We start from the raw sequence: 41,501 nt of genomic DNA, 5'->3' as shown, positions 1-41,501 counted from the left end.
GAAGCGAGCCCTGAGATGAGTCATCCCTGACCCCTTGAGGGTCCTAAAGGGCCGTTGGAGACCACAACGTTGATAGGCGGGGTGTGTAAGTGCAGCGATGCATTGAGCTAACCCGTACTAATTACCCGTGAGGCTTAACCATACAACACCCAAGAAGTGTTCTGAGGCTTGTAGCAAATACCAAGCGGACTACTTACAAATTCAGTGATAATGACAAGCAACTAGCCAAGTCGTTATTCACGTCAGCTTTCCAAGATTGAAGAATTTGCCTGGCGGCCATAGCGCCGTGGAACCACCTGATCCCATGCCGAACTCAGAAGTGAAACGCGGTAGCGCCGATGGTAGTGTGGCATTCGCCATGCGAGAGTAGGACACTGCCAGGCACCTAATTAAACAGCGATGTGAAGACACGACGCTGGCTGCGAGGATGACACCTCAGAAGAAGCGGCACATGATTTAGCGCAAGCTAACCGAATGCGGAGCGGTAGTTCAGTCGGTTAGAATACCGGCCTGTCACGCCGGGGGTCGCGGGTTCGAGTCCCGTCCGCTCCGCCACTAATTTGAAGGCCTTCCCGATTGGGAAGGCCTTTTTGCTATGGGCGGTTTGCTCATAAGAGCCACAGATTTGCACACCAGAGCCAACACAAGCCCAGTCTGACGACCGGGCTTTGGTGTTTTTAGCCTGCTGGTGAGCTGCCGACATCCCACTGCGATGACACTACCTTCCCCTGTTGACGTTCTTGTTACTGTTTCCACTTCTTTATCGCGGCACATCCATCTTGGCCATAGAGCTTGAGGATTAAATCAGGCCATCTTGCAACGGTACGTCATCGCTTCCACTTGTTTGTCTAATCCCTTTGTTTGTTTATGGATTTACTCCATTAAAACAGTTTCTTATCAAGAGTGAGCTGTTCTGCGGCAGGAATATTACATGATTCAAATGATAATGATTATTGTTTGAATGATCATGACAGGGTCGTTACAATGCGGGCTGATTAATAAAGTGCTTTTCAAATGAGCCTTTTCTAATGCGCGCCTGGCCGGATGCCGAGCGTTGTAATGAGTGAAGTAAGGGAATACGTCACCTTCCTACAAAAAATGTTCAGGCTAAAACATGATAACAGTGAAACCAAACAAGCTTGCCTTGCTGATCTGCTCCCTTCTTGCGACTCAAGCCTATGCTGCCGAGCAGGAGGTGATGGTCGTCACCGCCTCTGGCTTTCAGCAGAAGATCGAAGATTCTGCAGCCTCCATCTCTGTGATTACCCGCGAGCAGCTGGAGAAGCGGGCATATCGGGATGTAACCGATGCCTTGAAGGATGTGCCAGGTGTGGTAGTGACTGGCGGTGGCAGCAGCAGCGATATCAGTATTCGCGGTATGGGCTCGAAATACACCCTTATGCTGGTTGATGGTAAAAAGGTGGATAGCCGTGGTACCCGGCCCAATAGCGATGGACCCGGTATCGAGCAAGGCTGGTTGCCACCGCTACAGGCGATCGAGCGGATTGAGGTCGTCCGTGGGCCCATGTCATCCCGTTATGGCTCAGATGCCATGGGTGGGGTGATCAACGTGATTACCCGCAAGACCACCGGTCTGGCCTGGCAGGGCTCGGTTCATGCTGATTCGACCTTCCAGGAAAACAAGGATGCCGGCAACAGCTTCCAGACTGATGCCTATACCGCAGGCTCACTGATCGATGGTGTGTTGGGGCTGCGCTTCAATGGACAGCTCGCTCATCGTGGTGAAGACAAATTTACCCAGGGCTTTGCCGAGCAGGAGACTCGCAGTGGCACGGCCGTGCTCAGTTTCAAGCCTGATGACCATAACCGCTTCGATCTGGAAGTCAGTCGCAGTCTGCAGGATCGGGATCGCACGGCCGGCAATTCGCTGGCTGCCAAGGCGAAAGATAGCCTTAACCGCTACGAGCGCACCAACTATGCGCTGACCCATGATGGCCAGTATGATTTCGGCTCTTCCAGCAGCTATCTGCAGCAGGAGATCAATACCAACCCCGGCCGCCAGATGGAGCTCACCAACACCATCGCAGATACCCATACCCAGTTTATTCTGGGTGATCACTACCTGAGCGTCGGTGGTCAGTATCGCTATGAGGATCTGCACGATCAGGGCAATACCCTGAAAGTGGCCAACCCTGCCGAGCAGCTGACCCGCTGGAGCTGGGCGATGTTTGTCGAGGATGAGTGGTCACTCACTGACAGCTTTGCCCTGACCGGTGGCGCCCGCATGGATCGGGACCAGAACTACGGTTCTCACTGGAGCCCGCGCCTCTACGGCGTCTGGCATCTGGATGATAGCTGGACCCTGAAAGGAGGCGTATCGACCGGTTACCGCTCTCCTGACTTGCGGATGTCGGCGGCCAACTGGGGTCAGGTCACCGGTGGTGGCAGCCTGGATGGTATGCTTGTCGGTAACCCGGACCTCAAACCCGAGACTAGCGTGAGTGAAGAGATCGGTCTGCTGTGGAACGGTCATCAGGGTTTCAACGCCGGGGTTACCCTGTTCAACACCGACTTCAAGAACAAGATCTCCGAAGTGCGTCGCTGCACCAGCAAGAGTGATCCCGCCTGTACCCTCAATGGGTACAGTTATGACTTCATCAGTGATCGGGTCAACGTCGACAAGGCGAACATGCGCGGGGTCGAGGGGATGATGGATTGGGCTATCAACGAGGATTGGTCGGTCAGCTCCAGCTACACCTTTACCCAGTCCGAGCAGAAGAGTGGTCCACTGGCGGGTCATGCCCTCAACCAGATGCCCCGTCACATGTTCAACGGCAGTGTTGACTGGCAAACCACCGAGGATCTCAGCCTCTGGTCACGGGTCAACTTCCGTGGCGAGACCTCCGAGTACCTGAGCCGTGTCAAGATGGCGGAGGGGACTCCTTCCTACACCTTCTTTGACATGGGCCTGGTCTACAAGGCCAACAAGCATCTGGCTCTGACCGCAGGGGTCTACAACCTGTTCGACAAGACGGTGGATTACAGCAGCTATGGCACTGTGTTGGATGGTCGCCGCTACAACCTGGGCGTGACCTACAACTTCTGATAGGAAACGTCTCATGCGGCCGCCATCTTCTGATGGCGGCCGTTTTTATTGCGCGTCCGTCAGAGGGCTATGCCTGATAGGGGGCGGCTTGCCAGGTATTGCGCCCCAGTCCCTTGGCCTGATACATGAGGGCGTCAGCCTGCCGTAGTAGCTGCTCGGCATCAGCCTCTCTCTCTGCGGCGACCCAGACTGCCCCGGTGCTGATGGATAGTGTCACTGCACTATTGTCGGTGTACAGAGTTTGTTGATTGCACTCCTGACAGAGGCGTTTGGCCCACTGCTCTGTCTCTGCCAGCGTGGCCAACGGCAGCAGCAGGCAAAACTCCTCGCCGCCGATGCGAGCCAGCAGAGCCTCTTCGGGTAACAGGTTCGTCACAGTCGTGGCCAGCTTTTCCAGCAACAGATCCCCGATGCCATGACCAAAGCGGTCATTGGTCTCCTTGAAGTGATCCACATCGAACAGCAGTAGAGCACAGGGCTCCCCGCTTGCCAGTCGTTGCTCCATGGCAGGCATGAATGCCCGTCGGTTGAGCAGGCCGGTCAGGGGGTCGGTACTGGCCTGCTTCTCCAGTCTGGCGTTGGCGCGGCTCAACTCGGTGGTACGGCTGGCAACAGCGCGGCGCAGTTGCACTATGTAGGCCACCATGATTAACACTCCGGCCAACAGCAGCCAGGGGCCGAGATGGATGGGGTAGACGGTTTCGACATGCATCCATTTGCGGATGATCCGCTCCCGATCGCTCTCTTTGAGCTTGGCGAACCCCTCTTCCAACCGGTTTAACAGGGCAAGGTCGCCCTTTTTCACTGCAAAGCGGATCTGGTCGGTATAGAGGTGGCGAACCGGAATAAAGCGGGTGGGATCGTCCGAGGTATAGATGTAGAAGTTGGCGACCTGCAGATCGGCGATAAAGGCCTTCACTTCACCCTTGAAGGCCGCAGCCAGCAGGGTGTCATTGTCATTGAAGGTTTGCAGTCTGGTGCCGGGGAAGTAGCGTCTGGCGTAATACTCCTCGTAGCCACCGGCTACCACACCGACCGTTTCATGGAGCAGGTAGTAGTGGACATCGGTGCCGCGCAATTCGCTCGAGAAGAAGAGTTGGGAGTCGAGCTGGGCGAGAGGCCGGCCATAGTCGAACAGTTTGTCCCGCTCCGGTGACCAGAGCAGTCCGGCGTGAACATCCGCTTTCCCCTCATGGAGCAGGTCGAGGGAGCCCTGCCAGTCGACCAGCCTGAACTCGATCTTCTGGCCGGTCACCCGGGCATATTCACGCCACAAATCGATCAGCAGGCCATCCGGCTGGCCCGACTCATTGATATAGGAGAAGGGCTGCCAGGCTTTGGAGTTGGTAATGATGATCGGCTCTTCCGGGGCTTTGGCCCAGGCAGGCAGGGCAAGGGCGAGCAGCAGGAGCCCCCATCCGATACTGACTATGACTCCTGTCCTGGAAGAGGCCATCCTTGCTCCAATCCGTTGCCGTATACCGTCCCGTGGTCACCGATTATCACCACCTTTCTGATCGAAGAACAAGCGCTCAAATGATGAAGTTTGCATGATGTAAACGGCGCCATGACAAGGTCGGCGGATAGAGTGACTACTTACAGCGGCAGGCTGATCCGCGCCTCCAGCCCACCTTGTGGCCGATTGAGCAGGGTCAGTTCGCCGCCGTGCTGATGGACCAGGGTGCGGGCAATGGAGAGCCCGAGCCCCACGCTGCCGGACTCGGTGTTGCGCGCTTCGTCTAGCCGTACGAAGGGTTTGAACACATCTTCCAGCCGCGCAGGATCGATCCCTGGCCCGTTGTCGCAGACCCGGATCAACAGCTCCTCCTTGCGTCGCTCCAGCGACACTTCGGCGCTGCCGGCATATTTGATGGCGTTGCCGATCAGGTTCTGCAGCACCCGGCGCAGGGTGTTGGCCCGGCAGGCGTAGACCTCTTTGCCCTCCGCCAGACAGGTGACCGGCTGGCCGGTATCGGCATAGTCATCGCACAGGCTGACCAGCAGGCTGACCAGATCCAGCTCGCGGGTGGCCTCCTGCTGCCCCTCCTCGCGAGCAAAGCTGAGGGTCGCGGCCAGCATCTGCTCCATCTGTTGCAGGGTCTGCTGGATGCGCTCCTTGTCCTCGCTATCGGCCAGAAATTCGGTACGCAGCCGCAGGCTGGTGATGGGGGTGCGCAGATCGTGGGAGATGGCCGCCAGCATTCGGGTTCTGTCCTGCACGAAGCGGTCGAGCCGGGTGTGCATCCGGTTGAAGGCCTGAATCGATTCGCGGATCTCGGTCGGCCCCTCCTCTTTCAAGGGCTCGATATCCTCGCCCCGTCCGAGCCGATCTGCGTTGCCTGCCAGCTGCTTGAGCGGGCGAGTGGCACGGCGAAACAGCAGCACCATCAGCCCGATCACCAGACTGGCGACCAGCATAAGATTGAGGGTGGTTTGCCACGACCAGCTGCCCGCCTCCTTGTCGACCAGTGAGCTGAACTGCAGCCAACCTCCCTGCGGCAGTTCGATGGAGCCATAGAGCCGCATGTCGCGTGATGGGGGCGGTGGTCCCTTGCGATCCCGCATCATGCGGGCGTGATGCTCCCAGGCTTTGCTGCGCTGGGCATCCTCTTTCAGCTCGGCGCTGATCTCTATGGTGAGACCCTGCGGGTAGCCGAGCCGAGAGCGCACCAGCTGCTCGAAGCGGGGGCTGCGATTATCCGGTTGCAGTGGCTCGTCTGAGAGGCGCAGCAGCAGGGTTTCGCTGCGGCTCGCCTTGAGGATCTCGTCATAGAGAGATGGGGGTGATAGAGAGAGCAGCCTGACCACCGAGATGATCCGCTGCATGGCGTTGCGGCTGTTGACGAAGCCGAGCGCCTCCTCCCGATCCGAGCGGTAGATCTGGATACTGAGCAGCTGGATCAGGATCAGCCCTGCCAGCGCCACCAGAATGATCTGGCCTGTCAGCCCCTTGGGCCATATTTTTGCCCACAGTCGTTTCAAAAAGGTCACCGCTTATGCCTGCGTCACGTCGGCGGAGAACATATAGCCGCCACCCCAGATGGTCTTGATCAGCTCCGGATTCTTGGGATCCCGCTCCAGCTTGCGGCGCAGTCGACTCACCAGAGTATCGATGGCGCGATCGAAGGCCACCGCCTCGCGGCCACGGGCCAGGTCCAGCAGTTGATCCCGGCTCAGCACTCGCTGCGGTCGCTCGAGAAACACCTTGAGCAGATCGAATTCGGCGGTGGAGAGGCTCAGGCCCACCCCATCCTCATCGACCAGCTCCCGACGATTGACGTCGAGCAGCCAGCGATCGAAGCGCAGATCCCGGGTCAGGGTGTCAGCGGCAGGTTGTGTCTCGGCCTGGGTGCGGCGCATCACCGCCTTGATCCGCGCCAGCAGCTCGCGCGGGTTGAAGGGCTTGGCCAGATAGTCATCGGCCCCCATCTCCAATCCGATGATGCGGTCGGTCTCTTCCCCCATGGCGGTGAGCATGATGATGGGCAGGTTCGATTTGACCCGCAGCTCGCGGCAGAGGGTCAGACCATCTTCACCCGGCATCATCAGATCCAGCACCAGCAGGTCGAACTCCCGCTCCTCCAGCAGTCGCTTCATCTCCTTGCCATCCCGGGCGCAGCTGACCCGCAGGCCGTGCTGTTCCAGAAAGCGTTTCAAGAGATCGCGGATCTCGCTGTGGTCGTCGACCACCAGAATGTGGGTGTTGCCCTGGTTCATGAATACCTCCCCTGCTTGGCGTTGGCCCGAGTATACGAAAATCCGGACGGCGGTTTGTGTCAAAGTGTGCCAGATCCGCACGATGCCACACTCTGCTACAAAAAAGGGCGATGCTGGCAAAGTTCAGACACCGATAGGGTGTTTACTTGAGGGCAAGGCAAGAGCGCCGAACCAGAATCATCCCTACAGGAGATAGACCATGAAAAAGCTGACCAAAACCCTGCTGACCGCCACCCTGATCCTTGGCCTGCCGCTGGGTGCCTATGCTGCCAGTGAAGCGGCCCCCACCGGCCAGCCCGGCGCCATGGTGGATTGCCCGATGGACGGTGGTGGCATGATGGGTGGTAAACACCACGGTGGTCGCCACGACAAGATGGCTCGTATGCAGAACATGACCCCGGAGCAGATCCAGGCCAACTTGCAGCAACGTTATGATCGCATCGAGGATCCTGCCAAGAAGGCGGAGTTCATCAAGAAGCTCAACGAGCGTGCCGCCGGTATGACCAAGCACGCCGAAGCGATGAAGCAGTTCGCCGAAGCGAACCAGTAACAGCGCCAGCTGTTATCAACCCAAGGGTGGCCGAGGCCACCCTTTTTGCGCTTACTGCGTTGAGCAGCAGATTGGTTGAACGCTGGTGATTGCCAATAAAAGAGGGGAGCCTGATGCTCCCCCCTCTTGCTATCTGCGTCGGTGCGAGTGTGCAGCCCACTCCACCGGACGAGCGAACTTAGCCCTGAGCCTTGTCGCTCAGGTCTACTTTCTTGACGGTTTCGCCTTCGAACTTGATGACCACGTTTTTCTTGGCGGCGTCGGTATCTTTCAGCAGGGTCTTGGTGGTTTCTGCCAGCAGCGGAGAGGCCTTCTTCAGGGCATCCAGATCATAGGTCCACACTTCCAGACTGGCCTCGGTCTTGGTAGAGGCAGGAGCGCCCAGCTTATCTTTGACTGCCTGCTTGTTGGAGCCGCCTTCCTTGATATCCAGTGCCTTTTTGATGGCTTCGTTGGATGCGCTGTCCATGGCACCGGATACGGCAGTGCTGGCCGCATCCTTGACGCTGCTGGTGACGCTGTCGGTCAGCGAGTCCATCAGGCCGGCATTGGCAAACAGGGGCAGGGTGGTGAGGGCAACCAGCAAACTCTTTTTCATTTTCTACAGCTTCCATGGGTTCAATGAGGCGGCTATGAAATCAGCAAAGATATTGGGCGTCAAGTGAGGCATGCAATTAACATTTCTGTTAACTGGATCTCATTTCTCACCAGTTGCAAATAGTTTTGGTATCTCCCGCACCAGCCAGCTTTTGGCCTTGCCCATGGTGTCTCGCCGCCAGGCCAGCACCACCTGCAATTGATGGCGATATTCGGGGCTGATCACCTTGAGTCGTCCGGCCCGGATGTCCTCCTCAATCCAGCTCTGTGGCATGGTACCGACGCCGATCCCTGCCAGCAGGGCATCCCGTTTCTCCGTCATGGTGCTGACAGTGAGACGCGGCTGCTTGTCGAGCAGGCGGTAGGTGAGCACCGGCTTGCGCAGGGCGGTATCGGCGACGGCGATGGCGCGGTAGCGGCGCAGGGTCTCGTCGGCCAAGGGTTCGGGCTCCTGATGTAGCGGGTGAGCGGGATGTGCGACGTAGAGCATCACCTCGTCCTTGATCACCTGATGCTTGATGCCGGTCATCATGATGTCGGGGTTGATGGAGGAGATAAGCAGGTCGGCGCGACCATCTTCCAGACACTCCCAGCTACCCGCCAGCACCTCGGCCCGCAGCCGCAGTCGGGTATCGGTCTGCTCGGCCAGCTTCTCCACCAAGGGGTAGAGGGCCTGCACCGGGACCAGTGCATCGACGGCGACTGTGATGTCGGTCTCCCAGCCACGGGCCAGCGCCCGGGTCTCTCCCACCAGATGCTCGGCTGCCTCCAGCAGCACCCGGCCGCGCTCCAGCAGCATGCGCCCCGCCGGGGTGAACTTGGTGCGGTGGCCGCTGCGGTCAAACAGCATGGCATCCAGTTCGTCTTCCAGCTTCTGCACCGTATAGCTCAATGCCGAGGGCACCTTGCCCAGCTCGTCGGCCGCCGCCGCAAAGCTGCCGCGGCGGTCGATGGCATCCAGCACCCGGATTGCCTCCAGGGTCAGCGCCCGCTCCTTGTTCGATTCCTTGGCCATTCCTCACCTTCAATTTTTTTGAATATGTTTGCCAGTTTATCTCGCTAACAAGTTAGGTCATGTCACTTTAATATTCAATCAACGCTTAGGCAGGAACGTCGAGCGGCCAAATATGCGGGTAGTTCCGCACTGTGACACACCAAATCGGTCTGTCTGATGTCGGTGAAAGAACAACACACTATTTGAATAACCTCTTGCATGGATGCATTGATTCTGGCCGAAAAGGCCTTGGCAATGACATATAAAACAAGAGAGTGAATGAACATGAAAAACGTAATCAAGATGCTGGCCGTTGCAGGCCTGATGACCACAGGTTTCGCCCAAGCTTCCGTACCGGCTGACTTCAATGCCATGCCCGGCGTGCTGTTTGTGAACTGGAACGCCACTGCCGCAATGGATGGCAAAGCCAATCCGATGCTGGAAGTGCGTGACGAGTCTGGCGATCTGCTGGCATCAGTCCACGCCAACCTGACTGGCACCCAGCAGGTACGGATCCCAAGCCGTACCCAGGGCAACCTGACCGTCAGCCTGGCTGACCAGAGCAGCGAATACCGTATTCCGTTCGGTATCGGTAGCGGCAAACAGCGTTAATCAACCGTCCCGGTAGATGAGGAGCAGACCATGATGCAATTGAGAGCCGCAGAAGCGCGGGGCAAGGCCAACTTTGGCTGGCTGGACGCGCGCCACAGTTTCTCCTTCGGTCACTACTATGACCCGGAGTGGATGGGACACTCGGTACTGCGGGTGATCAATCAGGATCTGGTTGCGCCGGGTGGCGGATTCGCCACCCACCCTCACGCCAATATGGAGATCCTCACCTGCGTGCTGCAAGGCACCATAGAGCACAAGGACAGCCTCGGCCATGCCGAGCAGATCCCGGCAGGGGATTTCCAGCTGATGAGTGCAGGTAGCGGGATCCGCCACAGCGAGTACAACCCCTCGCAGACGGAACCCCTCTCCCTGTTGCAGATCTGGATCGAGCCGAACGAGTTCGGCACGCCACCCGGGTATCAGCAGAAGAAGATCGAGTCCAGACCGGGCATGACGCTGGTAGCGTCACCGGATGGCGAGGCGGGATCGCTGCGGATCCGCCAACAGGCCCGCGTATGGCGGCTGGAACTGGCCCCGGGCGAGACGCTCGAATGGGCACTGGCTGGCCGACACGGTTACCTGCAGATGATTTCAGGTACGCTTGCCGCCAACGGTCTGGCTGCCCGACCCGGCGACGGGGTACTCAGTCGTGATGAATACCGGTGGGAGCTGGTTGCGACCAGTGCCAGCCAAGCCCTGTTATTTGACCTACCCTGAAGCAGTCAGCGGTGATGTGACACAAACGAGGAATATGAAATGGACAAGATGAAAGATGTAGCGCTGCTGGCGGGTCGTGTACTGCTGGCGCTGATGTTCGTAATGGCGGGCTGGAGCAAGATCGGCGGCTATGCCGGTACTCAGGGCTATATGGAAGCGATGGGTGTGCCGGGCTTTATGTTGCCGCTGGTGATCCTGCTTGAGCTGGGTGGTGGCCTTGCCGTCGTGCTGGGTCTCTTTACCCGCAGCCTCTCCGTGCTGCTGGCCGGTTTCACCCTGATGGCTGCCTTTATTTTCCATTATCAGCCTGCAGAACAGATGCAGATGCTGATGTTTATGAAGAACGTCTCCGTTGCCGGTGGTTTCCTGGCGCTGGCGGCGGCCGGAGCAGGGGCTTTCAGTCTGGATGCCCGTCTCGGCAAAAACTGGTAATGCCCTGAAGAGTCAAGTTTTCCAATGCTTTTTGGCCGGTGCAACTGCACCGGCTTTTTTCTGTCTGCGTTTTCCGGATAGGTGAGGCGGCGCGTCAAATCTGCGGCGCCCCTCATGGTTCGGCGGTTTACCCGCCTGCTGGCCACAAGAGCCTTTTGCATCTTCCCCCTCGATCCCCGACAATTCTCACTCTTGTGAAGTGACGGAAATGGCTCGCCTTTTCCCTCGCCCCCTCTCATCCACAGGCGGGAATTGCTCATGTTTACCCTCTACCACTCCAATCAGCTGGATCTGCTCAAAGAACTGCTGGTGAGCCGCATCCGGCAGGCCCCTCTCTCTCACCCCTTCGATCGGGAGCAGATCCTGGTGCAGAGCCCGGGCATGGCCCAGTGGCTCAAGCTGGAGCTGGCCAAAGCGTTCGGCATCGCTGCCAATATCGACTTTCCGCTGCCCGCCAGCTTTATCTGGGAGATGTTCACCCGGGTGCTGGCGGATGTGCCGCGTCAGAGTCCCTACAACAAGGGTTCCATGAGCTGGCAGCTGATGACCATTCTGCCCGCCTTGCTGGAGCGCCCCGCCTTTGCCCCGCTCGCCGCCTATCTGGGCGGGGGAGATGAGGTGGATCCTGCCCAGGATCCCGAGCAGGTGCGGTTGTGGCAGCTCTGCCAGAAGGTGGCGGATCTCTTTGACCAGTATCTGGTCTACCGGCCGGACTGGATCGCCCGCTGGGAAGAGGGGGAAGGATTGAGTCAGGAGCTGGCCGGGGTGAGCGGTCAGGACTGGCAGCCGGAGCTGTGGCGCGAGCTGGTGGCTCGCACCCTGGCGCTCTCTCCGAGCGGTTACCACCGTGCCAACCTCTACGAGGAGTTTATCCACGAGCTGGCGCGTACCGCCGATCTGCCGGGCAAGCTGCCGCAGCGGGTCTTCGTGTTTGGCATCTCGGCGCTGCCGCCGCGCTATGTGGAGGCGCTGCTGGCCCTCGGTAGCCGACCGGAGGTGGAGGTACATCTGTTCGTCACCAACCCCTGCCGCTACTACTGGGGGGATCTGCTGGATCGCAAGACCTTGGCGCGCCTCGAAAACAAGCTCAAACCCGGCACCGATATCGAGACATTGCAGGGCCCCGCCAACCCGCTGCTCGCCTCCATGGGCAAGCTGGGGCGCGACTACCTGCACCAGCTGATGGAGCTGGAGGTGCCGCAAATCGAGGCCTTCGTCGATATCGACGAGGTGGATGGCAAAGGCAATGTCAGCCTGCTGCGCGCCATCCAGAAGGATGTGCTGGAGCTGGCCGAACGGGGCGCCGGTCAGTTCGATCTCGACAGCAGCCACCACAAGAGCCCCATCAGCCCGGCGGATGGATCCTTGCAGATCCACGCCTGCCACGGCCCGATGCGGGAGCTGGAGGTGCTGCACGACCGGCTGCTGGCGCTGTTCGAGCAGGACCCGTCCCTCACCCCGAAAGACGTGGTGGTGATGATGCCGGATGTGAACAGCTACGGCCCCTATATTCAGGCGGTGTTTGGCGCGCGCGGTCAGATCCCGTTTGCGGTCTCGGATCGGGCTGCGAGTCAGGAGAGCCCGCTGCTGCAAAGCTTCCTCGCCCTGCTCAGGCTGCCCAACGCCCGCTTCGGGGCGGGGGAGCTGCTCGCCATTCTCGAGGTGCCCGCCGTGCTGCGCCGCTTCGAGCTGGATGACGACGAGTTCAACCAGCTGCGGGTCTGGGTGCAGGAGACCGGCATCCGCTGGGGGCTGGATGACAGCTACCCCGTCCGTTTCGATCTGCCGCCCATGTCCGGCAACAGCTGGCTGTTCGGCCTGCGCCGCATGCTGCTCGGCTTCGCCATGGGGGATGGCGAGCCGGTGGCGGGCATCTTGCCCTACGCCGACATCGAGGGTCAGCAGGGGCTGGCACTCGGCAAGCTCGCCTGGTTTGTCGATTCGCTGGCAGAATTCCTGCCCCGCCTGCAACAGGCGCAGCCGCTGGCCGATTGGAACGCCTGCCTGCTGGCGCTGCTGGAGCGCTTCTATCTGGCCGACGAGGATGAAGAGCGTCAGCTCCAGCTCATTCGCAGCCAACTGGCCGAGTGGCAGACCCGGCTTGGCGAGGCCCGCTTCGAGCAGCCCATCACCGCCGATCTGTTGCAGGACTACCTCGGCAGCGTGCTGGGAGAGTCCCGCTCCAGCCAGCGCTTCCTCGCCGGTCAGGTCAACTTCTGCACCCTGATGCCGATGCGCTCCATCCCCTTCAAGCAGGTCTGTCTGCTCGGCATGAATGACGGCGTCTACCCGCGCACCCTGGCCCCCATGGGGTTCGACCTGATGGCGGTGGCGGGCCGGCGTGGGGATCGCTCCCGTCGCGATGATGACCGCTACCTCTTCCTTGAGGCGCTGCTCAGCGCCCAGCAGGGGCTCTATATCAGCTATCAGGGCTTCAGCGCGCAGGACAACAGCGACAAGGTGCCGTCGGTGCTGCTGGCGGAGCTGATCGACTATGTGCGGCAGGGCTTTGTGCTGGCGGGGGATGAGGATCTGGACGACGAAACTTCCGGCAAGCGGTTGCTTAACCACCTGATGGTGGCGCACCCGCTCACCCCCTACAGTCGCGACTACTTCTACCCGGCGGCGGGTTCACGCCTCTTTACCTATGCCGCCGACTGGCTGCCCGCTCTCAATCCGGTGCGCGGCGCGGCCAACTTCCAGAGCGGCGAGCTGCCTCTCCCGCCCGAATGGGGCAAGGAGCAGGGGCTGGAGCTGGCGGAGCTGCTGCGCTTCTATCGCCAGCCCACCAAATATTTCCTCAACCGTCGCCTCAAGGTGTGGTTTGAGCTGAACGAAGCCAACATCGAGGACAGCGAGCCGTTCGAGCTGGATGGCCTGCAACATTATCAGCTGAAAGATCTGCTGCTCGATGCCCATCTGGCGGAAGGTGAAAGTACCGAGCGTCGCGAGCGGTTGCAGCTCACCGGCCTGCTGCCGCAAGGGTGGTTCGGCAGCCTGCTGCTGGACGATCTGGATGCCGAGATGGGCAAGCTGGCGGATCGGCTGCGGCCATGGGTTGCGGCCAATGAGTCAGAAAAACAGGCGGTGGAGATCGATATCTCCCTCACTCAGGGCCAGCTGCAAGGGTGGATCGACACTCAGAAGGGGCGCTTGCTGGTGGTCAAACCCGGCAGCTTCAACGGCAAGGATCTGCTGCTGGGCTGGATCCAGCACCTCTGCCTCTCATTGAGTGGCGCCCCCGGCGACACCCTGTTGTTCGATGCCAAACAGAGTCTGCGACTGCCTGCTCTTGCTGCCGACGAGGCGCGCCCCAAGCTGGCGGCGCTGGTGGCGTGCTGGGCGCAGGGGATGAAGCGGCCGCTGCCGTTCTTCCCCAACACCGCATGGGATTGGCTCAAGGCGATCGAGAAGGATCCCGACAAGCCGGAGGCGGCCGACAAGGCGGCTCTCACCCGTTTCAACGGCGGCTGGATGATCAATGGGGAGGGGCAAGACGTTTACGTCGCCCGCTGCTTCCCCGAACTCGATGACGAGGTGCTGGGGCAGTTGCAGGCGCTGGCCCGCGAACACCTGACCCCGCTGCTTAAGACCCTGGAGGAGCTGAAATAATGGCTAACCCGCTCAATACATTGCGTTTTCCCCTCCATGGTGAACGACTGATCGAAGCCTCCGCCGGTACCGGCAAGACCTACACCATCGCTGGTCTCTACCTGCGCCTGCTGCTGGGCCACGGCCCGCTCATCGAAGAGGGGGCCGATTCTGGTCAGCCGAGCGCCCACGAGCGGCCGCTCTCGGTGACCGAAATTCTGGTGGTGACCTTTACCGAAGCGGCCACCGCCGAGCTGCGCGGACGGATCCGTGGCCGCATCCACGAGGCGCGCCTCGCCTTTATGCGCGGCCATAGCCGTGACGCTCTGTTGAACATGCTGCTGGCCGAGGTGGAGGATCACGAGCTGGCGGCCCGTCGCCTGCTGGCCGCCGAGCGGCAGATGGACGAGGCGGCGGTCTTTACCATCCACGGCTTCTGCCAGCGGATGCTCAAGCAGAACGCCTTCGAGTCGGGCGCCCTCTTTGAAACCGAATTTCTTACCGACGATAGCCAGCTCAGGTTGCAGGCGGTGAGCGACTACTGGCGAGCCGAGTTCTATCCGGTGGATAAAGCCCTCGCCAGCGCCGTGCGCGCGCTCTGGCCAAGCCCCGCCGCCCTGCTGCGGGAGATGGGCAGCTGGCTCGACAACAGCGAGCTGGAGATCCACCCCGCGCTGGGGGACGAGACCCTCGCCACCCGCCATCAGGCGGCCATGAGCCGCATCGCGGCGGTGAAGAGTGAATGGCTGGCGCAGGTGGACGAGATCCGCCGCCAGACAGACGGCCAGATCAGCCGCTACACCGGCAAGAACTACGAAGGGTGGCTTGCCAAGATAGCCGACTGGGCGCAGGACGAGAGCAGTGGCTACGCCATCCCCAAGGAGCTGGAGCGCTTCGGCCAGACGGTGCTGGAGGAGAACCTCAAGAAGGGGGGCGCCGTGCCGACCCTGCCGCTGTTCAGCCAGATCGACCAGCTGCTGGCGAGCCGCCCCGGCATTCGGGATCTGATCCTGCAACGGGCGGCCAAAGTGGTGCGCAGCCGGATGCAGGCCAGCAAGCGCCAAGCCCATCAGCTCTCGTTCGATGACCTGCTGAAAGACCTCGATGGGGCGCTTGGCTCCAGCCTTGGCGAGAGGCTCTGCGAGCGCATTCGCGCCACCTATCGGGTGGCGATGATCGACGAATTTCAGGATACCGATCCCCAGCAGTACCGCATCTTCCATCGCCTCTACGGCGGCCATAGCGACACGGCGCTGTTGATGATCGGTGACCCCAAGCAGGCCATCTACGGCTTTCGCGGCGCCGACATCTTTACCTACATTCAGGCGCGGCGAAATGTGAGCGCCCACTACACCCTCGGGCGCAACTGGCGCTCCAGCAGTGCGCTGGTGGGGGCGGTCAATGGCCTGTTCGAACGGGCCAAGGATCCCTTTATCTACGAAGCGGATATCCCCTTCCTGCCGGTAGAGGCGCAGGGCAAGAGCAAGGCGCTGCTGCTCGATGGTGCCACCGCGCCGGTGCTCCACTGCTGGCAGCTGACCGGCCAGCCCACCTTCAATCGGGGGGATTACCAGAGCAAGATGGCCCGCGCCACCGCCGCCGAGATCCATCGTCTGCTGACGCTGGCCCGCGAGGGCAAGGCGCTGATCGGCGACAAGGCGGTCAAGGCCGGGGATATCGCCGTGCTGGTGCGCACCGGCGCAGAGGGCAAGCTGGTGCAGCAGGAGCTGGCGCGCCTCGCCATCGCCTCAGTCTATCTGTCGAACCGCGAGAGCGTGCTGGAGCAGACGGAGGCGCGGGAGATCCTGCTGATTTTGCACGCCTGCCAGAACCCGAGCGAAGAGCGCAGCCTGCGGGCGGCGCTCGCCACCGGCCTGTTTGATCTGGACGCCAAGGCGCTCGATGGACTGGCCAGCGACGAGCGGGCGTGGGAGAGCGCGGTGCAGGAGTTTATGGAGTACCGCAAGATCTGGCACCGCCGTGGCGTGCTGGCGATGCTGCGGGCCCTGCTGCACCGGCGCAATCTCGCCTCTTCTCTTTTGGCGAGCCCTTATGGCGAGCGGCGGCTGACCAACTTCCTCCATCTTGGCGAGCTGCTGCAACAGGTGAGCAGCGAGCTGGATGGCGAATATGCCCTGCTGCGCTGGCTGGGGGAGGCGGTGAGCCGCCCCAACGGGCAGGATGCTGAGCAGGTACTGCGGCTCGAATCCGAGCGCAAGCTGGTGCAGATCGTCACCATCCACAAATCCAAGGGGCTGGAATATCCATTGGTGTTCCTGCCCTTTATCTGCAGCCACAGAACCGCCGAGACCCCGCTCTATCACGAGGCGGACGAGGCGGGCAATCGCACCATTCTCGATCTGACCGGCGCCGACTCGTCGCTCGCCGAAGCGGACAGGGAGCGCCTTGCCGAAGATCTGCGGCTGCTCTATGTGGCGCTGACCCGGGGCGTTTACGCCACCTGGCTGGGGCTGGCACCGGTGCGGGCGGGAGCAGGCAAGTCGGAGAAGACCGACCTGCACCACACCGCCATCGGCTACCTGCTGCAAAAGGGCGAGGAGGGGGATGCGCAGACGCTGGCGACCGCTCTGACCGAGCTGTCACAGGCGCTGCCCGGGGTGGCCGTCGGTGAGCCCTCGCTCACCCGTCCGGCCCCGCTGCCGCCAGAGGAAGAGCAGCTGGGCGAGCCGCAGGTGCGCCACTTTAGCGGTTCCCTTGAGCGGGACTGGTGGATCAGCTCCTACTCGGGGCTGGCGGCGCAGGGTCATGGTCACAGCAAGGGGGTCTTGGCCAATCCCGGCTTCGATGACGAGGTCGTCACCGAGGCGGCTGCGCTGGCTTCCGAGCAACCGGAGGAGGCGCCCCAGCCCTCCATCTTCACCTTCCCGAAAGGGGCGCGCCCCGGCACCTTGCTGCACAGCCTGTTCGAGACCATCGACTTTCAAAGCGCCGCGGGAGAACCGTTGGCAGAGCATATCGCCACCTTGCTGGCGCAGGACGGCTTCGACGAAAGCTGGGCCCAAGTGCTGCAACAGCAGGTGGAGGCTGTGCTGGATACTCCGCTCGATACCGGCTTTGGCGAGCCGGTGCGGCTACGGGAGCTGGCGCCCGAGCGCAAACAGGTGGAGCTGGAGTTCTTCCTGCCCATGGGGCGGGTGACGGCCCCGGCGCTGACCGCCCTCTGCCAGCAGCATGACCCGCTGTCGCGGGGCAACAAACCGCTCAGCTTTGCCACCGTGCAGGGGATGCTCAAGGGCTTTATCGACTTGGTGTTCGAGTGGCAGGGGCGCTGGTATCTGCTCGACTACAAATCAAACCACCTCGGCATGAGCCCGGCCGATTACAACCGTCCGGCGCTGGAGCGGGCGATGGCCGAGCACCGCTACGACCTGCAATACCAGCTCTACTCGCTGGCGCTGCACCGGCTGCTCACCCTGCGCTTGCCGGGCTACGACTTCGAGCAGCACTTTGGCGGGGTCTTCTATCTGTTCCTGCGCGGCATGCCGCAGGGGGGCATTTTCCATACCCGCCCGAGCCGTGAACTGGTGCTGGGGCTGGATAAGTTGTTTCGCGAAGGCAGTGAGCTGCCAGCAGCGGGATCTCAAGCATTGAACGAGGTAGAGGCATGAGCGGCACCATGATCAGCACCGCAGCCAGCGCAATGATGGTTGAACGGCTCAAAACACTGGCGCTGGCTGGCCGCATCCGCCAGCTGGATCTGCAATTTGCCCGGCTGGTGGCCGATCTTGGCGGCAGCCCCGAGCTGGTGCTGGGGGCGGCGCTCGCCTGCTTCGAGCTGGGGCGCGGCCATGTCTGTTTGCCGCTTGAAATGTTGACTGCCGGATCCCTGCGCCCGTTCGGGCTGGATCCCCAGCAGAGCCGGGATCTGTTGGCTGATCTGGCGGATCCTGCCCGCTGGCCCGCCCTGTTTGCGGCAAGCCCGCTGGTTGGCTGTGAGCAGGATGACGGGCTCGCCCCGCGCTGGCCGCTGCGGTTGTGGCACGGGCGGCTCTATCTCACCCGCTACCACGATTTTGAACTGGGGGTGGCCCGCCATCTGCGCGCCCTGAGTGAGCGCGCCGAATGGCCGGAGATAGCCCCGGCCCTGTCGCGGCTGTTTGCCCGCGACTACGGGCTGGTGTTCGCGGCGCTGCTCAAGGCCCGCCTCGCCCCCGACTTCTCTACCCGCCACTTTATCGAAAAGTATCTGGATCTGGTGTTCCCGAGCGAGGTGGATTGGCCCGCCATCGAGGCACTGCTGGCCAGCGCCCAGGCGGCGAGCGACTTGAGCAAACTGGATGCGCTGGTGCCCGAGGCGCTCTGCTGCAACGGCCAGAAGCTGGCGGCGGCCACCGCGGCGGCGCGCCCCTTTGCGGTGATCTCCGGCGGCCCCGGCACCGGCAAGACCACGACTGTGGCGAAACTGCTCGCCATTCTGGTGGAGACCGGCCTGCAAGCGGGCAAGGCCCCGGCGATCCGGCTGGTGGCCCCCACCGGCAAGGCGGCGGCGCGCCTGACCGAGAGTATCGGTTCTGCCCTGCAGGCCCTCGATCTGCCCCCCGAGTGGGTGGAGGCGATCCCCACCGAGGCGGGCACCTTGCACCGGCTGCTCGGGGTCATTCCGGGGCGCAGCCAGTTCCGCCACCACGCGGGCAACCCGCTGCACCTCGACTTGCTGGTGGTGGATGAGGCCTCCATGGTTGACCTGCCGATGATGGCGCGCCTGCTCGATGCACTGCCGAGCCACGCCCGCCTGATCCTGCTTGGTGACAAGGATCAGCTCGCCTCGGTGGAGGCGGGGGCCGTGCTCGGCGATATCTGCAGCTTTATTGAGCAGGGCATCAGTCCGGCGCAGGCTGATTGGCTCTCCCGCCAGACCGGCTACCGCTTGCAGGGCGCGCCCGCGGGGGCGCCGGTGCGTGACAGCCTCTGTCTGCTGGCCAAGAGCTGGCGCTTTGATCAGCATTCGGGCATTGGCCAGCTGGCGCGCGCCTGCAACAGCGGCGATGCCACGGCGGTGGAATCAGTCTGGGGCATGGGCTTTGCCGATATCAGCCTGCACCCCTGGGCCGGGGAGGCCTACGACGCCCTGATTGCCCAGGGGGTGGCCGGTTACGGAGCCTATCTTAAGGCGGCCCGCGCGGGGGAGGCGCCCGCCGCCGTGTTCAAGGCATTCAACAGCTTCCAGATCCTCTGCGCCCTGCGCGATGGCCCGTTCGGCGTGCTGGGACTTAACGAGCGGCTCGAACTGGCCCTGTCACGGGCAGGCCTGATTGCCCGCGATGGCGACTGGTATGCCGGTCGTCCGGTGATGGTGGTGCGCAACGATCACGGCGTCGGCCTCTACAACGGTGATATGGGGCTCTGCCTGCCCGATGAAACTGGCCGGTTGAAGGTCTGGTTTGAGCAGCCGGACGGTACCCTGCGCGCCCTGTTGCCCAGCCGCTTGCCGCCCCACGAGACCGTCTACGCCATGACCATCCACAAATCCCAGGGTTCGGAGTTTGCCCATACCGTGCTGGTGTTGCCCGACAGCCCCAGCCCGCTGCTGACCCGCGAGCTGGTCTATACCGGCATCACCCGCGCCAAGGCGAAACTCGATCTCTACGGCGATCGCGCCCTGCTGGCACAAGCGGTGCGGAAAAAGACCGAGCGTTATTCCGGATTGGCACAGAGGTTGGGGGAGTGATTGATTGGATGGCGGTAAAGGGATTTGCCGCCGTTTTAATGTCATTCACTAATTGAAAATTCAGAGGGAGGATTTATTTGCTCAAAAACCCACTCCGAAAAAACTTTTTCAACATCCCATCTATTATAATTTTCGTCAGGGTAACGTTTTCTCATCAAATCTGACTTACAGGAATTAAACTCATGATATTTTTCCATGAATTTCTTGGACAGTTCATTTAGTTCACTGTCACTGTTAATTATAAAAAACGGCAATTTTATTATGGGTGGTTTCAGTTGAGTTGTGATTGGTGTAGACAGTGTTTGATATGTATCACAATGCACTTCACTTTTTCTTATGTGTTGAAATAAACTATATTCAATAGTTCCTTTTTTATAATAGTAAATCTCACAGTAAAATTCTGCGTTTGACCCATCTTGAGCTTCTGGATAGGTAATAAACTCAATGTTTGGGAATGGTATAGTCAAACCCTCGTTGTAGTAATTAACAACAGGCAAGGTCTTAATAATTCTGTTCTTATATTTTAAGTGGTAGTCAAACTGTCTTGTATTCTCAAAATATAAGTTTTGCCACCAGTAATTACCCCCCTCATGTTCTACATTTCCAATCTCAATAGTGAAATCAGGATCATTAGAATAGAAGGCTTGGCTAATACCGTCATAGTCCCAACATTTGGCATCTTCTAAAAGAATGGAGAATCTATCAGGGGCTTTTAGATTGAGGCCGAATCTTTCACGCCACATCGTTCTGACATCAATTGGATTGGCACATGAATCTAATGGTGTATTAGCATCATTTGTCCGTGAATAAACAACACCAGCTCGTATGGATTTACCTTGATAACTGTATTCTTTTGTCAGGTAATATGGTTTTAAAGGCTCATTAAATATTGTTAGGATTGCTAACTTGGCTTCATTAAATTGTAAAAATTCAAGCTGAATGTTTGGGATGTTATCTTCACTAAAACTTAGTCTTCTAAGCGCAGTGATAATATCTGCTTGAGTATATTTTTTATCACTGTCATTTAATCCAACTACTTCTAATGAATCAGATATTCCGAAAGCTATGTATCTATTCCCATTGTGAATTACATTAGCCATACATAGAATATCATGGACCATTGCAGCCATATTGTTGTGGAATTTTTGTTTGAAGTCCCACCAGAGACCTTCTTTACCTTTTGAGAGTAAGTCATTAATGATGCTGTTCATTAAATAAAACCATGAAGTAATGTAAATTGTATTTTGTAATTGTCGTCAGTTTACCTTCAAATATGGTCGCAATGGAACTATTTACATGCTTATAAGCTGAACTCGCATGTTGGGCTTCGCAGGCTCAGCACCAAACTACCGATCGTGTAGGTTGTGGCGAGCGTAGCGAAGCCCAACGTTTACCGCGAAATCTCTTTTTCCTTTCCCTTATCCCCAGCCCTTCTCCTCCTTTTTTAATAAATGGGAGAAGGGAGCCATGCCGTTACCGCTGTCCGATTACGCTTCGCTAATCGAACTTACGAGAGGGCCAGGGTGAGGGGAGCATTCAGGTATTAGATGGTCAGCTCCAGCCGGTTGCCTTCCGGGTCGAGGAAGGTGCTCTCGTAATAGCCGTCGCCGGTCCAGCGGGGGCCGTCCAGGTGTTTCACCTCGGCGCCCTTGAGCAGCTTGAGGCGGGCGGTCATCTTGTCCACTTCCTCCACGCTGCCAAGGGAGAAGGCGAGGTGGGCCAGCCCCTGCAGCGGGTGCGGCAGGTGCAGATCCGCCGGAAACAGGATGGGGATGTGCATCAGCTCCAGGCTGGCGCCCCCTTCGAAACGCACGAAGTAAGAGCTGAACTGTTTGCTCGGGTTGTGATAGCGCTCATTGGCCTGCCCGCCAAACAGGGTGCAGTAGAATGCCTTGAGTGCCTCCAGATCCTGCGCCCAGATGGCGACGTGATGGATATGCATGGCTGATCTCCTGTGACTCGATGCCCTTGATGCTATGCTGGGGCCTGTCCCTTCGACATGGCTGAGCCCGTCCTGATGATGTCTGAAACTGCCAACGCCGAGATTATCGATGTCTCCCCCGACTGCCGCGAGCAGATCTGCTGCGACAGCTTGCTGCCGGCCCTTGCGCAGGAGCAGGTGTGGCTGGCGGGTTATTCCCGTCTCAAGACCCGCTACCGCATCGCGCGCCGCTTTGCCGATATGCACTGTTTTCTGCTGACCCTGGGCGGTGAGGGGGAGGTGCAGGTGGGGGAGCGCCGCGAGCGGTTGCAGGTCGGGGAGTGGGCGCTGATCCCGGCCGGGGAGCCAATCTGCTATCAGTTGAGTGAGCCGTTGAACCAGCAGGTGAATAAGGGGAGTGAGTGGGAGCTGGTGTGGCTGCTGCTGCACAAGGATTCCCCCTGGGATGCCTTCGCCAGCCACCCCCGGCTCGGTTGTACCTCCCAGCAGGCCACCGTACTGCGCACGATCGAGAACCTCTATGCGGAGCAGGAGCGCCATCAGGACCCGCTGCTCAGCGCCCTGCTGGTTGAGCAGCTCGGCTTTTACCTGCGCCGTCTGTTGCAAAAGGGGGAGGGGCAGCGGCGTGGCGAGCGGCTGGCGCTGCGCCTCGAATTGCTGCTCAAAGAGGCGCTGACCGAGCCGTGGGACATAGCGCGCATGGCCGGCGCCCTGCATCTCTCCGAGCGCCAGCTCTACCGGCTCTGCCAGCAGCACTTCGCGCTGGCGCCCATGGCGCTGCTGCAACGGCTGCGGCTGCAGCGGGCGGCGCTCTTGCTGGCCAGCCGGGCCGACCCGGTGAAGCTGCTGGCCGAGCAGTGCGGCTTCAAGAACGAGTACCATTTCTCCACCGCCTTCAAACGCCAGCATGGCCTGGCGCCCAGCCACTATCGCAACCTGCATCATCCTGCCTTTAAAACCGGACAAGGGTGAAATATTGAGCCACACTGGTTGCTAATGTTATTCAGACGAACCCGATGGCGGCCGATAACCGGAACAAGTAGTGGCGGTTTTCATCGATCAACGGATAGCGGACTGTGCAGCCGTCTGCCGCTATCATTTCTCAACATCAGGCTGGAATGCCCCGCGCCCCAGCGGGGCGGCAATACAAGGATGGTCTCCCATGCTGCAGGACAGCGACACGATCAGGATCTCGGATGTCAGCGAAGCCGTGGTACATGGCATTCTCGAGGTGATCAGCGATGGCATCTGGGACTGGAATGCCAACACCGGTTTCGTCTATCGCAACCCGGGCTGGTACCGGATGCTGGGCTACGAGCCCCATACTCTAGGCAACAATGTCTTCACCTGGGAGAGTGTGATCCACCCCGACGACATGGATCGGGTGATGGCGAGCTTCGATGCCTATCTGAGCGGCGCCGCCCCCGACTACCGGGTCGAGTATCGCTGCCGCAGTCGCGGCGGAGACTATATCTGGATCGAGGATTGCGGCCGCATCATAGAGCGCAATCCCGATGGGTCTGTGGCGCGGATGATCGGCGCCCATCGCAATATCCACGCCAGCAAGTTGCTGCTGGAGCAGCTGGAGCTGCGCAATCAGTCGCTGGAGCAACTGGTGGCGGAGCGCACCGCCGAGCTGGTGCGAGTCAACGAGGCACTGCAACAGAGGGTGGAGGAGAATCGTCAGCTGGCGGAGACTGATGCCCTGACCGGTGCCGCCAGCCGCTATCGGCTGGAGCGGGCGTTGCAGCTGGAGTGCGAACGGGCGCGCCGCTTTCACTTGCCTTTTACCGTGATTGCCATGGATGTGGACAACTTCAAGCAGATCAATGACAGCTATGGCCACAATATCGGGGATCAGACCCTGATCAACATAGTGGCGCTGGTGCGCGACCATATCCGCGAGATTGATCTGCTGGCTCGTTGGGGTGGCGACGAGTTTATGGTGCTGCTGCCCAATACCGGCCGTGAAGATGCGTTGGTGGTGGCGAACAAGTTTCAGGCGTTGATGGTGACGAACCCCATCTGTCCCCGCGGTGTCACCACCATGAGCTTCGGAGTGGCGGAGTATCAGCAGGGTGAGCAGAAGGAGAGTCTGATGGTGCGTGCCGATCGGGCGCTCTATCAGGCCAAGCAGCAGGGCAAGAATCAGATCTGCTGATGGCACATCAGCCAATAGAAGGGCCGCAGGCGTGAAACCTGTGGCCCTTTTGCATTGTTACTGACGCGGCGCGACTTAGAAGTGGTAGCGCAGACCCAGCTTGAGGGTATCCAGAGAGTAGTGCTCATCACCCAGGCTCAGGGCGTTGAACTGGCGCTCGTAACCGATACCGGCAGAGAAGCTGTCGTTGAAGGCGTAGTCCAGACCCACTTCCAGATTGGGGTGTACCTTGCTCTTGGTTTCGCTGCCACTTACCTGACCGCTCATACCGAGGATGGTGGCATTGCCGACAACTTCCACTTCGGTGCGAGTGTAAGCGATACCCGGTTTGGCATAGGCGCTGAAGCCCCAGGCCAGCGGATGGCTCAGCTTGGCGGCCAGGCTGATGCTGCGGGTGTCGATGGTGGTGTCGGCAAAACCGGTTGCCCCCTGAGAGGTCACCCAGATCAGCTGCTCCATCTGTTGGGCGTGCAGGCCACCTTCAATGGCCAGCCAGGGTTTGAAGCTGTAACCGACGATCAGGCTGCCGCCGTCGAGCTGGTCGTCGATCACTTTGGCGTCATAGGCGCGCTGGAGGTCACCGTCGAGATCCATCTTGGAGGTGGTCAGATCCAGACCTGCATACCAGCCTTCGGCATGGGCGCCGCCATTCATGGCCAGAGCAAGCAGGGAGAAAGCGGCAATTTTATTAAACTTGTTCATGGATAAATAACCTTGTGTTGCGTGAACTGCGTGTAATTTATATTGCTCAATCCATGAAGCTTTTTATATTTCCGTCATCGCTCTGCTTTCACAGAGGGGCCGCAGTATAGTCAGCACATTTCTGAATAACAAGAGAGTGGTTTCCCCATCATTATAAATATGACTGGCTGCAAGCAGGGCCATTTTGTTTAATAAATGGTGTTATTAGAGTTTTAGCTTTATTGAGGTTTAAATAATTAACTGGTGAGGCAAATGACCGGCTGCGAGTTCTATTTTGATTCTATGTGATTGATTTTTATCAGCATTGAATTTTCATTCGAGCGTGGCCATGATGAGCCGTCTAAAAATTGGCATCTCAGATGTCACTGATTGGCATCAGGTTCTTTTCGATGATTTTTTGAACGCATCACAAGGTGAAACCGTGAGAAAAAAATTTCTCTCTTTGCCTGTTTTTTGCTCTTTTTGAGGTTTGGGATTGTTCCCATTGTAACTTTTGGTGGTCTTTTGAGGCTGTTTTTGCGTGGGCTATGCTACCCACCAGATACGCGAATGGGCGCTTGTGGGTGGCTTTTCTCTTCACCCGGTAGCAGTTGTTGGGGTGGGCATGGGGTGTGATAAGCAGATATGGGGCGTGCGGCCCGATTAATTTTGTTTGCTTATATATGCAAGCCATTTAAAAGATAAGTTTTTGATGTTTTAAATTACTTGATTATATTTGTTTTTATATTGAGTGAAGCTTTCCAAGTAAGCCATTTAAATATATTTAATGGCAATGAGACGGTATTAAGGATCGTTTAGGATACCTTGCCAGAGAGGTCGTAGTGGCTGGCGCATCAGTGGGCGGCGGGTGGCCTGTGACACTTCCCCTTGCCGGGGCCCTTGACCTGACCTGCGAATTCAGGGAAAAGAAAAGGGCGGTGCTATCAGCGCCGCCCAATGCCAGGAAAGAGAAAAAACCTTGCGGTTTAAAAGATAAAAATTTGGAAGCAAACAATCGATTTCTCAACCAGGAAGGGTCTTGAATTCGATACGTTTCGATTATGCGCGATGTTCTATGCAGCACTAGCAAAATGTTTGCGGGTTGAAAGATATGCACTGTCTGGTGTCAGATTTTGCGACCTCATCGTTCAACTGGTCTGTCCTGATGGGCGTTGTAGGCGATTTTTTCTCTAGGCTGTTTTTTCGGTGTCAATATCTGAGCCTTGAAGGTAAAAACAGGTCAGAAGCTGACTCGGCATAACCATGCAATGAAAGTGCGATAACAAGGAAGAGTGGCATGACCTACAGCCAGACCCTGGCCAACAATATTCTCGACACCCTGAAGAAGACCCTGACCGACAAGGGGATCCGCTATCAGACCCTGGCAGAAGCCATGGGTGTCTCCATCGCGACCGTGAAACGGATGATGAACAAGCCCTCGCTGCCGTTTGATACTCTGCTGGAGATCTGCCATCTGGTGGGTCTCTCGTTCGAGGAGTTGCTGGATCGCACTCAGGACGCCCAGAGCCGCCGCGCCGTCTTTACCCAGGAGCAGGACGAGGCGTTTCACAATGAGCCGGGGCTCTACGCTTTTCTCGCCAATATCTTCTGGCGCGACAAGACGCTGATCGATCTCAAGCGGGAGTACGGCCTGACCGATGCCTCCTGCTACCTCTATCTGCGCAAGCTGGAGAAGCTCGGCATTTTGCAGCTTGGTATCGACAACAGTTACCACTTCCTGATCAGCGAGCGGATCAGCTTCGAGCAGCACAGCCGTTTCGCCCGCCAGCAGGCACGGCAGGCGATGTCGGTGCTGGGGGAGTATCTGGTGGAGAACATGCACAAGTCGAACAACTATATGGCGCTCTGCCAGTTGCACCTCAACGAGGGGGAGGCGATGGCGCTGATCGACCGGATGAAGGAGTACTGGCATCAGGAGATCAAGCTCAACCGCCCCGCCATCGGCCAGCAGGAGCACGCCAAGACCTACACCATGTCGCTGCAACTGGCCGACTGCGGCTACCAGAGCTTCGACGACATGATCCCCAATATCGACAACTGATCCCGGCGGATCCTGCGGGATCCGCCATGTTGGAGTCTGGTTATTCCTTGAGTTGAACGGTATGCGATCTGCTTGCGACCGGTTGCAGCACCCGGTTATCGAGGCCGATGCGGATCGCCACTGTGCTCGACAGTGCTCTGGATATTTTCCCTAATCGGCGACCCGGGTTTGTTGCAGCTTGCCTGCGAGCGGCTGCAACGCTCGCGTATCCAGACAGATACGGATCGCATCCGGCCGCCAGTGCTCGATATCGCAATCTACCAGACCGCCCCGCTCGTCGTAATTGACCCGCACCAGCCGCAGCACCGCGCTCCCCTCTGCCAGATTGAGGGCGCGGGCGATGGCGCCGCGCGCCGCCGAGGGGGTGATCTCGAGACTCGCCCCACCCTGGCCTATGCCATAGCGCTGCTGATAGAGCTCGGTGAGGGAGCTGGCCAGCGGCGCGCTGGCGATATCGGGAAAGCGGCTCGCCAGCAGGTGGTGGCTGACATGCAGCACCGGGCGGCCGTCGATCAGCCGCTGGCGGCGGATCTCATAAAGTGGAGTGAAGGGTTCCAACCCCATCCAGCGGCACAGCTCGCTGCTGGCAAGCTCGCTGCCATGGGCCAGCACCCGGGTTTCGGCGGTGCGTTGCTGCTCGCCGATCCACTGGTGAAAGTGGGTGTGGATGGCGGGATCGTAGGTGAGGCGGGGTGGCGCCACAAACCAGCCGCGCCGCTCGGCCCGGTAGATAAGGCCGTCTGCTTCGAGGCTGGAGAGCGCCTCCTTGATGGTGATGCGGGTGGTGGCAAAGCGCTCGCTCAGGGCCCGCTCGGCGGGTAGCTGCTGCCCGGCCCCCAACTGGCCGCTGCCGATATAGCGGCGCAGAGTCTGGCAAATCTGTTCGCACTTGGAGGAGACGCGGCCATCGGCCATGCTCTGTTCGTTCACTCTCTGCTCGCTCAATCTCGGCTCGGTCACACTCTTGTCCCTGTTGCTTATTCAGAAGGCGGGTGGCTGGCCAATCCCTTACTGGAATAGTCCAGCCTCACTCGGGTTCAGAGTTGTAACTGCTGTGGATGACAGCGCCATGACAGGGTGATTGTCATCAAACTGCCATTAAAGCGCCCCGCCACCGTCACAATTCCCCTCTAGCATCCCTCTCGAACCTTAACTGACCTAGTCCAGAGGGATGGGATGATGAAAAGCGTGATCGCAAGTGCACTGGCCATGGTGGCCATCAGCCAACCGTTGTTTGCCACAAATAGCTATGCAGCCGAAAATATCGCGGATCTCGAAAAGGCCGCCCGTGGCGAAGGCCAGCTCCACAGCATCGGCATGCCCGACAGCTGGGCCAACTGGAAGGATACCTGGCAGCAGCTGGGCAGCATCTACGGCATCAAGCATCAGGATACCGACATGAGCTCGGCGCAGGAGATCGCCAAGTTCGCCGCCGAGAAGGCCAATGCCACCGCCGATATCGGTGACGTGGGCGGCGCCTTCGGTCCGGTTGCGGTCAAGCAGGGTGTTACCCAACCCTACAAACCCTCCACCTGGGCCGATATTCCCAACTGGGCCAAGGACGCCGACGGTCACTGGATGCTGGCCTATACCGGCACCATCGCCTTCCTGATCAACAAGGATCTGGTCAAGGCCGCCCCCACCAGCTGGCAATCCCTGCTGGGTGGCGACTACAAGGTGACCCTGGGTGATGTGGGCGTAGCCTCCCAGGCCAACAACGGCGTGCTGGCGGCGGCCTATGCCACCGGCGGCAGCGAGAAGAATCTGAAACCTGCACTGGAGCTGTTCGGCCAGCTGGCCAAGCAGGGTCGTCTCTCCCTGAACGATCCGACCATCGCCAACATCGAGAAGGGCGAGGTGGAAGTGGGTGTGCTGTGGGACTTCAACGCCCTCAACTACCGCGACCAGATCGACCCCAAGAAGTTTGATGTGGTGATCCCGAGTGACGGTTCAGTCATCGCCGGTTACACCACCATCATCAACAAGTGGGCCAAGAACCCCAACGCCGCCAAACTGGCGCGGGAATACATCCTCTCCGATGCCGGTCAAATCAACCTGGCCCGCGGCTACGCTCGCCCGATCCGCAGCAACGTGACTTTGCCGGATGATGTGAAGGCCAAGCTGCTGCCAGCCGAGCAGTATGCCAATGCCAAGCCGGTTCAGGATCACGCCGCCTGGGAGCAGAGCTCCAAAGCCCTGCCGCGCCAGTGGCAAGAAACCGTCATGATCAACATGCAGTAAGGGAATCCAGTGCAACACAAGGTGATAGTGGTACTTGTGGATGGTCTGGCAGCCGAGGTAGCCCACACCATGGGCTACCTCGGTGGCATGGTGGAGGCGGGGCGGGGCCTGCATACGACCCTGAATGCTGCCCTGCCGTCTCTCTCCCGACCCCTCTACGAGTGCATCCTGACCGGCGTGCCGCCGGTGGTGAGCGGCATCACCCACAACGGGGTGAGTCGCCTCAGTCTGCATGACTCCATCTTCCATCTGGCCCGCGCTGCGGGTAAACGCACCGCAGCGGCGGCCTATTACTGGGTGAGCGAACTCTACAACCGCAGCCCCTGGCTGGCAGCCCGCGATCGCTTCACCCATGACGAGCGACTGCCCATCCAGCACGGCTGTTTCTACTGGGATGACGGCTACCCCGACAGCCACCTGTTGATGGATGGCGAGTGGCTGCGCAGCCAGTACGACCCCGATTTTCTCCTGATCCATCCCATGGGGGTGGACAACGCTGGCCACCAGTTCGGCCTCGACTCCCGTCAGTACCGCAATCAGGCGCGCCGGATGGACAGCCTGCTGGCCGACCTGCTGCCCCAGTGGCTGGCACAGGGATATCAGGTGGTGATCACCTCGGATCACGGCATGAACAACGACTTGAGCCACGGCGGCACCCTGACCGAAGAGCGCACCGTGCCGCTCTGGCTGTTTGGCGATGCATTTATCGAGCGCTGGCCGGATGGGGTAGTGATCGCCCAGACCCAGCTCTGCGCCTTGATGGCCGATCTGCTGGGAGTTTCCCACGACAAGCCGGGCTGCCCGCCACTGCTCAAGGCCGCCTTCCTGCGGGAGGTACACTGATGATGCCCGCCACCACCGAGATCCTGGCGGATCAACCGGCCGTCACCCGGCGCCGGGCTCGCCGTCACTGGCTGCCCGCCCTGGTGCTGCTGCCGTTCGTTCTCCTGATGATCCTGTTCCAGCTCGCCCCCATGGTGTGGGTGCTGGTGGGCAGTTTCCAGACCCCGGATGGCTGGGGCATCGACTACTACCGGGAGATTTTGAGCTCCCCCTTCTACCTGCAATCGTTCGGCAACTCGCTGCGCATCGCCGGTATCGCCAGTCTGGCGGGGCTTGCCATCGGCACCCTCGGGGCAGCGGCGCTGCGCCACAGTGGCGAGCGGGTAAAACGGCTGCTGCTGGCCTTTGTCACCATGACCGGCAACTTCAGCGGGGTGCCGCTGGCATTCGCCTTTATCATCATTCTCGGCATCAATGGTGCGGTGACCCTGCTGCTGAAATCCTGGGGATTGATCGACGGCTTCAACCTCTACTCGGGGTCGGGCCTTATTCTCATCTACACCTATTTCCAGATCCCGCTCGCCCTGCTGCTGCTCTACCCGGCCTTCGATGCGCTGCAGGATGAGTGGCCGCAAGCGGCCGCGCTGCTCGGCGCGAGTAAGGGGCAATATGTGTGGCACGTGGCGCTGCCGGTGCTGACGCCTGCGCTGCTTGGCACCCTGATCATCCTGTTTGCCAACGCGGTGGGGGCCTATGCCTCTGCCTACGCCCTCACTACTGGAAACTTCAATCTGGTGACCATCCGGGTGGCGAGTCTGGTCTCCGGCGACATCTTTCTCGAGCCCAATATGGCGGCGGCGCTGGCGGTGATCCTGATGGTGCTGCTGGGGGTAGTGACGGCCGCCAACCAGTGGTTGCTGAAAAAGAGCTATGTGAACAAGGGGCAATCCCATGCATGATTTGACGCCGCGCTGGCCAAAGTGGGTGCTGGGTGGGCTGGTCGCCACCCTGCTGCTGCCGCTGCTGGCCACGTTTCTCTACTCCATCTCTACCCGCTGGGGGGCGACCCTGCTGCCGGATGGCTTCACCCTCGACTGGTATCTCAAGCTGTGGGGCGATCCGCGCTTTCTGGCGGCTTTTGGCCGAAGTCTCCTGGTCTGTGTCGCCACCCTGATGCTGGGGACCCTGGTGCTGGTACCGACCGTGCTGGTGGTGGCCTACTACTTCCCAAAGCTGGATCCCTGGATGAACCTGCTGATCCTGCTCCCCTTCGCGGTGCCACCTGTGGTCTCGTCGGTGGGGCTGCTGCAGATCTACGCCGATGGTGTTCTGCCCATTATCGGCACGCCGTGGATCCTGATCGGCACCTGGTTCACCGTGGTGCTCCCCTTCATGTACCGGGCACTGGCCAACAGCCTGCAAGGGGTGCCGCTCAGGGATTTGATGGATGCCGCCCATCTGCTGGGGGCCAGTAGTCGGCGCGCCTTTCTGTTGGTGGTGATCCCCTGCCTGCGCAAGGGATTGCTGGCGGCGCTGTTTCTCTCGCTCTCCTTCCTGCTCGGCGAGTTCGTGTTTGCCAACATGCTGGTGGGCACCCGTTACGAGACCCTGCAGGTCTACCTCTACAACATGCGCGCCACTTCTGGCCACTTCACCAGTGCGCTGGTGATGAGCTACTTCCTGCTGACTCTGCTGCTCACCTGGGCAGCCAACAGATTTCATCGGTGAATCAACATGTTCCATCTAGAAGTGAATCAACTGCACAAATCTTACGGCGATACGCCGGTGTTCGAGGGGATCGAATTCGGCATCCGCAAGGGGGAGCTGGTGACCCTGCTCGGCCCCTCCGGCTGTGGCAAATCCACCCTGCTGCGGGCGCTGGCGGGGCTCACTCCGGTGGATGGCGGTCAGGTGCGGGTGGCCGGTGAAGATATCACCTGGCAGGCGCCCCAGAAGCGGGGCATCGGCATGGTGTTCCAGAGTTATGCGCTGTTCCCCAACATGACGGTGTGGGACAACGTTGCCTTCGGCCTCAAGATGAAACCCCAGCCGGGACGGGATCTCGCCGCCAGCGTGCAGGAGGCGCTGGCGCTGGTGGAGCTGACCGGCTTCGAGCGCCGCTATCCGGCCGAGCTCTCCGGCGGCCAGCGCCAGCGGGTGGCGCTGGCCCGGGCACTGGTGGTGCAGCCGCGGATCCTGCTGCTGGACGAGCCGCTCTCGGCGCTGGATGCTCGCATCCGCCGCAGCCTGCGCCAGCAGATCCGCGAGATCCAGCAGCGGCTCGAACTCACCACCATCTTCGTGACCCACGATCAGGAGGAGGCGCTTACCATGTCGGATCGGATCTTCCTGATGAACAAGGGCTCCATCGTCCAGAGCGGCACGCCGGAGGAGATCTACACCCGCCCCGCCAGCGAGTTTGTGGCGGGCTTTATCGGCAACTACAACCTGCTCGGCGCCGAGCAGGGCAAGTCGCTGTTCGGCCCCCGTTTTCAGGGCAAGCTGGCGCTGCGGCCGGAGTCCATCACCCTGCTGCCCGCCGGGGCGACCAGCAGCGAACCCAGCCTGCCCGGCATCGTTCGCCAGCAACAGCTGCTCGGCAACGTGATCCGCTATCAGGTGGAGTGCGAGGCGGGGCTGTTGACGGTGGATTGCCTCAACCGCTCGGCTGGCGATCTGCTGGCCACCGGCAGTGCCGTGACCCTGGTGGTGGCCCGGGATCAACTCTGTGAGGTAGCATGAGGCCGCATTTCATTTCCATTTTCACTGCGAGGAGCGCCCATGGCACTGGCACTGTTTGATCTGGACGAGACCCTGATAGCGGGGGATTCTGCCAGCCTCTGGCTGGAGTACATGGTGGCCGAGGAGCTGGCCCCTGCCAGCATGATCGCCGAGGAGCAGGCCATGATGTCCCTCTACCATCAGGGCAAGATGGACATGCACCAGTACATGGCTTTCACCCTGCAACCGCTGGCGGGCAAGACGCGCCAGTGGCTCGACTCGCTCTCTACCCGCTTTGCCGAGCAGGTGCTGCGCGAGCGCCTCTACCCCGAGGGGTTGGCGCGCATCGAATGGCATCGGGAGCGGGGCGACGATCTGGTGCTCATCTCCGCCTCCGGCGAGCATCTGGTGGCCCCCATGGCGAAGATGCTGGGGATGGATCACTGCGTCGCCATCCTGCTCGATGAGGAGGAGGGGATGTTGACCGGCCAGACCCGCGGCACCCTCAGCTTTCGTGAAGGCAAGGTGGCCCGCATCAACCAGCTCTTTGCCGGCAGGGACCATCTCTGGCAGGGGAGCTTTGGTTATAGCGACTCTCACAACGATCTGCCCATGCTGCGGGCGGTGAGCCATCCCCATGCGGTCAATCCGGCCCCCGCGCTGCGTCAGCAGGCCGAGGAGCTGGGCTGGCCGGTGTGGGTGTGGCAGCGCTGAGTTGTGCGCTCAAACAGGCTCAATACACGGCAAAAATAGCGATATAAACAACAGAGAGAGGCCGTTGCCTCTCTCCTGTCTTCCTTTCCTGGTTGCGTTCATTCTGTCTCCCGCCACGATGACCGCCGAGTTGGCTCAAGGTGAGGAGGCCTCTTCCATCTGACCGTTGCCACGACGCTGGGGGAAGCAGATGCGATTTTTCCCCTCCCGCTTGGCCTGATAAACCCCGCTGTCGGCCAGTTCTATCAGCTCCTTGGTCGAGAGCCCGGAGTGGCTCAAGGCCACCCCGCCGCTGAGGGTAATGGTCAGTTCCGGCTCTCGCCACTCCAGTTGAGTGACCGCAAGTCTGAAGCTCTCCAGCAGCGAGGTGGCCTCACTCATTTGCATCTCCAGGCGCAAGATCAGCACCAGCTCCTCGCCACCGTAACGACAGAGCCAGCCCCACTGGTCAAACATTTTCATGCCCAGCTTGCTCACCCGTTTGAGCACTATATCCCCTGTTTGGTGGCCAAAGGTGTCGTTGACCTGTTTGAAGTTATCGAGATCGAACATCACCACGAGGAAGGGGGCACCGCTGCTGAGCTGTCTCTGCAGGCACTCGTCGAAGAAGCGGCGGTTGTAGAGACCGGTGAGTTTGTCCTGATTGGCTTGCTGGCGGATCTGGGCAAAGTCCTGACTGGCGGCATCCATCTCTTCATAGACCTTGGCCAGCTCCAGCATGCGGCTGCCATGATAGGCAATCCCGCCAGAGCGGCTGGTGCGGATCAGCAGGGTAATCTCCCCCAGCATGCGGCGGAAGTAGCGGGCCCAAAGCAGGGCTAGCAGCAGATAGAAAAAGCAGGCAACGGCAATCATCAGCTGCACGTTGATGGAGACGCTGTCGATCACCTGCTGCATGCTGGCGGTGGGCTCGACACTGAGCAGGAACCAGCGCTGCTCGGGGACACGGTAGTAGGAGACCATCATGCCGCTGGCATCGTCGAGGAAGAAACCTTGCGGCTGTTGCATGTGTGTCAGCCATTCAGGGTGGGTGAGCGGTTTGAATACCTGTTCGCGATCCGGGTGAGCCAGCACCAGCCCGTCATGGTTGATCAGGATCTGATAGCCCTTGCCCAGATGATGGCTCTGTTCATGCCGGTTGTTGAGCCAGTTGGCGAGCGGGGTGAGCTGGGTATCGAGGGAGAGCACCCCCACTCGCTTGCCGTCAGGGTCTTGAATTACCCGAGCCAGCGCCATGGTGAGGGTACCCAAGGTGTAGTCGTAATAGGGATCGGTCCAGACGATCCGGTTCGGGTGGCTGGCTGCCAGCAGATACCAGGGGCGAGTTCTGGGATCGAACTTCTCGTCCGCCTGCCAGGTGGGGTGGATCAGCATCTGGCGATGCTCGGTTCCTACATAGACGTAGTCGAGCTCCATCACCTCGTGATAGGCCTGCCACTGTTGCAGGTAGCGCTCGCCGTTACTGATCGCTGGGCTGCTGAAATCCTGATAATTTACCTGCTGATAAATAAGCGTAAACTGGCGTTTGAGGGTCTCCAGATAGGGTTCGAGCAGGGTATGGAGATATTGGGTGTTGCGGGCAATCAGGTTTTGTTGCTGCTCGAGGCGCAGGGTACGTTCCATATGCAGGTAGTAGATGCTGCCGAGCAACACTACGGGAATAAAGAGCAGGAGGAGGCCCAGCCGCATGCGGGTGATTAAAGACCAAGTGTGCTTGGGCTTGGCGGGGGACATGCACAGATCCTTTTCAGCTCGGGTGTCACCAGCATATATGATGCCGTCCCGCCCGTCTAAAGGCAGAAAATGAGATCCGTTCAATGCTGAACCCCACGTTGCTCCTGATGGCTCACTACGGCGGCATCATGCTGTTGATCCTGGCGCTCTGTGTCGAGTATCTGATCTTTCGTCGCGGCCTGAATATGTTGCGGGTGCACCGTCTGCTGCTGGCAGATGGGGTGGCGGCGCTGGCGCTCTTCTCCATCTTTGCCAGCGGTTGCCTGCTGGCCCTCGAACACGCCAGCTCGGTGGCGCAGCTCTTTGCTCATCCTGCCCACGGTCTCAAAGTGGGGTTGTTTCTGCTGATTGTCGGCTCCCTCGACTATCCCAGTCGCCTCTTCTATCGCTGGCGTCGTGCCCTGCGTCTGGGCAAGGCGCCGATGATCTCGATCCAGCAGTACTTCCGGGTGGTCTGGATCCTGCGGGGCAATCTGGTAATGGTCGCCCTGCTGGCCGTGCTGACAAAACAGCTATCGCTCTAAAGACAAGAGGGTAGGGAGGCAGGTATCTTGGATTGGATAACCCGTCACGCGCCGATTTAAGGAAGAATCGCCATGCGCTCCAATCTGATGTTGCTGATGGCTGCCACCATCTGGGGTATGGGCTTTGTCGCCCAGCGCCTCGGGATGGATCATATGGGGCCCTATACCTTCAATGGCCTGCGCTTTCTGCTCGGTGCCTTCTCCCTGCTGCCGCTGCTCTGGTGGCTCAAATCCCGTCAACCAGTGGTCGCCACTGGCGACCATCGCCAATTGCTGACCGGTGGTGTGCTGGCCGGACTGGTGCTGTTCTGTGCCGCATCCCTGCAGCAGGTGGGGCTGCTCTATACCACTGCCGCCAAGGCCGGTTTCATCACCGGGCTCTACATCATTCTGGTGCCGGTACTGGGGCTGCTGCTGCGGCACAAGACGGGTACCAATACCTGGATTGGAGCCCTCATTGCCCTGAGCGGGCTCTATGTGTTGAGCGTGACCGACGAGTTCACCATCGGTTTTGGCGATCTGCTGCAGGTGATTGGCGCCCTGTTCTGGGCGATCCATCTGCTGCTGGTGGATCACTACTCCAACCGGGTGGCCCCCATCAAGCTGGCTTGTGTGCAGTTTGTGGTGTGCGGCCTGCTCAGTCTCGCCACCGCCTTTGTCATCGAAACTCCGACCGTGGCTGGCGCAGTAGCTGGCTGGCAGGCGCTGCTCTATGCCGGGCTGGTGTCGGTCGGGGTGGGTTATACCCTGCAGGTGCTGGGGCAGCGGGGCGCCCATCCGGCCCACGCCGCCATCATCCTCAGTCTGGAGACCGTCTTTGCCGCCGTGGGGGGCGTATTGCTGCTGGATGAAACGCTGGACGAGCGTGCCATTGCCGGTTGCGCCCTGATGCTGGCGGGGATGCTGATCTCCCAGATCCGGCTGCGCTGGTGGTGGAAGTCGCGCCGGGACAAGGTGCCTGCGACCAAGTAAACCGCGCTCGCTGCATAACAAAAACGCCCCGACTATCGGGGCGTTTTGCATGGCGGCTGTTGGGTCAGGGGCGCTGATCCAGCTCGTGCTCCAGCTCTACCGCCTTCTGACGGGCCGGATGGGTATTGAGGCGTTCCCAATAGGCTTGCAGATGCGGGAAGTGGGCCAGCTGGCCGCTTTGCGCCAGCAGATCCACCAGGAAGGAGTTCATGATGTCGGCGCCGGAGAGGCGATCCCCCACCAGATAGTGGCGTTTCGCCAGTACCTCATTGAGGTAGCCCAGTACCTTGGCACACTCCGCCCTGGCGTAGTCCGGCAGGAAGCGCATCGGGCTGCCATCCTTGCGCACGAACATGTCGAGCAGCAGCGGCAGGATACCGGAGCTCTCGGCAAAGTGGAGCCACTGCAGATATTCGGCATACTCCGGGCTATCTGGTGCCGGTGCCAGCCGATCCGGGGCGTAGCGGGCGATCAGATACTCGGTGATGGCACCCGATTCCGCCAGCACCCGGCCGTCGAACTCGATGACGGGCGACTTGCCGAGGGGGTGGATGGCTTTTAGCTCGGGCGGTGCCAGAAAGGTGGTGGCATCGCGCTGATACGCCTTGATCTCATAGGGCTGGCCCAGCTCTTCGAGCAGCCAGATGATGCGTTGGGAGCGGGATTTGTTCAGGTGGTGCAGGACTATCATAACGACCTCGATTCGGTGGCAGGATGGGGTATACGAGCGGGTGAGGAGGGCGGTTCACCGGCAGTAAAAAAAGAGCGGGCTGATGCCCGCTCGCTCAACACCAGACTCAGGCCTCCAGCGCCTGATCCAGATCTGCCAGAATGTCCTCGATCGCCTCGATCCCTACCGAGAGCCGGATCATCTCAGGTTTGACTCCTGCCTTGGCCTGCTCCTCCTCGCTCAACTGGCGATGGGTGGTGGAGGCGGGGTGGCAGGCCAGCGACTTGGCATCGCCGATGTTGACCAACCGCTTGAAGATCTTGAGCGCATCGTAGAAGCGCACGCCCGCCTCGTAACCATCCTTCAGACCGAACGAGAGGATGGCCGAGGGGCGACCGGCCATGTACTTCTCTGCCAGCAGATAGTGGGGATGACCCGGCAGACCGGCGTAGCTGACCCAGGCCACCTTGGGGTGATGCTTGAGGTGATTGGCAACCCGCAGGGCGTTGTCCACGTGGCGTTCCATGCGCAGGCTCAGGGTCTCCAGCCCCTGCAGCAGCAGGAAGGCGTTCATTGGCGCCAGCGCTGCGCCGGTATTGCGCAGTGGCACTGTGCGTACCCGCCCGATAAAGGCGGCCGGGCCAAAGGCCTCGGTGTAGACCACCCCGTGGTAGGAGGGCTCCGGTTTGGTCAGCTGTGGGAAGCGCTCGGCGTGATCTGCCCAGGGGAACTTGCCCGAGTCGACGATGACGCCACCCAGCGAGTTGCCATGGCCGCCGACATATTTGGTGAGGCTGTGGACGACTATGTCAGCGCCATGTTCGATGGGTTTACAGAGCACCGGGGTGGCGACCGTGTTGTCGACGATGAGCGGCACGCCACGGGCATGGGCTGCCTTGGCCAGCGCGGCCAGATCGACGATGTTGCCCGCCGGGTTGCCGATGCTCTCGCAGTAGACCGCCTTGGTCTTGTCGTCGATGAGGGCGGCGATGGCTTCGGCGCTGTCATCCTTGGCGAAGCGCACCTCGACCCCGAAACTCGGCAGCATGTGGGCGAACAAGGTGTAGGTGCCGCCATAGAGCTGGGGCGTGGAGACAATGTTGTCACCGGCGGCGGTCAGCGCCTGAATGGCGTAGGTGATGGCGGCGGAACCTGCCGAGACCACCAGCGCGGCAATCCCTCCTTCCAGCGCGGCCATCCGCTGCTCCAGCACATCGTTGGTGGGGTTCATGATGCGGGTGTAGATGTTGCCCGGCACCGCCAGATTGAACAGATCCGCCCCGTGCTGGGCGCTCTCGAACTCGTAGGCCACCGTCTGGTAGATGGGCACGGCGACCGCCTTGGTGGTGGGGTCGCTGGAAAAGCCGTGGTGCAGGGCCAGGGTCGCATCTTTCATCACACACTCCTTGTTGGATGTTGCTTGTCGCAGTTATAGATGGATAGACGTCCAATCTATCAGGCCCGTGGCCGATGTAAACAGCAAGATCCGGCAAAGCAATGTCGCCCGCAGGGGATGCGCGTCCCGAGTGGCGGGCAGGCCTGCCGTGCTCAGAGGCGACGGCGATACTCCTTGTCATCGATCTGGTTCATATCCCACTGCATCAGGCGGTTGAGCTGCTGCATGGGATCCTCGATGAGCGCCAGCGGGCGCGGCAGGATCCGCTTGAAGTAACGGCGCAAGGTCTGCTGGACCCGGTTCGGTTTGAGGGGGTTGGCGTGGCTCATGATGGTGCTCCTCTACTGTGGTTCTCACGTTCATCAGCAGTATTGAGCTAAAATGCGGAAGTAAAAACTGATGACTTATAGCAACAGGATTTCCTCTTTTATGCCGACCGGTCGCCTTTACCAGCAATTTCAACGACTCGCCCAGCTGCTTGGCAGCGACGAGCGGGAGATCAGCCTCGCCGAGGTGGCGGATCTGCTCTGCTGCACCCCGCGCAACGCCCGCCTGCTGCTGCGGCGGATGCAGGATCAGGGCTGGCTCAGCTGGTCGGCGGAAGCGGGGCGGGGGCGGCGCTCCCGGCTCACCCTGCTCGATAGTCAGGAGAGCCTGACCCGGCGCCGCTTGCGAGATCTGCTCAGTCAGGGCCAGCTGGCACAGGCGGTGCGGCTGGCCGAGGATCGCCTCGATCTGCTCACCCCGCTGCTGATCGAACAGCTCGGTCAGGCCACCCGTGAGGGGCGCCAGATCCTGCGGGTGCCCTACTACCGGCCGCTGCCGCAGTTGCTGCCCACCGGCCCGATGCGCCGCTCCGAAATTCACCTGAGCCGCCAGATCTTCAACGGCCTCACCCGGCGAAATGAGGAAAATGGGGAAATCGAAGGGGATCTGGCCCACCACTGGGAGTGTCTGGGCCCCTGTCACTGGCGCTTCTATCTGCGCCCGGCGGTGCGCTTTCACCACGGCCGCGAGCTGGTGGTGGAGGATGTGATGGAGAGTCTGCTGGCCCTGCGGGATCGCCCGCTGTTCGCCCATCTGGATCGGCTGGAGAGCCCTTGGCCGCGCACGCTGGATCTCTATCTCGACAGCCCGGATCCCTGGCTGCCCCACCTGCTGGCGGAGCCGGTGGCGACCATTTTGCCACGGGAGCTCAAGGGGGAGGCGGGCTTTGCCCTGCAACCGGTGGGCACAGGCCCATACCGGGTGGCCGCCAACGATCCCCTGCATCTTTGCCTTGCGGCGTTTGACGACTACTTCGGCCTGCGCGCCCTGCTCGACGAGATCGATATCTGGATGCTGCCTGAGCTTGCGGAGCGACTGGAGACCCACCTGCAGCTGGGGCGCGACAGCCCTGAGCTCGGTACCATGCGCGGCGAATCGGAGCTGGAGTCGGGCTGCTACTTCCTGCTGCAGGACGATCGTTCCGGATCCTTGCAGGATCCCTCGCTGCGCCAGTGGCTCGGCCAGCTGCTCAATCCGGTAGCCCTGATGGGGCGGGTCGCCCCCGAGTTGCAACGGGGCTGGACCAGCGCCCTCGGTCTGCTGCCCCACTGGCGCGAAGCACTGCCCGCGCCCTTGCCCACACCGGCGCAGTTGCCGACGACCTTGGTGCTGGCCTGTTTCAACCAGCATCTGGAGTTCAACGAGTGCGCCAACGCCATGAGCAGCCTGCTGGCCGAACAGGGGATCCGACTCGAGGTGCGCACCCTCGATTACGGTCGTTGGGTGAGTGGCGAGGATGAAGACGTGGATCTCTGGCTCGGCACCCTCAACCTCGAACATGCCGGCCCCTTTGCCCCCTACGCCTGGTTGCAGGGCACCCCGTTGCTGCGCAAGGTGTGGAGCAGTCAGCATGAGTTGTGGCAAGGGTTGATGCAGTGGCGCGCCAGCGGTGAGGAGCCTGGCCCCCGCGCCCTGCTGGCAACTGTGCAGCAGCAGAGCTGGTTTGTGCCGCTGTTCCACCACTGGCTGGAGCTGGAGAGCCGGGTCGGCGTGCACGGGGTGCGGATGACGGCGCTCGGCTGGTTCGATTTTCGCAGCGCCTGGTTGCGGCCGGAACTGGCTGTCAGCACTTGGGATAAGACGGGGAGGCTTGAGTCCTGATGCGGGGCGCGTTAGCCTGATCGCGGTTCAATGACAAGGAGTCAACCCATGCTGGAAATGCAGATCCAGCCCCGCTTTCAGGAGACGGATGCCCTCGGCCATATCAACAATACGGTGCCGGCGGTCTGGTTCGAATCGGCGCGGGATCCCCTGTTCCGGATCTTTTCCCCCGATCTGGATGTGCATAACTGGCATCTGATCATCGCGGGCTATACGGTGCAGTTCAAACGGGAGCTGTTCTACGGCCAGCCGGTCACCATCAAGACCGGCGTGCGCCGCATCGGCACCAGCTCATTTACGGTCTGGCAGGAGGCCTGGCAGGGCGGCGAACTGGCCGTCACCGCCGAAACGACCCTGATCCATTTTGACTACCGGACCCGCCAATCCCTGCCCCTGAGCGATGTTCACCGGGAAGGGCTGCGGGCCTGGCTGACAGAGAGTTAACCACGGGCCGGATGGCCCATCACAGGAGTGTTATGTACAACTCAATGCGCAACACAGCGATCGCGCTGACCCTGGGATTCTGCTCCCTCCCTTCTCTGGCCGCTTCTCTCGCCGAGCAGTTTACCCTGATGGAGAAGGGGGCCGAGAGCGCCCTCGATATCCGTCAATTCAGCCATGACGGCGTCGATATCAAGGCCTGGATCGATGGCGCCCCCGTCATCATCGCCGTGCCCATCATGAACGAGCTGGGCAAGCTGGAAGGGGAGAGCCGCTACTACTTCAAGGGCGGCAAGCTGTTCGGGGTCAAAGAGCCCGCCGCCCAGTTCGCCTTTGACGACAGCG

35 protein-coding genes, 1 tRNA gene and 2 rRNA genes (1 of these 38 running past the window's edge) are annotated in these 41,501 nt (G+C 60.3%); 25 read left to right on the top strand and 13 right to left on the bottom strand.

Features of this window, described 5'->3' with window-relative positions:
* The 4 genes from G5229_RS08090 to G5229_RS08075 all read left to right on the top strand — a co-directional run.
* Positions 1-142: ribosomal RNA gene (locus G5229_RS08090) — 23S ribosomal RNA — on the top strand; the annotation flags it as partial.
* Between the two features lie 126 nt (positions 143-268).
* Positions 269-383, top strand: a 5S ribosomal RNA gene (rrf, locus tag G5229_RS08085).
* A gap of 95 nt (positions 384-478) precedes the next feature.
* Positions 479-555 (top strand) — tRNA-Asp (locus G5229_RS08080).
* A gap of 559 nt (positions 556-1,114) precedes the next feature.
* Positions 1,115-3,067 (top strand): ligand-gated channel protein, encoded by a 1,953-nt coding sequence (locus G5229_RS08075; protein ID WP_421208935.1) that lies wholly within the window; start codon positions 1,115-1,117, stop codon positions 3,065-3,067.
* 67 nt (positions 3,068-3,134) lie between these two features.
* On the opposite strand, the gene G5229_RS08070 is transcribed toward G5229_RS08075, so the two are convergent.
* The 3 genes from G5229_RS08070 to G5229_RS08060 form a co-directional block, all read right to left on the bottom strand.
* A complete protein-coding gene (locus tag G5229_RS08070; protein WP_323912296.1) occupies positions 3,135-4,523 on the bottom strand; it encodes a sensor domain-containing diguanylate cyclase in 1,389 nt (462 codons plus the stop codon).
* A 140-nt stretch (positions 4,524-4,663) separates the two neighbouring features.
* Positions 4,664-6,028 carry an ATP-binding protein gene (locus G5229_RS08065; protein WP_371878966.1) on the bottom strand — a complete coding sequence of 455 codons (1,365 nt, stop codon included), beginning with the start codon at positions 6,026-6,028 and terminating at the stop codon, positions 4,664-4,666.
* Between the two features lie 33 nt (positions 6,029-6,061).
* Positions 6,062-6,784, bottom strand: coding sequence for a response regulator (locus G5229_RS08060; RefSeq protein WP_216979694.1), 723 nt, complete (start codon positions 6,782-6,784; stop codon positions 6,062-6,064).
* Between the two features lie 199 nt (positions 6,785-6,983).
* Between G5229_RS08060 and G5229_RS08055 the strand changes: the two genes are divergently transcribed.
* Entirely contained in the window at positions 6,984-7,334 is a 351-nt protein-coding gene (locus G5229_RS08055; protein ID WP_005355311.1) for a hypothetical protein, read from the top strand.
* Between the two features lie 178 nt (positions 7,335-7,512).
* Here the strand turns inward: G5229_RS08055 and G5229_RS08050 are convergent, their stop codons facing one another.
* Positions 7,513-7,932, bottom strand: coding sequence for a hypothetical protein (locus G5229_RS08050; RefSeq protein WP_421208934.1), 420 nt, complete (start codon positions 7,930-7,932; stop codon positions 7,513-7,515).
* Positions 7,933-8,031: 99 nt separating this feature from the next.
* Entirely contained in the window at positions 8,032-8,946 is a 915-nt protein-coding gene (locus G5229_RS08045) for a LysR family transcriptional regulator (protein ID WP_213390526.1), read from the bottom strand.
* Positions 8,947-9,204: 258 nt separating this feature from the next.
* Between G5229_RS08045 and G5229_RS08040 the strand changes: the two genes are divergently transcribed.
* From G5229_RS08040 to recD, 6 genes are all read left to right on the top strand, one after another.
* On the top strand, positions 9,205-9,537 hold the full coding sequence (locus tag G5229_RS08040) for a hypothetical protein (RefSeq protein WP_013723379.1): 333 nt from the start codon (positions 9,205-9,207) through the stop codon (positions 9,535-9,537).
* Between the two features lie 30 nt (positions 9,538-9,567).
* Positions 9,568-10,254 (top strand): pirin family protein, encoded by a 687-nt coding sequence (locus G5229_RS08035; protein ID WP_216952676.1) that lies wholly within the window; start codon positions 9,568-9,570, stop codon positions 10,252-10,254.
* Between the two features lie 39 nt (positions 10,255-10,293).
* Positions 10,294-10,686, top strand: coding sequence for a DoxX family protein (locus tag G5229_RS08030; RefSeq protein WP_005342720.1), 393 nt, complete (start codon positions 10,294-10,296; stop codon positions 10,684-10,686).
* A 258-nt stretch (positions 10,687-10,944) separates the two neighbouring features.
* Positions 10,945-14,298, top strand: coding sequence for an exodeoxyribonuclease V subunit gamma (gene recC, locus G5229_RS08025; RefSeq protein WP_421208933.1), 3,354 nt, complete (start codon positions 10,945-10,947; stop codon positions 14,296-14,298).
* Entirely contained in the window at positions 14,298-17,906 is a 3,609-nt protein-coding gene (gene recB, locus G5229_RS08020; RefSeq protein ID WP_421208932.1) for an exodeoxyribonuclease V subunit beta, read from the top strand. Before recC ends, recB begins: the two co-directional genes overlap by 1 nt.
* Complete coding sequence (recD, locus tag G5229_RS08015; RefSeq protein ID WP_421208931.1) at positions 17,903-19,966, top strand: exodeoxyribonuclease V subunit alpha; 2,064 nt, start codon at positions 17,903-17,905, stop codon at positions 19,964-19,966. Before recB ends, recD begins: the two co-directional genes overlap by 4 nt.
* A gap of 41 nt (positions 19,967-20,007) precedes the next feature.
* Here the strand turns inward: recD and G5229_RS08010 are convergent, their stop codons facing one another.
* Positions 20,008-21,177 carry a helix-turn-helix domain-containing protein gene (locus G5229_RS08010; RefSeq protein ID WP_421208930.1) on the bottom strand — a complete coding sequence of 390 codons (1,170 nt, stop codon included), beginning with the start codon at positions 21,175-21,177 and terminating at the stop codon, positions 20,008-20,010.
* Between the two features lie 332 nt (positions 21,178-21,509).
* On the bottom strand, positions 21,510-21,908 hold the full coding sequence (locus G5229_RS08005) for a VOC family protein (RefSeq protein ID WP_421208929.1): 399 nt from the start codon (positions 21,906-21,908) through the stop codon (positions 21,510-21,512).
* Between the two features lie 75 nt (positions 21,909-21,983).
* Here G5229_RS08005 and G5229_RS08000 point away from each other — a divergent pair, with 75 nt between their 5' ends.
* Together G5229_RS08000 and G5229_RS07995 are read left to right on the top strand one after the other, a co-directional pair.
* Complete coding sequence (locus G5229_RS08000; protein WP_421208928.1) at positions 21,984-22,880, top strand: AraC family transcriptional regulator; 897 nt, start codon at positions 21,984-21,986, stop codon at positions 22,878-22,880.
* A 190-nt stretch (positions 22,881-23,070) separates the two neighbouring features.
* A complete protein-coding gene (locus G5229_RS07995; protein ID WP_216952682.1) occupies positions 23,071-24,069 on the top strand; it encodes a sensor domain-containing diguanylate cyclase in 999 nt (332 codons plus the stop codon).
* Positions 24,070-24,144: 75 nt separating this feature from the next.
* Here G5229_RS07995 and G5229_RS07990 read toward each other — a convergent pair whose 3' ends face one another.
* Positions 24,145-24,771, bottom strand: a complete 627-nt coding sequence (locus G5229_RS07990) for a porin family protein (RefSeq protein ID WP_421208927.1) — start codon at positions 24,769-24,771, stop codon at positions 24,145-24,147.
* Positions 24,772-26,047: 1,276 nt separating this feature from the next.
* On the opposite strand from G5229_RS07990, the gene G5229_RS07985 reads away from it, so the two are divergent.
* Entirely contained in the window at positions 26,048-26,812 is a 765-nt protein-coding gene (locus tag G5229_RS07985; RefSeq protein WP_005336490.1) for a helix-turn-helix domain-containing protein, read from the top strand.
* Positions 26,813-26,962: 150 nt separating this feature from the next.
* Here G5229_RS07985 and G5229_RS07980 read toward each other — a convergent pair whose 3' ends face one another.
* Complete coding sequence (locus G5229_RS07980; RefSeq protein WP_088868366.1) at positions 26,963-27,727, bottom strand: UTRA domain-containing protein; 765 nt, start codon at positions 27,725-27,727, stop codon at positions 26,963-26,965.
* Positions 27,728-27,991: 264 nt separating this feature from the next.
* Here G5229_RS07980 and G5229_RS07975 point away from each other — a divergent pair, with 264 nt between their 5' ends.
* Genes G5229_RS07975 through G5229_RS07950 form a run of 6 tightly spaced genes read left to right on the top strand, consistent with a single transcriptional unit; the run spans position 27,992 to position 33,271 of the window.
* Positions 27,992-29,053 carry an ABC transporter substrate-binding protein gene (locus G5229_RS07975; protein WP_005355254.1) on the top strand — a complete coding sequence of 354 codons (1,062 nt, stop codon included), beginning with the start codon at positions 27,992-27,994 and terminating at the stop codon, positions 29,051-29,053.
* A gap of 9 nt (positions 29,054-29,062) precedes the next feature.
* Positions 29,063-29,896 (top strand): alkaline phosphatase family protein, encoded by an 834-nt coding sequence (locus G5229_RS07970; protein WP_421208926.1) that lies wholly within the window; start codon positions 29,063-29,065, stop codon positions 29,894-29,896.
* A complete protein-coding gene (locus G5229_RS07965) occupies positions 29,896-30,795 on the top strand; it encodes an ABC transporter permease (protein WP_421208925.1) in 900 nt (299 codons plus the stop codon). The genes G5229_RS07970 and G5229_RS07965 overlap by 1 nt, the downstream gene beginning before the upstream one ends.
* Entirely contained in the window at positions 30,788-31,564 is a 777-nt protein-coding gene (locus tag G5229_RS07960) for an ABC transporter permease (protein WP_204380513.1), read from the top strand. Before G5229_RS07965 ends, G5229_RS07960 begins: the two co-directional genes overlap by 8 nt.
* A gap of 6 nt (positions 31,565-31,570) precedes the next feature.
* On the top strand, positions 31,571-32,578 hold the full coding sequence (locus G5229_RS07955; RefSeq protein ID WP_158110437.1) for an ABC transporter ATP-binding protein: 1,008 nt from the start codon (positions 31,571-31,573) through the stop codon (positions 32,576-32,578).
* Positions 32,579-32,617: 39 nt separating this feature from the next.
* Positions 32,618-33,271 (top strand): HAD family hydrolase, encoded by a 654-nt coding sequence (locus tag G5229_RS07950; RefSeq protein WP_421208924.1) that lies wholly within the window; start codon positions 32,618-32,620, stop codon positions 33,269-33,271.
* Between the two features lie 135 nt (positions 33,272-33,406).
* Here the strand turns inward: G5229_RS07950 and G5229_RS07945 are convergent, their stop codons facing one another.
* A complete protein-coding gene (locus tag G5229_RS07945) occupies positions 33,407-35,005 on the bottom strand; it encodes a sensor domain-containing diguanylate cyclase (protein ID WP_421205727.1) in 1,599 nt (532 codons plus the stop codon).
* A gap of 83 nt (positions 35,006-35,088) precedes the next feature.
* Between G5229_RS07945 and G5229_RS07940 the strand changes: the two genes are divergently transcribed.
* Together G5229_RS07940 and G5229_RS07935 are read left to right on the top strand one after the other, a co-directional pair.
* Positions 35,089-35,529 (top strand): DUF2214 family protein, encoded by a 441-nt coding sequence (locus G5229_RS07940; protein WP_421205725.1) that lies wholly within the window; start codon positions 35,089-35,091, stop codon positions 35,527-35,529.
* Between the two features lie 72 nt (positions 35,530-35,601).
* Entirely contained in the window at positions 35,602-36,501 is a 900-nt protein-coding gene (locus G5229_RS07935; protein ID WP_216952690.1) for a DMT family transporter, read from the top strand.
* Between the two features lie 64 nt (positions 36,502-36,565).
* Here G5229_RS07935 and G5229_RS07930 read toward each other — a convergent pair whose 3' ends face one another.
* The 3 genes from G5229_RS07930 to G5229_RS07920 form a co-directional block, all read right to left on the bottom strand.
* The gene (locus G5229_RS07930) at positions 36,566-37,192 is read right to left on the bottom strand and encodes a glutathione S-transferase family protein (protein WP_421205724.1); all 627 of its coding nucleotides are present in this window, start codon (positions 37,190-37,192) and stop codon (positions 36,566-36,568) included.
* 106 nt (positions 37,193-37,298) lie between these two features.
* Entirely contained in the window at positions 37,299-38,567 is a 1,269-nt protein-coding gene (locus G5229_RS07925) for an O-acetylhomoserine aminocarboxypropyltransferase/cysteine synthase family protein (RefSeq protein WP_005336464.1), read from the bottom strand.
* A 152-nt stretch (positions 38,568-38,719) separates the two neighbouring features.
* On the bottom strand, positions 38,720-38,896 hold the full coding sequence (locus G5229_RS07920) for a hypothetical protein (RefSeq protein ID WP_216952692.1): 177 nt from the start codon (positions 38,894-38,896) through the stop codon (positions 38,720-38,722).
* 100 nt (positions 38,897-38,996) lie between these two features.
* On the opposite strand from G5229_RS07920, the gene sgrR reads away from it, so the two are divergent.
* The 3 genes in view from sgrR to G5229_RS07905 are tightly spaced (at most 48 nt apart) and all read left to right on the top strand, a layout consistent with a single transcriptional unit that may run on beyond the window.
* Positions 38,997-40,715: an HTH-type transcriptional regulator SgrR gene (sgrR, locus tag G5229_RS07915; RefSeq protein ID WP_421208923.1), complete on the top strand. Its 1,719-nt coding sequence runs from the start codon at positions 38,997-38,999 to the stop codon at positions 40,713-40,715.
* Positions 40,716-40,763: 48 nt separating this feature from the next.
* Positions 40,764-41,159, top strand: a complete 396-nt coding sequence (locus tag G5229_RS07910) for an acyl-CoA thioesterase (RefSeq protein WP_216952694.1) — start codon at positions 40,764-40,766, stop codon at positions 41,157-41,159.
* Positions 41,160-41,203: 44 nt separating this feature from the next.
* Positions 41,204-41,501, top strand: partial view of a hypothetical protein gene (locus tag G5229_RS07905; RefSeq protein WP_216954488.1) — the 5' portion only. Its footprint extends 404 nt past the window's final position; only the first 298 of its 702 coding nucleotides appear in the window; its start codon is at positions 41,204-41,206; its stop codon lies off the right edge, out of view.

The organism is Aeromonas sp. 602396 (genome assembly GCF_049173735.1).
In the GTDB taxonomy this organism is placed as follows: domain Bacteria; phylum Pseudomonadota; class Gammaproteobacteria; order Enterobacterales; family Aeromonadaceae; genus Aeromonas; species Aeromonas veronii_A.
This window is presented reverse-complemented; position numbering and strand designations above follow the sequence as displayed.

Bases quoted from the DNA above. Each gene is read 5' to 3' on its own strand.
- G5229_RS07920 (WP_216952692.1), bottom strand. From the start codon at position 38,896: ATGAGCCACGCCAACCCCCTCAAACCGAACCGGGTCCAGCAGACCTTG.
- G5229_RS07990 (WP_421208927.1), bottom strand. From the start codon at position 24,771: ATGAACAAGTTTAATAAAATTGCCGCTTTCTCCCTGCTTGCTCTGGCC.
- G5229_RS08010 (WP_421208930.1), bottom strand. From the start codon at position 21,177: ATGAACAGCATCATTAATGACTTACTCTCAAAAGGTAAAGAAGGTCTC.
- G5229_RS07955 (WP_158110437.1), top strand. From the start codon at position 31,571: ATGTTCCATCTAGAAGTGAATCAACTGCACAAATCTTACGGCGATACG.
- G5229_RS08050 (WP_421208934.1), bottom strand. From the start codon at position 7,932: ATGAAAAAGAGTTTGCTGGTTGCCCTCACCACCCTGCCCCTGTTTGCC.
- G5229_RS07925 (WP_005336464.1), bottom strand. From the start codon at position 38,567: ATGAAAGATGCGACCCTGGCCCTGCACCACGGCTTTTCCAGCGACCCC.
- G5229_RS08045 (WP_213390526.1), bottom strand. From the start codon at position 8,946: ATGGCCAAGGAATCGAACAAGGAGCGGGCGCTGACCCTGGAGGCAATC.
- G5229_RS07930 (WP_421205724.1), bottom strand. From the start codon at position 37,192: ATGATAGTCCTGCACCACCTGAACAAATCCCGCTCCCAACGCATCATC.
- G5229_RS07960 (WP_204380513.1), top strand. From the start codon at position 30,788: ATGCATGATTTGACGCCGCGCTGGCCAAAGTGGGTGCTGGGTGGGCTG.
- G5229_RS07995 (WP_216952682.1), top strand. From the start codon at position 23,071: ATGCTGCAGGACAGCGACACGATCAGGATCTCGGATGTCAGCGAAGCC.
- G5229_RS08005 (WP_421208929.1), bottom strand. From the start codon at position 21,908: ATGCATATCCATCACGTCGCCATCTGGGCGCAGGATCTGGAGGCACTC.
- G5229_RS07950 (WP_421208924.1), top strand. From the start codon at position 32,618: ATGGCACTGGCACTGTTTGATCTGGACGAGACCCTGATAGCGGGGGAT.
- G5229_RS08055 (WP_005355311.1), top strand. From the start codon at position 6,984: ATGAAAAAGCTGACCAAAACCCTGCTGACCGCCACCCTGATCCTTGGC.
- G5229_RS07945 (WP_421205727.1), bottom strand. From the start codon at position 35,005: ATGTCCCCCGCCAAGCCCAAGCACACTTGGTCTTTAATCACCCGCATG.
- G5229_RS08060 (WP_216979694.1), bottom strand. From the start codon at position 6,784: ATGAACCAGGGCAACACCCACATTCTGGTGGTCGACGACCACAGCGAG.
- sgrR (WP_421208923.1), top strand. From the start codon at position 38,997: ATGCCGACCGGTCGCCTTTACCAGCAATTTCAACGACTCGCCCAGCTG.
- G5229_RS07935 (WP_216952690.1), top strand. From the start codon at position 35,602: ATGCGCTCCAATCTGATGTTGCTGATGGCTGCCACCATCTGGGGTATG.
- G5229_RS07965 (WP_421208925.1), top strand. From the start codon at position 29,896: ATGATGCCCGCCACCACCGAGATCCTGGCGGATCAACCGGCCGTCACC.
- G5229_RS08075 (WP_421208935.1), top strand. From the start codon at position 1,115: ATGATAACAGTGAAACCAAACAAGCTTGCCTTGCTGATCTGCTCCCTT.
- G5229_RS08040 (WP_013723379.1), top strand. From the start codon at position 9,205: ATGAACATGAAAAACGTAATCAAGATGCTGGCCGTTGCAGGCCTGATG.
- G5229_RS07910 (WP_216952694.1), top strand. From the start codon at position 40,764: ATGCTGGAAATGCAGATCCAGCCCCGCTTTCAGGAGACGGATGCCCTC.
- recC (WP_421208933.1), top strand. From the start codon at position 10,945: ATGTTTACCCTCTACCACTCCAATCAGCTGGATCTGCTCAAAGAACTG.
- G5229_RS08035 (WP_216952676.1), top strand. From the start codon at position 9,568: ATGATGCAATTGAGAGCCGCAGAAGCGCGGGGCAAGGCCAACTTTGGC.
- G5229_RS07940 (WP_421205725.1), top strand. From the start codon at position 35,089: ATGCTGAACCCCACGTTGCTCCTGATGGCTCACTACGGCGGCATCATG.
- G5229_RS08030 (WP_005342720.1), top strand. From the start codon at position 10,294: ATGGACAAGATGAAAGATGTAGCGCTGCTGGCGGGTCGTGTACTGCTG.
- recB (WP_421208932.1), top strand. From the start codon at position 14,298: ATGGCTAACCCGCTCAATACATTGCGTTTTCCCCTCCATGGTGAACGA.
- recD (WP_421208931.1), top strand. From the start codon at position 17,903: ATGAGCGGCACCATGATCAGCACCGCAGCCAGCGCAATGATGGTTGAA.
- G5229_RS07985 (WP_005336490.1), top strand. From the start codon at position 26,048: ATGACCTACAGCCAGACCCTGGCCAACAATATTCTCGACACCCTGAAG.
- G5229_RS08070 (WP_323912296.1), bottom strand. From the start codon at position 4,523: ATGGCCTCTTCCAGGACAGGAGTCATAGTCAGTATCGGATGGGGGCTC.
- G5229_RS08000 (WP_421208928.1), top strand. From the start codon at position 21,984: ATGATGTCTGAAACTGCCAACGCCGAGATTATCGATGTCTCCCCCGAC.
- G5229_RS07975 (WP_005355254.1), top strand. From the start codon at position 27,992: ATGAAAAGCGTGATCGCAAGTGCACTGGCCATGGTGGCCATCAGCCAA.
- G5229_RS07980 (WP_088868366.1), bottom strand. From the start codon at position 27,727: ATGGCCGATGGCCGCGTCTCCTCCAAGTGCGAACAGATTTGCCAGACT.